We start from the raw sequence: 57202 nt of genomic DNA on the forward strand, positions 1-57202 counted from the left end.
GTGCACGGAGGAGCTGTTCGCCGTGCCGGTGGACGTGGTGCTGGACGCGCCGCTGGGTGAGCGCCGGATCGTGCTGGAGGCGCGTGAGCGGACCGGGTGACCGGTCGGGCGCGCTCCTCGCCGTGCGGCACCACCGTTCCCCGGACGGCGGCGCCGTTTCCCGGAAAGCCGGTCGGTGCGGGAAGCCGGTCAGCGCGGGGAAGCCGGTCGGTGCCGGGAACCCCGCCGCACCCGGACACCGCCGCGCCGAATCCACCGCCGCGTCGAATCCACCGCCGCGTCGAATCCACCGCCGCGTCGAATCCACCGTCGCACCGAATCCACCGCCGCGCCGAAACCCGTCCGGTCCGCCGAAGCCGGGCCGAAGCTCCTCCGGCCCGCCGAAACCACGCCGGAAGACTTCGGCACGACCCGACGTCGCCGGAATTGTCGGTACCCCCGTGGGACAATGGAAACCGGGGGCCGGAGGCCGACCCCCGCTGCCCCGAACCCCTACTTCCGGAACGAGATCTGGAGGGTCGGCGTCGAGGTCTCCGCGAAGAAGTCGTTGCCCTTGTCGTCCACCACGATGAACGCCGGGAAGTCCTCGACCTGGATCTTCCAGACCGCCTCCATCCCCAGTTCGGGGTATTCCAGCACCTCGACCTCGCGGATGCAGTCCTGCGCCAGCCGCGCCGCCGGCCCGCCGATCGAGCCCAGGTAGAAGCCGCCGTGCGCCTGGCAGGCCGCCGTCACCTGCGCCGACCGGTTGCCCTTCGCCAGCATCACCATCGAACCGCCGGCCGCCTGGAACTGCTCCACGTACGAGTCCATGCGGCCCGCCGTCGTCGGCCCGAACGAGCCGGACGCGTAGCCCTCCGGCGTCTTCGCCGGACCGGCGTAGTACACCGGGTGGTCCTTCAGGTACTGCGGCATCGGCTCGCCCGCGTCGAGGCGCTCCTTGATCTTGGCGTGCGCGATGTCCCGAGCCACCACCAGCGGACCGGTCAGCGACACGCGCGTCTTCACCGGCAGCCGGGACAGCGTGGCGCGGATCTCCGACATGGGCCTGGTCAGGTCGATGCGGACGACCTCGTCGGACAGGTCCTCGTCGGTCACCTCGGGCAGGTACCGGGCCGGGTCGCGCTCCAACTGCTCCAGGAAGACGCCCTCCGGGGTGATCTTCGCCTTGGCCTGGCGGTCCGCCGAGCAGGACACCGCGACGCCGACCGGGCAGGACGCGCCGTGCCGGGGCAGGCGGACCACGCGCACGTCGTGGCAGAAGTACTTGCCGCCGAACTGCGCGCCGATGCCGAAGTTCCGCGTCAGCTCCAGCACCTGCCGCTCCAGGTCGAGGTCCCGGAACGCGTGGCCGGCGGCCGAGCCCGCGGTGGGCAGGCCGTCGAGGTACCGGGCGGACGCGAGCTTGGCGACCTTCAGGTTCTGCTCGGCCGACAGGCCGCCCACGACCACGGCCAGGTGGTACGGCGGGCACGCCGCCGTGCCCAGCGAGCGCAGCTTCTCGTCGAGGAACCGCGCGAGCCGCGTCGGGTTCAGCAGCGCCTTGGTCTCCTGGTACAGGAACGTCTTGTTGGCCGAGCCGCCGCCCTTGGCCATGAACAGGAACTCGTACTTCGGGGCCGTGCCGGGCGCGGCGAACAGGTCGATCTGCGCGGGCAGGTTCGTCCCGGTGTTCTTCTCGTCCCAGAACGTGACCGGCGCCATCTGCGAGTAGCGCAGGTTCAGCTCCTGGTACGCCTCGAAGATGCCGCGCGACAGCGCCTCCTCGTCGGCGCCGCCGGTCAGCACGGACTCGGTGCGCTTGCCCATCACGATCGCCGTGCCGGTGTCCTGGCACATCGGCAGCACGCCGCCCGCGGAGATGCACGCGTTGCGCAGCAGGTCCATCGCCACGAACCGGTCGTTGCCGCTGGCCTCCGGGTCGTCGACGATCGCCCGCAGCTGCGCCAGGTGCGACGGTCGCAGCAGGTGCTGGATGTCCCGGATCGCCTCCTTGGCGAGCAGGGTCAGCGTGGCCGGCTCGACCTGGAGGAACTGGCGTCCGGCGGCCTCGACCACGGACACGCCGTCCGGCGTCACCAGCCGGTACTCCGTGTGGGTGTCCTCGGCCAGCGGCAGGACGTCGGTGTGGTGGAAAGCGGTAGCCAAAGGCACGTCGCGGGCTCCCTTGCGCGCGTTCGGGTTCCGACGAACCTATACCGCGCGGTGCCGTCCGACGTGCCGGCCGGGGTGTGATTCGCGTCGTGGTCGACCCCGGCGCGACGCACCCGCGCGCACGGGGGTTCCCGCCCGCCGACGCGGCTCGCGGGGGCGGGTGAACGCGGAAGGCCGGGCCGGCCCCCGACCGCCCCGACCTTCCTCAGCGTGCGACGACCTCCACGTGATGGGGTGGAGGAGGTCGCATGGCTCGTGTAACACGCGACCGTGCCGTGAGCGCGGTCACAAGTCAATCCGGCCGAACGGGTGAAGCGACGCCGACCCGCGACGCCGACCCGCGGCCCGGCGCGTCCCCGGTCCGCCGACCCGGTCGACCCGCGAACCCGGCGGCCCGGTCAGCGCACGCGGCCGCTGGCCCGTGACCCGGCGCGGGCGCGGAGCCCGGCGGCCCGGTCGACCGGCGCGACCGCGACCCGTCAGCTGGCGTAGGCGCGCAGCTTGGCGGCCCGCTCACCCTGCCGCAGCTTGGACATCACCTCGCGCTCGATCTGCCGCACCCGCTCGCGGGACAGGCCGAACTGCTTGCCGATCTGGTCCAGCGTGCGCGGCTGCCCGTCCTCCAGGCCGTAGCGCAGCCGGATCACCGCCTGCTCGCGCGGCTCCAGCGTCGCCAGCACGCGGCGCAGGTCGTCCTGGAGCAGGCCGGAGATGACGGCGCTCTCGGCGTCGGTGGCGTCCGAGTCCTCGATGAAGTCGCCCAGCGGGGCGTCCTCCTCGGTGCCGACCGGCATGTCCAGGCTCACCGGGTCGCGGGCGTGGTCGAGCAGGTCGGACACCTTGTCCGGCGTCAGGCCGGATTCGCGGGCCAACTCGTCGTGCGTCGCCTCGCGCCCCAGCTGCTGGTGCAGGTCGCGCTTGATCCGCGCCAGCTTGTTCACCTGCTCGACCAGGTGGACGGGAAGGCGGATGGTGCGGCCCTGGTCCGCCATTCCCCGGGTGATCGCCTGCCTGATCCACCACGTCGCGTAGGTCGAGAACTTGAAGCCCTTGGTGTAGTCGAACTTCTCGACCGCGCGGATCAGACCCAGGTTGCCTTCCTGGATCAGATCCAACAGCGGCATTCCACGGCCGGTGTATCGCTTGGCCAGCGAAACGACCAGCCGCAGATTCGCTTCGAGAAGGTGGTTCTTTGCCACGTGGCCGTCGCGGACCAGCGCGCGCAGTTCCTCGCGGCGCGTCGCGGACAACCCGGAACCCGTCTCCAGCATGTGCTGGGCGAAGACCCCCGCCTCGATCCGCTTGGCGAGTTCCACTTCCTCGGCCGCGGTGAGCAGCGCTGTCTTGCCGATCCCGTTCAGGTAGACCCGAACCAGGTCGGCGGCCGGTCCCTGGGCGTCGAGGTCCAACTCGGCGCTCGTGGTGGTCGTCTCGTTCCCGACCTCGCGGTCGAGGACCTTCGGGACGGTCATGGAGCTCCCTCCCCCTTGTCGCGGGCTGGCAGTGCGGTCACGCTTCCCGCGCTGCGCCGCGCGGCGTCGCCTTTCGGCCCCTGTCACTGGGGGAAACGTCGACCGGATCGAAATGGTTCCCGTCTCCCAGCACTGAAGACGTCACTGCCGTCACAGCGGTTGCGCCGCGAATCCTGAGGATTGGCTGAGAAGGACCTAGAGTTCGACCAACACGGTGAACGGACCGTCGTTCGCACTCCGCACGGACATCATCGCGCCGAACCGCCCCGTTTCCACTCGCGCGCCCTTCCGGCGCAGTTCCCGCACCACCGCCTCGACCAACGGTTCGGCGTCCTCGGGCCGGGCGGCGGCCGTCCAGGACGGCCGCCGCCCCCGGCGCGTCTCGCCGTAGAGGGTGAACTGGCTGACGACCAGCAGCGGCGCGCCCGTCGTGGCGCACGACTGCTCGTCGCGCAGGACGCGCAGCTCGTGCAGCTTGCGGGCCATCAACGGGGCCTTCTCCGCCGTGTCCTCGACGTGGATGCCGAGCAGCACCAGCAGGCCCGGCTCGTCGATGGCGCCGACCCGCTCGCCGTCGACGGTCACCTCGGCCTCCGTGACGCGCGCCACGACCGCCCTCACGCGGGGACCACCATGCCGTGCCGCACCAGCTCGCGGACCACCGGCAGCGCCGCGCGGGCCAGCGCGTCGGCGTCCAGGTCCTGGGCGTACGCGAGCAGCGTGACCAGGTCCGCGAGCGGCAACGCGCCCCGGAACCCCGCCAGCAGCCGGGCGGCGGTCTCGTCCAACTCGTGCTGCCAACCGGGCCCGTCGGTGCGGTGCAGGCGGCGCACGACCGGCTCCCAGCCCTCGTCCGACGGCGCGGAGACCTCCTCCAGCAGCACGCTCCCCGGCACGGTGAACCGGGTGGCCAGCAACTGCTCGTCGTCGTGCTCGCGCAGCCACCGCACGCGGTCCAGCCACGCGGCGGACTCCGGGCCCAGCGGGTCGTCATAGGCGTGGCGCAGGTCCTCGCACACCACCTCGGGGTGCGCGACGTCGGTGCGGCGCAGGGTGACGAACCCGAAACCGACGCCCTCGACGTCGTTCGCGGCGAACCAGTCGAGCCACGCGTCGGCCTTCGCCCGGCCCTCGGCCGACCGGGGGTCCACGCCCGCGTCCCGCAGCCACGTCCCGACGTACAGCGCGGGGTCGGCCACGTCCCGCTGCACGAACCACGCGTCGACGTGCTTGGGCAGCCACCCCGACACCCGGTCCGCCCAGTCCTCGCCCTTGCGGTGCAGCCAGGACGCGAGCAGCTGGCCGACGCCGCCCTCGTTCAGGAACGCGGGCAGCTGCCGCACGACCAGGGCGCTGGCGTCGTCGCCGCTCAGCCCCGAGTCGCGGTAGACGTAGTCGACGCGCGGCGGGCCCACCACGAACGGCGGGTTGCACACCACCTGGTCGAACGACCGGTTGCGCAGCGGCGCGAACCACTCGCCCCGCCGCAGCTCGACGTCGACCTCGTTGAGCCGGAAGGTGCCCTGCGCGAGCCGCAGCGCCCGCTCGGACAGGTCGGTCGCGGTGATCCGCTCGGCGTGGCGGCTCGCGTGCAGCGCCTGGACGCCGCAGCCGGTGCCCAGGTCGAGCAGCGTGCCCACCGGGCGGCGGGAGGTGGCCCTGGCCAGGCTGATCGACGCGTGGCCGACGCCGAGCACGTGGTCGGCGGGCACCGGTCCGCCGCGCTGGTCGGCGTCCAGGTCGGCGACCACCCACCACGAGCCGTCGTCGTCGCCGTACGGGCGGATGTCCAGCCCGGCCCGCAGCCGGTCGCCGGACCGCACGAGCACCTGCGCCGCCAGCGCCCGCTCGACGTCCAACCCGTCCAGGGCGGCGGCGACGTCGGCGGGCCGCTCGGCGTCGCCGAGCAGGAACAGCCGGATCAGCGTGCCCAGCGCGCCGGCGTCCCGCGAGACCCGCCGGGCGGCCTCCGGCTCGCCCCGGCCCAGGGCGGCGTGGGCCTGCGGCCCGAGCACGCCCACCACCCCGTCGGCGTGGTACCCGGCGGTCAGGAATGCGTCGCGCAGCCGCGCGGTCAGCTCAGTGGAGAGATCAGGAAGCACAGCCAATCCTCCCGCGCCCACCCGCCCGTCGCCGGCGAGGGTGGCCGCGCGCCGCCACCGGTCACCCGGCGGCCGAGGGGCGGCGCGCCCCGATCGCCAGCGTGATCGCCATCGCCAGCCGCTGGTCCGGGTCGTCCAGCGGCAGCGAGGTCACCTCGGCCATCTTCTGCATCCGGTACCGCAGCGTGTTGGGGTGCACGGACAGCGCCTTCGCCGCCTCCCTGGCGTCGCCCTGCGCGGCCAGCCACGCCTGGAGCGTCATCGCGTACTGCGTGCCGAACGCCCGGTCGTGCCGCACCAGGTCGGCCACCGGCCCCCGGCCGGGCAGCCGCCCCGACTCGGCCACCGCCGCGAGCCTGCGCAGCAGCACCTGCGCCCACGCCTGGTCGTAGACGACGGGCTCACCGGACGCCAGCGCCAGGCACTCGTCGGCCTCGTGCCGGGACGCGGGGAGCTGCGCCGCGTCGGCCCGGCCACCGATGCCGGCCGCCACGACGGCCTCCGCGGGCAGCTCGCGGATCAGCGACCGCACCCACTCGACCGCGATCACCGGGTCCTCGCCGCACGGCAGCACCGTGTAGAGGACGTTGCCGAACAGCGCGCTGCGCCCCGGCCGCGACCAGCCGAACCCCGCCGTGGCCCGCTCGAACGCGAGCAGCGCCGCGCCGTGCTCGCCCTCGCCCGCGTGCGCGTGCACCGCGATCACCCGCAGACCGGTCGACGGCAGCCCGAGCCTGGTGAGGTTGGCCGGCACGCCCTGGTCCAGGACGCTGATCACCAGGTCGGCCTCGGCCTGCCGTTCGAGGTCCGCGCCCGCCCGCGCGCGCAGCAGGTGGAGAGCGGCGGTCCGCGCGCCGTCCTGGAGCGCGGCGTGGCGGCCCGCGTCGACGTCGGCCTCCACCTCGACCCAGATCGAGCCGAGCAGCTCCCGGCCCGCCCGGACGGCGACGACCAGCCGACCGCCGAGCTGGTCGGTGAGCTTGGGCACGAACAGCGGCTCGTCGCTGCGGGTGAGGTGGGTGAACACGCCGTAGTCGTCCAGCGCCTGCCGGGCCTCGTCGGGCACCCGGCGGCCGAGGATGGTCTGCACGCGCACCTGGTCGACGCCCTGCTGCCGGTAGGAGTAGGCCAGCACGCGCGACTGCTGGTCCTCGATCGTCACGGGGCCGCCGACCACGGCCGCGATGGCGTCGGCCACGGCGAACAAATCGCCCGAGCCCTCCCGCTGCCCGCTGAGCACCAGCGTGTGCGCGACGTTGGCCAGCTGGCCCCACGGCACCGACGGGTCCACCAGCAGCACCGCCGCGCCCGACCGCCGGGCCGCCGCGACGATCCGCTCGTCCAGCGGGGGAGCGCCGTGCAGCACCACGGCCGCCGCGTTCGTCGACCCGACCAGCCGGGCCGCCGCGGCGGGCGAGGGCACGCCGAGGCCGAGCAGCACGTCGTCCGGTGCGACGGTGGTGTGCTCGGTCGGGTCGTGCAGGGCGACACCGCGCAGCTCGACGTCCCGGCCGCGCGGCGCGCAGCTCAGGTGCGTGCCCAGGCTGCCGAGCACGTCCACGAGCCGATCAAGGGCCACCACGGTCGGATCCTACGGTCGGCGCGGTGCCGGCGCGGTCGAGTGGGACCGATCGTGGGCACGCGTCGCGCGGCGGGCGACGGGCCCACCGGGATCGCGCGGGTGACAACGGCTTCCGCGACGGCTTCCGCGACCCGCCGCCGACCGTGTGGCCGGTCACCGCGGGCGGAATACCTCGCCCGGCAGGTGTCGCCCGCGACCGCGGAGTGGGACGATGGAACACATGGTCGACCACGAGCGCGACGGGGCACCGGTGCTCATCACCGAAGCGGCGCCTTCCTACGAGGACCAGCACGCCGCGCGCAAGCGCAAGTACGCGATCATGATGGGCGCCCGCATCCCGTGCCTGGTCCTGGCGATGGTGTTCTACCAGACCTGGTGGCTGGCACTGGCGTTCCTCGTGCTCTCCGTGCCGCTGCCGTGGATGGCGGTGCTCATCGCGAACGACCGCCCGCCCCGCAAGGCGGAGCAGGCCAACCGGTTCGTCAAGGAGCGGCGCGCCCTGGAAGCCAGGGGCCATCAGGTCATCGAGGGCTGAGCACCCACCGCGGCCACGGCCCGCGCCGCCGCCGTCACCCCGCCCGCCAGGGCGTCGTGGCGGGACGCGCCGGCCAGCCACGCGGCCAGCAGCCCGGCGTCGAACGCGTCGCCCGCGCCGGTCGAGTCCACGCACTCGACGGGCAGCGCGGGCACCGACACCACCCCGTCCCGGTCCACCCAACTGGCCCCGTCCGCGCCGGACGTGAGCGCCACCGCGCCCACGACGTCGAGCAGCGCGGACGCCGACGCGGGCGCGGCCGACCCGGTGAGCGCGACCAGCTCCTCGGTGTTGGGCAGCAGCAGGTCGACGCCGCGGACGTCGTCGAGGAAGCCGTCGTAGATCAGCGCGGCGGACTGCGGGTCCACCGACGTCGTCAGCCCGGCCCGGCGCGCCGCCTCCAGCACGGCCAGCCCGGCGGGCCGCGACGTGGCGTCCAGCAGCACGTACCCCGACAGGTGCAGGTGCGCGGCCCCGACGAGCAGCCCGGCGTCCAGGTCGCCGGGGGAGAACCGGGCGTTCGCGCCGCGGTCGGGCAGCATGGTCCGCTGCCCGGCGTCGTCGACCAGCACCACGACGCAGCACGTGGCCGCCTCGGTGTCGACGGCGAACGCGCAGCGCACACCGGCCGACGTCAGCTCGGCGTGCACCTGCCGCCCGGCGGAGTCCGCGCCCACCCGCGCCACGAGCGTCGGCGACGCGCCGCAGGCGGCCAGCCACACCGCGGTGTTGGCCCCGGCCCCGCCGGGCTCGATGGTCACCGACGCGCGCGAGTCGCCGCCGTGGACGATCGGTCCGGAGTGCCGCGCGACGACGTCGAGCCCGGCGTCGCCGACCACGACGATCCCGGTCACCCGCGCAGCTCCACGGCCACCTGCGCGGCCAGCGCGGCGTTGGCCAGCACGAGCGCCTCGTTGGCGTCCAGGCTCGCGCCGCCGCTCGCGCCGTGGAAGTGCTCCAGCAGCGCGGGCGTGACGTCCTTGCCGTGCACGTCGCGGGTCAGCTCCAGCCCCTCGGCCAGCAACCGGTCGTGCAGCTCGGCGGCCATCTCGGACCCGGACGGGATCGGGTTGGCCAGCAGCACGCCCGACGCGCCCGGCACGGACGCGCGGTGCGCGGCCACGACCGCGGCGGCCTCCGCCGGCGTGTCCACCCGCCACGGCACGCGGTGGCCCGACTCGCGCCGGTAGAACGCGGGGAACTCGTCGGTCCCGTAGCCGAGCACGGGCACCGAGCGGGTCTCCAGCAGCTCCAGTGTGGCCCCGATGTCCAGGATCGACTTCACCCCGGAGCACACGACGAGCACCGGCGTGGACGCCAGCACGTCCAGGTCGGCGGACACGTCCCAGGTCTCCCGCGCGCCCCGGTGCACCCCGCCCAGCCCGCCGGTGGCGAACACGTCGATGCCCGCGGCGTGGGCGAGGGCGGCGGTGGCGGCGACCGTCGTCGCACCGTCCCGCCCGAGCGCGAAGGCGGCGCCGAGGTCCCGCCGCGACAGCTTGACCAGGTCGTTGGCGGGGTCGCACACGTGGTCCAGCTCGGCGTCGGTCAACCCGACCCTGGCCACGCCGCCGAGCACGGCGATCGTCGCGGGCACCGCGCCCGCCTCGCGGACGACGGCCTCGATCCGCGCGGCGACCTCGCGGTTGCGCCCCGGCGGCAACCCGTGCGACAGGATCGTGGACTCCAGCGCGACCACGGGCCGGTTGCCGGCCAGCGCGGTGCGCACCTCTGGGGTGATGCTCGGCGTGCTCACGAGGGGCCATCATCCCAGGTAAGCTGGGGGCGTGAGCACGCAGACCCTCCCTGACGTCGAGACCCGGCCCGAAGGCACGGACCACACCGGGGACGACACCCCGAAGATGTTCCACTACGTGCGCAAGGCGAAGATCGCGGAGAGCGCGGTCATGGGCACGCACGTGGTGGCCCTCTGCGGCGAGGTCTTCCCGGTGACGAAGTCGCCCAAGCCCGGCTCGCCCGTCTGCCCGGAGTGCAAGAAGATCTACGACGGCCTGCCCAAGGGCGGCGGCGGCGAGTGAGCTGACCACCGCACCACCACTGCCCCGACACCCCGCGGTGGGTGCCGGGGCACGACGCTGTCCGCGCCCCTCCGGCGGGCGCGGTCGTCAGCCCACGGCGCCGCCGACGTCCTTGAGCCGGGCCGCGCCACCGGCGTCCGCCCCGTCACCGTTCGCGGACGTCTTGTCCCCTGGCCGCCCCGACGCCCCGCCGGGAGCCTGACCGGGCTCCTCGCCCGACACCCCGTCCGACACCCCGTCCGACGCCTCTCCCGACGCCTCGGGCCGCGCACCGCCCCGACGTGCCCAGGCGGCCTTCCCCTCGTCGGCGCGGATCCGCTCGGCGGCCCGCTCCAGCTCCAGCCGCCGCCAGCGCCGCCGCTGCCGGCGCGTCATCCGGGCCGGCCACATCTCCTGGATGGCGCTGTTGAAGTACGCGCCGATGGTGATCGCCAGCCCGATGAAGAACGCGAACAGCAGGAACGCGATCGGCGTCGCCAGCGCGCCGTAGGTGTACCCGGTGGTGGTGATCCACCGGATGTAGAGCCGCAGCCCGATCGACGACAGCACGAACACGGCCATCGCCAGCACCGCGCCGGGCACCAGCCGGTGCCACGGCAGCTTGTTCGGCAGTGACACCTTGTACAGCGTCGCCAGGGCCAGCACCAGCAGTACCGCGATGCCGGGGTAGTAGAACGCGCTCAGCCAGAACTCGATCGTGGGCCGCCACCCCGTGGGGAACAGCAGGAGCAGCAGGTCCGGCCCCAGCGCCAGCACCGGCAGCCCGACGATCAGCAGCACCAGGCTCGCCACGTACAGCAGCAGGGCGAAGATCCGCTGCCACACCTCGTTCCGCACGCCGTACTGGTCGTGCGCGGCGGTGATCGCGTCCACGAAGGACGACATCGCGGACGACCCGGCCCACAGCGAGATCAGGAAGCCGACCGAGACGATCTCGCCCTTGCCGGTGGTCAGGATCTGGTCGACGGTGGGCGCGATCACACCGCTGACGACGTCGCCGCTGAAGATCGTCCGGCAGAACGAGATGATCCGGTCCTTGACGGCGCTGACCACCTCGGGCCCGAGCCAGTCGCCGAGGTAGCCCATCGACCCGAGCAGCCCCAGCAGCAGCGGCGGCAGGGACAGGGTCTGCCAGAACGCCGCCTCGGCGGCCTCCGAGAAGATGCTGCCCTCCCACGCCTTGGACAGCGTGCGCGCCAACAGCCGCAGGGCGCCCTTCCGGGGCGCGCTGCGCGTGTTGCCGTGTGGTGTCTCGTCGGTAGGCGAACCCATCGCAACGTCCAGCATGGTGCATCGCGGGTGATTTCGCGGCATCGGCGCCGTGGTGTCGCGACCGCAACGGGTAGGCTGTCGGTGCCCTCGACGGTGACCACCACGAGGGCATTCGCATGTCCGCGCGCGTCCGGACGCCGCTGAGCCGGAGAGAAGGGGTTCGAGGTTTGTCGCAACCGCAAGTCGCCACGACCCGTCCCCTGCGCGCGTGGCAGCGCCGCGCGCTGACCAAGTACCTCGCGGCCAAGCCGAAGGACTTCCTGGCGGTGGCCACGCCGGGCGCGGGCAAGACCACGTTCGGCCTGCGGGTCGCCGCGGAGCTGCTCGCCGACCGCACGGTGGAGGCCGTCACGGTCGTCACGCCCACCGAGCACCTCAAGCACCAGTGGGCGCAGGCGGCGGCCGAGGCGGGCATCGCGATCGACTCGAACTTCCGCAACACCAACGCCGTCACGTCCCGCGACTACCACGGCGTCGCGCTGACCTACGCCCAGGTGGCGGCGCACCCGACGCTGCACCGGGTGCGGACCGAGCAGCGCAAGACCCTCGTCCTGCTCGACGAGATCCACCACGGCGGCGACGCGAAGTCGTGGGGCGACGCCATCCGCGAGGCGTTCACGCCCGCCGTGCGCCGGCTGAGCCTCACCGGCACGCCGTTCCGCAGCGACGACTCGCCGATCCCGTTCATCACCTACGAGCCCGGCCCGGACGGCACGCAGCGCAGCAAGCCCGACCACTCCTACGGCTACTCCGACGCGCTGAAGGACGGCGTCGTCCGCCCGGTGATCTTCCTGGCGTACTCGGGCGAGGCGAGCTGGCGGACCAGCGCGGGCGAGGAGTTCTCCGCGCGCCTCGGCGAGCCGCTGACCCAGGAGCAGACGGCGCGGGCGTGGCGGGTCGCGCTGGACCCGACGGGCGAGTGGATGCCGTCCGTGCTCAAGGCGGCCGACCAGCGGCTCACGCAGCTGCGCAACGGCGGCATGCCGGACGCGGGCGGGCTGGTGATCGCGACCGACCAGACCGTCGCCAAGGCGTACGCCGAGATCCTCAAGCGCGTCACCGGGCACGACGCCACGCTCGTCCTCTCCGACGACCCGAAGGCGTCGGGCCGCATCGCGGAGTTCTCGCGGTCCACCGAGCGCTGGCTGATCGCCGTCCGGATGGTGTCCGAGGGCGTGGACGTGCCGCGGCTCGCGGTCGGCGTGTACGCGACGAGTTCGTCGACGCCGCTGTTCTTCGCCCAGGCCATCGGGCGGTTCGTGCGGCAGCGGGCCAAGGGCGAGACGGCCAGCGTGTTCCTGCCCAGCGTGCCCGTGCTGCTCGGGCTGGCCAGCGAGCTGGAGCAGCAGCGCGACCACGTCCTGGGCAAGCCGCACCGGGAGAAGGACGGCTGGGACGACGAACTGCTGTCGCAGGCGAACCAGGTGCAGGACGAGCCGGGCGAGGAGGAGCGGGCGTTCACGGCGCTCGGCGCGTCGGCGGAGCTGGACCAGGTGATCTACGACGGCTCGTCGTTCGGCACGGCCGCGTTCGCGGGCAGCGAGGAGGAGCAGGAGTACCTGGGCCTGCCCGGCCTGCTGGAGCCGGACCAGGTGCGGGCCCTGCTGCGCCAGCGGCAGGAGAAGCAGCTCATCGAGGCGGGCAAGAAGGCGGCGCCGGTCGCGCCGCCGCCACCGCAGCCGGCCAGGCCCGCGAGCGTGCAGGAGCGGTTGGGCCAGCTGCGCAAGGAGCTGAACACGCTGGTCGCGATGCACCACCACCGCACCAAGAAGCCGCACGGCAAGATCCACAACCAGCTGCGCGAGTACTGCGGCGGCCCGCCGACGGCGATGGCCAGCATCGAGCAGCTCGAAGAGCGCATCGCCACGCTGCGCTCCTGGTGACCGGTCGCCCGTGACGGACGCGGGCGACTGATCCGTTCGGTCCAAGCATCATTACTCCGGGTTATCCGCTCGTTAGCTCATCGTGGTGACTTGATCGGTCCAGTGCGCTTCCGATGACCGCCTGCCGAGGCATACGTTGTGCGCCACAACATTTCCCTCGCAGCTCGGGAAGGGATGGCGGATGCGCAGCAGGAGCCTCGCCCTCGTCGCCGTCGGCACCGGCCTCGCCGTGGCCTTGACGGCGTGCGGCGCCAACACGTCCGGCGGTGGCGGACCCTCGGGAGCCACCACGAACAGCGGGTCGGGCGGCGCGAAGGTCGGCGTCATCCTCCCCGAGACGGCGACGTCCGCGCGGTGGGAGGGCTTCGACAAGCCCCTGCTGGAGCAGGCGCTCAAGGCCAGGGGCCTCGACCCCGACATCCAGAACGCGCAGGGCGAGGTCCAGAAGTTCACCACCCTCGCCGACGGCATGATCAACGCCGCGGTGAAGGTCCTGATCATCGCCGCGCCCAACAGCGAGGTCGGCGCGGCGGTCGCGAAGAAGGCGCAGGCGCAGGGCATCCACGTCATCGACTACGACCGCCTCAACCTCGGCGGCAGCTCGGTGTACCACGTCTCGTTCGACAACGTGAAGGTCGGCGAGCTCCAGGGGCAGGGCCTGGTGCAGGGCTTGGCGGAACTCGCGCCCGGCAAGAAGCCCGCCGAGGTCATCGAGATCGAGGGCGCGCCCACCGACAACAACGCCACGCTGTTCACCGAGGGTCAGAAGAAGGTGCTCCAGCCCAAGTACGACGCGGGCGACTACGAGCTGGTCCGGTCGCAGCCCATCGAGGGCTGGGACAACCAGAAGGGCGGCACGACCTTCGAGCAGATCCTGACCGGCAACGGCCAGCAGGTGGACGGCGTCGTGGCCGCCAACGACGGGCTCGCCGGCGCGGTGATCACCGTGCTGAAGAAGTTCGGCCTGAACGGCAAGGTGCCCGTCACCGGCCAGGACGCGACGCCGGAGGGCCTCCAGGCGGTGCTGCGCGGCGACCAGTACATGACCGTGTTCAAGCCCATCGCCGAAGAGGCGGAGGCGGCGGCGAAGCTGGCGGACGCGCTGGCCAAGGACGACACGGCGGCGGCCGACGCCCTGGCGACCGGCGTCAGCAAGGACCCGAAGAACAACCGCGACGTGAAGTCGATCCTGCTGACCCCGCAACTGATCACCAAGGACAAGGTCAAGACCGTGGTGGACGCCGGCTTCGTGAAGGCCACCGAGATCTGCACCCCCGAAACCCAACCCACCTGCACCACCCTGGGCATCAACTAACCCCACCCACCCTTCCAGTACTCCGCCTTCCCTTCCCCTCCCTCCGCCCCTTACCTCGATGTCGCGCAGCGACGAGCCCCCCGCCTTCCTCCGCTTCTTACCTCGATGTCGCGCAGCGACGAGCCCCCCGCCTCGCGAGGCCGCCGTCGGGTTGTCGCGCCTGATTTCCCGCCGATCACGCTTTTCGATCGGCGGGAAATCAGGCGCGATGGCCCGACCACAGGGCGGCCGAGCCGCCGCGACGGAGTCGCGGCCATCCAACACAGGAGCCCAAGTGACCGAGCCGATCCTCGAACTGCGCGGCGTCAACAAGAGCTTCGGCCCCGTGCACGTCCTGCACGACGTCGACTTCGCCGTCCGGGCGGGCGAGGTGACCGCGCTGGTCGGCGACAACGGCGCGGGCAAGTCGACCCTGGTCAAGTGCATCGCGGGCATCCACCCGGCCGATTCCGGCGAGGTCCGCTTCGCCGGCCGCCCGGTGCGGGTGAACGGGCCGCGCGACGCCGCCGCGCTCGGCATCGAGGTCGTCTACCAGGACCTCGCGCTGGCCGACAACCTCGACATCGTCCAGAACATGTTCCTGGGCCGGGAACGCGGCCGGTTCGGGTTGCTGGCCGAGGCGGAGATGGAGCAGGCCGCCCGCAGGACCCTGACCTCGCTGTCGGTCCGCACGGTCAAGTCGGTGCGCACGCAGGTCGCGTCGCTGTCCGGCGGGCAGCGGCAGACCGTGGCGATCGCCAAGGCCGTGCTGTGGAACAGCAAGGTCGTCCTGCTGGACGAGCCGACCGCGGCGCTGGGCGTCGCGCAGACCCGCCAGGTGCTCGACCTGGTGCGCAGGCTCGCCGAGCAGGGCCTCGGCGTGGTCCTGATCAGCCACAACATGAACGACGTCTTCGAGGTCGCGGACCGCGTCGCGTGCCTCTACCTCGGTCGGATGGCGGCCGAGGTGCACACCAGGGACGTCACCCACGGCCAGGTGGTCGAGCTGATCACCGCGGGCCGCTCGGGCGAGCTGGGCATCGCCCGCCCCGAATCCGCGACCATCTGAAGGACCGGCATGACCAACTCCACCAGCGAGACGCCCGCGCAGGACATCCCCGCGCCGGGCGCGATCTCCGACTTCGGCATCGACACCACGTCGCGGTCCACCGGCGAGGCGGTGCGCGACTACGCGGCGCGGCTGCGCGGCGGCGAGCTGGGTCCGCTGCCCGCGCTGCTCGGCCTGGTCACGCTGCTGATCGTGTTCAGCTCGCTCGGCGACACGTTCCTGACGCTGGGCAACATCGCGAACCTGCTCGCGCAGGGCGCGAGCATCACCATCATCGCGATGGGCCTGGTGTTCGTGCTGCTGCTGGGCGAGATCGACCTGTCCGCCGGCACGGCGTCGGGCGTCGCCGCGGCCGTCATGGCGCTGCACCTGGTCAAGGGCGGCAACCTGCTGGGCGGCATGGGCGACGTGGTGTTCGCCCTGTACTGCGGGCTGCTGGCGCTGGCGGTGGTGCTGGCGGCGGTGATGCGGATCTGGCCGGGCGCGGTGCTCTCCGCCGCGGCGCTGGTGATCTCGCTGATCGGCGTGCCGCCGGACCCGTGGGTCGAGATGCTGCTCGCGGTCTGCGTCGGCGCGGCGATCGGCTGCCTGACCGGGTTCCTGGTCGCGAAGGTCGGCATCCCGTCGTTCGTGGTGACGCTGGCGCTGTTCCTCGCGTGGGGCGGCGTGGTGCTCCAGCTCATCGGCCAGGGCGGCACGCTGGGGCTCGACGACCAGGTGCTGTTCGAGGTCGCGAACGGCAACCTCACCACCGCCGGTTCCTGGGCGCTCTTCGCGCTCGCCGCCGGGGGTTATGCTGCCGTCGTGCTCGGCAGGCATTTCTCCAGGCTGCGCAAGGGCCTGGTGGCCCCACCCACCCCGATGGTGCTGGCGAAGGTCGGCGCGGTCGTCGTGCTCGCCGCCGTCGGGACCCACCTGCTGACGCTCAACCGCTCGGTGTCGAGCCTCGTGGTGATCCAGGGCGTGCCGCACGTGGTGCCGATCGTGCTGGTGCTGCTGGTGATCGGCACGTTCGTCCTGGAGCGCACCAGCTACGGGCGGCACGTGTACGCCGTGGGCGGCAACCAGGAGGCGGCCCGCCGCGCGGGCATCGACGTGGCGCGCATCCGCATGAGCGTGTTCGTGATCTGCTCGACGGCCGCCGCGCTCGGCGCGATCGTCTACTCGTCCAAGGTCGGCTCGGTCGCCCCGAACGCCGGTGGCGGCAACACGCTGTTGCTGTCGGTCGGCGCGGCCGTGATCGGCGGCACCTCGCTGTTCGGCGGCCGGGGCAGGCTGCGGGACGCGGTGATCGGCGCGGCGGTGCTCGCGACCATCGACAACGGGATGGGCCTGCTGGAGCAGCCCGCCGCCGTCGTCTACGTGGTGACCGGCCTGGTGCTGCTGCTGGCCGCGGGGGTCGACGCGTTGTCCCGTCGCCGGGCGGCGGTCGCCCCGCGTTGACGTGACGACACCGCCCACCACCGGCGCGCGCCCCGACGAGGCCCGCAGGCACAACCGGACGGCGCTGCTGCGGAGGCTGCACGTGGACGGCCCGGCCACCAGGGCGTCGCTCGCGGCGGAGCTGGGCCTCAACCGCAGCACGATCAAGGCCCTGGTGGACGGCTTGGCGGAGGCGGGCGCGGTGGCCGAGCGCCTGCCCGCCCAGCGCTCGGGCGCGGGCCGTCCGTCGCTGCTCGTGCTGCCGAGGCCGCACGCCGCCGTGGTGATGGCCATCGACATCCGCGTCGAGCAGGTGGCGATGGCGTTCGTCGGCCTCGGCGGCGACATCCTCGGCCGCCACTCGTGGAACCTGCACCGCCGGTCCCGCGAACCCGGCGAGGTGATCACGCACATCGCCGACACCGCCAAGCTGCTCGCGGACGAGCTGGACGTGACGGCGGTCGGCGTCGGCGTGTCCGTGCCGGGGGTGGTGCGGCGGTCGGACGGGCTCGTGCACGAGGCGCCGAACCTGCACTGGACGGGCGTGGCGCTGGGCGAACGGCTGTCGGCGGTGCTGAGGGTCCCGGTCGGGGTCGGCAACGACGCCGAGCTGGGCGCGCTGGCCGAGCACGTGCGCGGCGCGGCACGCGGCTCGTCGGACGTCGTCTACGTCTCCGCCGACGTCGGGGTGGGCGGCGGCGTCATCTCGTCCGGGGCGCCGCTGCGCGGCGCGGGCGGCTACGTGGGCGAACTGGGGCACATGGTGGTGCGGCCCGGCGGTCGGCAGTGCTACTGCGGGTGCCGGGGCTGCTGGGAGACCGAGGTGGGCGAGGCGGCGCTGTGCCGGGCGCTGGCCCTGCCCGAGGACGCGCCGCGCGGCGCGGTGGTGGCCGAGCTGCGGTCGCTCGCGGCCTCGCCGGAGGCCGTGGAGCACCGCCTCGGCGAGTTCACCGAGTGGCTGGCCACGGGCCTGGTGACGGTGGTCAACGTGCTGGGACCCGAGCAGGTGGTGCTCGGCGACCTGTTCACCGCGCTGCCGGAGCAGGTGGTGGACCGGGTGCGCGAGGTCGTCCGGGTGCGCAGCCTGGTCAGCCGCGCCGTCGGCGGCACGCGCATCGTGTCGTCGCCGCTGGGCCGCGACGCGAAGCTCGTCGGCGCGGCCGAGCTGGCCTTCGAGCCGGTGCTCGGGGTGATCTGAGAATGCAGGGGGGCGGAGACCCATCGGATCTCCGCCCCGGACGGCCAGGGTGCTCGCGGACCTCGCGGTCCGCGCGTGTTCAGCCCTGCTGCAGTTCAGCAGCGAGTTCGCGCAGCTTCGTGCTGTGCTCGCGGGCGTGGTGCCCGCAGAACAGCAGCTCGCCCCCGGACGGGAGAACGGCGCGCACCTGGGCAGCAGCCCCGCAGCGGTCGCAGCGGTCGGCAGCGGTCAACTCGGGGCGGGTGAGCGTGGTAGTCATGGAAATCTCCCTCCGTCCCGGCACCGGGGATCGGTGCCCTCACACCTAGCTGCGACCACTCCGCAACTGGCTGGTGCGTCGTGTTCGCTGGCTCCACTCTTGCAGACGCACGGGCGTAAGTCAGTGTTCCCTGGGCCGTGGCGACCCGCGTCACTCCTGATTTACCCGCGCACCGCGTCACTCGAACCTGGGAATTCCACCGGATCGCCGCGCGCGTGCTCACGTTCCGCTGTCGCGCCAACGCTTTCAGACCTGCGGTTACGGTGTCGGGCGCACCTGCGCTGGGCCGAAAGGTGGGCGACCGGAAGGCGCAACTGTGATCGGTAACACTTTGGTCAGCCCAGAGCGAACACGCGGTCGATTCCACGATACGGACGGAACACGTCCAGTTCACCAGCTCGTCAGTTCACGCGGTCATCACACGGTGATCACCTGTGGTCACAGCGCCATCGCGCACCGTTGTCGTTGCCGCGACGGCAAATGCCGGTGACCCGCAGCGGGGTCACCGGCATTTCCGGGTCCGGGGCTCAGTCCAGGTAGTCGCGCAGCACCTGCGACCGCGACGGGTGGCGGAGCTTGGACATCGTCTTCGACTCGATCTGGCGGATGCGCTCGCGCGTCACGCCGTAGACCTGGCCGATCTCGTCCAACGTCCGCGGCTGGCCGTCGGTCAGGCCGAACCGCAGCCGCACCACGCCGGCCTCGCGCTCGGACAGCGTCGCCAGCACGGACTGGAGCTGGTCCTGGAGCAGCGTGAACGACACCGCGTCCACGGCCACCACGGCCTCCGAGTCCTCGATGAAGTCACCGAGCTGGCTGTCGCCCTCGTCGCCGATCGTCTGGTCCAGCGAGATGGGTTCACGCGCGTACTGCTGGATCTCCAGCACCTTCTCCGGCGTGATGTCCATTTCCTTCGCCAGCTCCTCCGGGGTGGGCTCGCGGCCCAGGTCCTGGAGCAGCTCGCGCTGGATGCGGCCGAGCTTGTTGATGACCTCGACCATGTGCACCGGGATTCGGATGGTGCGGGCCTGGTCGGCCATCGCGCGGGTGATCGCCTGCCGGATCCACCACGTGGCGTACGTCGAGAACTTGTAGCCCTTGGTGTAGTCGAACTTCTCCACCGCGCGGATCAGGCCCAGGTTGCCCTCCTGGATCAGGTCCAGGAACGCCATGCCGCGGCCCGTGTAGCGCTTGGCCAGCGACACCACGAGGCGGAGGTTCGCCTCCAGCAGGTGGTTCTTGGCGCGCTCGCCGTCGCGCACGATCCACCGCAGGTCGCGGCGCAGCTGCGGGGTGAGCTTCTCGCTCTCCTCCTCGGCGCGGCGGACCCGCTCGGCGGCGTAGAGGCCGGCCTCGATCCGCTTGGCGAGCTCGACCTCCTCCTCCGCGTTGAGCAGGGCGACCTTGCCGATCTGCTTCAGGTAGGCGCGGACCGAGTCGGCGGAGGCCGTCAGCTCGGCGTCCTTGCGCGCCTGGCGCAGCGCCTCGGACTCCTCCTCGTCCCAGACGAAGTCGCCCTCGCCGGGCTTGGCCTCCTCCTCGGCGGGTTCGTCCTCGACCGGCTCGTCGATCAGTTCGACCTCGTCCACCAGGTCTTCGTCACCGGGAACGCCCTCGAGGTCCTCCGGCTCGTCGCCGTCGCCCGCCTTCTTGGCCTTCACCGGGCCGGCGGCGGCCTTGGCGGCCGTCTTGCGCGGCGCCCGCGTGGCCGTCTTGCCCGCCGCGGCGGTCTTCGCCGCCGGCTTCTTCGCCGGGGCCTTCCTCGCCGAGGTGGCCTTGGGCGTCTCCTCGGCGTCAGCCTTAGCTGCCTGAGTCGTCTTCGCGGCTGCCACGTACGCCCTTTCGCGACTGTCGATCAAGGCAAACCGAAGGGCGCGAACCTCGGTCGCCGGAGTACGGGGGAGAGCCCGCCGGACCGTTCGTCAGCGGGGCACCGTTCCATTGTAACGACGAGAATCACCGACGGATGCGCATCACCCGGTTCTGGTGCGCGTCGTCGGGCGTTCCCGCAGCTAGGAGGCTTGCGAAAATCAGTGGCGCAGACCGTGCGCGGCGGCGACGGCCGCGCCCACGATGCCCGCGTCGTTCTTCAGCGCGGCGGCCACCACCTCGGTGCGCACGTCCAGCAGCGGCAGCCACTTCTCCGCCTTCTTGCTGACCCCGCCGCCGACGATGACCAGGTCCGGCCAGACCAGGTTCTCCAGCACGCCCAGGTAGCGCGACACGCGCGGCGCCCACTCCGCCCAGGTCAGGCCCTTGTCCTCCTTCACGGAGGCGGCGGCGCGGGTCTCGGCGTCGTGCCCGTCGACCTCCACGTGCCCGAACTCGGTGTTCGGCACGAGCTTCCCGTCGAGGAAGACGGCGCTGCCGATGCCCGTGCCGAACGTCAGCAGCACGACCAGCCCGTCCCGGCCGCGGCCTGAGCCGAACCGCATCTCGGCGGTGCCGGCGGCGTCCGCGTCGTTGAGCACGACGACGTCCTCGACCGGCCTGCCCAGCCGCCCGGCGAACAGCGCGGCGGCGTCCGTGCCGATCCAGCCCTTGTCCACGTTGGCGGCGGTGTGCGCGACACCTCGCTTGACCACGCACGGGAGCGTGACGCCGAGCGGACCGTCCCAGCCGAACTTGTCGACGATCTCGGCCACCACGTCGGCCACCGCGTCCGGCGTCGACGGCTGTGGCGTCGGGATGCGCAGGCGCTCACCGTCCAGCGCGCCAGCCTCCAGGTCCACCAGCCCGCCCTTGATGCCCGAGCCGCCGATGTCCACGCCGAACCCGCGGGTCATGCCCATCCCCGTGGCCCTTCCTGTTCGATTCAGCAACCGTGGCCGCAGACACTAGCCTGCGGTTCCCCGATAGTCCCGTGCGAGTGACCCAGGAGGAACAGTTGCGCTTCGATCCGGACGCGTTGGTGGACGTCGCGGTGCGGGTGGCCCGTGAGGCGGGCGACCTCGTGCGGGTGACTCGGGACTCCGCCGTGTCGGACGTCGACACGAAGAGCACGATCACCGACGTCGTCACCGCCGCCGACCGCGCGGCCGAACGGCTGGTGCGGCGGCGGCTGGCCGAGCTGCGGCCCGGCGAGCCGGTCGTCGGCGAGGAGGAGGGCGGCGCGGCGGTCGAGGGGCTGACGTGGGTCGTGGACCCCATCGACGGCACGGTGAACTACCTGTACGGGATCCCGCACTACGCGGTGTCGATCGCGGCGCAGGTCGACGGGGAGTCGGTGGCGGGCGCCGTGGTCGAGCCGGCGACCGGGCACGTGTGGACGGCGGCGCGCGGTGGGGGCGCGTGGTTGGACGGGCGGCGGCTCACCGCTTCGGGTGCGACCCGGTTGGAGGTTTCCCTGCTGGGTTGCGGGTTCTCCTACCGGGCGGAGCGGCGGCAGCGGCAGGCGGAGGCGCTGGCGGGCCTGGCGACCGTCGTCCGGGACTTCCGGCGGGCCGGTGCGGCGTCGTTGGACCTGTGCTCGGTGGCGGCGGGGCGGTTGGACGCGTACGCCGAGCACGGCCTGGGGCGGTGGGACTGGGCGGCGGGGATCCTGCTGGCCAGCGAGGCCGGTGCGGTGGTGTTCACGCCGGGGCAGGCTCCCGAGCTGGGCGTGGACGCGACCTTCGCCGCCGCGCCGGGTATCGCGGACGCGTTGTTCGCGGCTCTGGTGGAGCACGGGTTCGGGAAGGTCTGAGGGCCGGCCGTGCCTTTGCGGCGCGCGGTGGTGCGGGGTGCCGTGCCGTGCCGTGGTGCGGGATGCCGGCCCGTGGTGCGCTGAGGCGTGCCGTGGTGGAGCGGTGCGGTGGTGGGGCTGAGGGGTCGAGCGGAGAGGTCGGGGGGTGGCCTCCGGCCCCCGGCTCCATGATCTCACGCGGCACCGACAATTCCGGCGTCAGCGCAGCTCAGGCGCGACGGAACGGCAGCGGTGATCGTCGGTCAGCCGTGCACGTCCAGCCGTGCACGTCCAGCCGTGCACGTCCAGCCGTGCACGTCCGGCGGTGCACGTCGGTCAGCAGTGCACGTCCCGCGCGCCCTTGAGGTTGTCCGCGTTCAGCGTCGGCGCGCCGCGCTCCGCGACCTGCCCGCCCTGCTGGTCGGGCTGCTGCTCGGCCCACGCCGCGAGCTGGTCCAGCACCTTCCGCGCGTCGGCGTTCGGCTTGACCTCGGTGAACTTCTTGCCGATCGAGAGGTCCACGGTCGCGTCCTGGCGCTCGTCGCGCACCAGCTCCAGGCACGGCTCGACCAGGCTCAGCGTCCGCGCCGCGCTCGCGCCCGGCGCGCCGAACCGGATCTGGCCCCGGCAGGTCATGTCCTGCGCCGGGTAGACCGGGTCGTTCGTCGGCTCGGCCGCCTGCTTGAACCCCAGCTCGGTCAGCGTCGTCGCCACGAACCGGGCCTGGTTGCGCTGCGTGCTCGCGTTGAACACGCGGAACTGCACCTCGCCGACCGGCACCGGGTCGGTGCGGTCCAGGGCGTCGTGGGTCAGGACGGTCCCCGCCGGGACCGCTCCCGCCGACGCGCCGCCTTCCGGCGCGGGCACCGCGGCCGACGACGGCACCCGGCCGGGCGGGTCGCACTTGATCGCCGCGTCGACGTCGTCGGCGTCCGCCAGCACGCGGTTCCAGACCACCACCGCCGTGACGGCGAGCACCAGGAACAGCACGAGCGCCGGCACCGGCCGCCGCCTCCGGTACCGCGACGACCCGCCGTTGTCGGAACCGGGCCTCACGTCCGCCGACCTCCCCTTTGGCGTAGTGCTGTTGTGATCAGGCTATGCCGCGTTCCCCGATCCCGCGCCTCGGGCCCCGTGGTAGCCGGACGCGATCACCCGGTCGCGGACGGTCAGCGGAACTCGGGGCGTCACACCACGGTCGCGTCGGCTGGGCGGGGTCCTGTCCGAAGCCTATCGGGCCAGCGTGCGAAGGGCCTATCACCCGTCTGCTCAATTAGGGGGAACCCGGTGCACGGCCCCTCGGACGATGAGCTACCCTCTCGGCGCTCCGCGCGCTCCCGGACAGCCTGATGCGTCGACGTACAGGGGGTTGGCGCCCGGCCGCGCGGGCGAGACCTCCGTCACTGGGGACGGAGGGCACAAATAGGGGCGCTGGTGCGTTTACCAGCGACACGAACAGTCTCCGTTGACCGCAGGGGTGAAAGAAGATGGCGACCGACTACGACGCTCCGCGTCGCAGCGAGGCAGACGAGCTCGCTGAAGACTCCCTTGAGGAGCTGAAGGCGCGGCGCAACGAAACGCAGTCCGGGGTCGTCGACATCGACGAGGACGCGTCTGCCGAGAACTTCGAGCTGCCGGGCGCCGACCTGTCCGGTGAGGAACTGACGTTCAAGGTCCTGCCCAAGCAGGCGGACGAGTTCACGTGCTCGAAGTGCTTCCTCGTGCACCACCGCAGCCGCCTCGCCGAGGAAGTGAACGGCCAGTACATCTGCCGCGACTGCGCCTGACCAGCGCGGGCAGCGGCCGGCCGGGTGGCGTGACGACCCGGTGGCACGACCCGTTCCTGGGCGCTCACCCCATCCGCCGGGGTGACGCCCAGAGGCGTCCGGCGCAGAAGCGTCCGGGTTCGGCCGGCGCCCGACGGGCCATCCCGGTCCCGCACGACGGGACCACGCAGCACCAGAGCGGGAACCCCGAAGCGGGAACCCGCAGTCATCCCGGACCGCGGCCGAGCGGTCAACCCTTCAGGTCGGTCAACCCCCCAGGGCTGTCAACCTTTCAGGGCTGTCAACCTTTCAGGGCGGCTACCAGCTTCTCCGGCGAGCGGACGCTGAACAGCCAGTACGGCGTCGGGTCCGCGGGGTCGGTGAGCGTGATCTTGACCATCGGACCCACCCAGCCGCGGTGGGTGACGAACGCCATCGGGTCCAGGTTCGGGCCCATCGCCTTGCGCTTGGTCTTCGCGTCGAACACCTCGACCTCGCCGAGCAGGTCCACCGGCACGTGCGCCTGGCCGACCCGCAGCTCGCCGCCGGACACCTCGACCTTCGTCGAACCCATCCGCCACAGCAGCAGCAGCGCCAGCGGCACCGTGACCAGGTACGGCAGCCACGACCGCACGCCGGGGAAACCCATGTGGATCTCGGCGGCCAGCAGCGCCGCCGCCGCCAGCGGCAGCGGCCAGCCCCACCAGGGCACGAACAGCCGCTCGCGGAAGGTGGTCGGGGCGGTCACAGCAGTCTCGCTCACGACACCAGGGTAGTCTCGCGCGCCGTGCCCAGCGTGGAGGTCCTGCTGTCCCGGCTCGATCCGTCCGTCCCGCTCCCGTCGTACGCCAGACCCGGCGACGCGGGCGCAGACCTCGTCACGACCACCGACGTGGTGATCGAACCGGGGGAGCGCGCCGTCGTGGGCACCGGTGTCGCGATCGCCCTGCCGGAGGGCTACGCCGGGTTCGTGCACCCGCGCAGCGGCCTGGCGGCCAGGGTGGGGCTGAGCGTGGTCAACACGCCCGGCACGATCGACGCCGGCTACCGGGGCGAGATCAAGGTATGTCTGGTGAACCACGACCTGCGCGCGCCGGTCGTGCTCACGCGCGGCGACCGGATCGCCCAGCTCGTCGTGCAGAAGGTGGAGCACGCGGTGTTCCGCGAGGTCGAGGAGCTGCCCGCCTCCGAGCGGGGCGCGGGCGGCTACGGCTCTACAGGCGGGCACGACGTGCTCGCCCGGACGGAGGGGTAGAAGCGATGTTCGGAAAGCGCCGCAAGCGCGGTAGGCACTCCGCGAACCGGGGGACGGCGCAACCGGAGGTCGAGTCCGGCCAGGAGGTCCCCGAGGAAGGCCCGTTCGACGAGTCCCAGGCCCCCGACGACGGCCTGACCAGGCTCGACCTCGGTTCGATCCGGCTGCCGGTGCCCGACGGCGCGCAGCTCCAGGTCGAGATGGACCCGGCCGGCGCGGTGCGCGCGGTGCACCTGCTGACGACGGCCGGGCAGCTCACGGTCAGCGCGTTCGCCGCGCCGAGGTCGGACAAGCTGTGGCCGGAGGTGGGCGCGGAGCTGATCGCGCAGCTCAAGGGCGACGGGTTCCGCATCAACCGGGAGAACGGTGACTGGGGCGAGGAGATCTCCGCCCGCAACAACGAGGTGCACCTGCGGTTCGTCGGCGTGGACGGCCCGCGGTGGATGCTGCGCGGCGTCGCGGCGGCCCCGTCGGAGCAGCAGGCGGCGCAGGCCGTGGAGGCGCTGTACGAGCTGATGCGCGGCACCGTGGTGGTGCGCGGCACGCAGCCCATGCCGGTGCGTACCGCGCTGCCCATCGAACTGCCCGAGGCGATCTCCCGGCACATCGCGGCCCAGCAGCAACAGCAGGGCTAGGCACCCGACCCCGAGGCGTCCCACGCCTGAGCGTCCCAGCCTGGGGCGTCCCAGTCAGGGATGTCCCAGTCGGGGACGTCCCGGTACGGGACCTCACAGCCCGGCACGCCCCGCCCTGGAGCCTCTCGTACCGGGGGGCTCGGCGGGACGTCGGCCCGCGGCGAGGTAGGCGTCGAGCGCGGCGCGGCCCAGGGCTTCCCGGTCCGCGCCCAGCGCCGCGAGCGTCGTCGTGCGCAGCGCCGCGCGCGGCAGGGCCTCCACCCACTTCCGGGCTACCTCGACCGGGTGAACCTGATCGTCGGTGCACGCCGCCACGCCCACCGGGACGGCCAGTCGGCGCAATTCACCCGAAGAGGGGGCGTGGAACGCGGCGGCCTCGCGCAGCACCGCCGCCAGTCGCTCCCCGTAGCGAGGCCAGGCGCGGCGCAGTTCCGCGCCGAGCCACCCGTCCACGCCCGCCAGGGCCGCGGCCAATCCTTCACTGTCAACCACCGCGGCACTCGCGGAGGCGGCCAGCGCGGCGGGCGCGCCCGCAGGGTCGCCGACCCAGGCGGGCAGGGCCGCCAGCACGCCCGCGCACCGCTCGGGGTGCCGCGCCGCCCACGCCGCCGCGATTTGCGCGCCGAGCGAGACACCCCCGACGACCAGCGGTTTCCCGGTCCAGGCCGCGTCCAGCGCGGCGAAGTGCCCGGCCACCGACCGCGACGCGGGAGCCACCAGCGCGAGCCCCGCGCGCGCCAGCGGGCCGGCGAACACCGAGCGGACGAACACCTCGTCGGACGCGGTGCCCGGCAGCAGGACGGCGGTGGTCGCGGTGTCCGACGAAAGCATGGTCGGAGCATCCTCCCCCAGTCGGATACCCGGTCGGGTGCACCCGGTTACGCTGGACTGAACACGGGCTTCGTGGTCGAGGCCCTACGGATGCACCCAGGAGTCGGGGATGACCAATACTGGGGGCGGCTACTGGCGCCGCCTCGTGCGTCGGCTCACCACCGACGTCAGCGAGTTGGACGCCGACGACCTGTCGCGAAAAGCCGTGGAGGTCGGGGCCGTCCGGGCGTGCGACTGCAAGTCCGGCGAGGAGGTGACGGTGCTCGGCAGGTTGCGCAGCGTGGAGCTGTGCCCCCGTGACGCCGCCGCGACGCTGGAGGCGGAGTTGTACGACGGCACCGAGGGCGTCACGCTCGTCTGGCTCGGCCGCAGGCGGATCGCGGGCATCGAGCCCGGCCGCACCATCAAGGCGCGGGGCCGGATCGCCGTCCGCGACGGCCGCAAGGTGCTCTACAACCCCTACTACGAGTTGCAGAACGCTTCATGACGACAACCGGATCAGAGCAGCAGCCGACCATGCTGGAGCAGATGGGCGGGGTCAGCGGTCTGCTGCTCTCGTCGTTGCCGGTGGTGGTCTTCGTCCTGGTGAACGCCTTCGCGGGGCTGATGCCCGCGATCTGGAGCGCGCTCGGCTCGGCCGTGGTGATCGGCGTCGTGCTCGCCCTGCGCAAGGGCTCGATCCAGCCCGCCGTGTCGGCGGTGTTCGGGGTCGGCATCGCGGCCTTCATCGCCTACCGCACGGGCGACGCCAAGGGCTTCTTCCTCTTCGGCATCTGGCAGAGCCTGGTCTACGGCGGGGTCTTCGTGCTCTCGATCCTGGTCCGCTGGCCGCTCGCGGGCGTGGCCTGGAGCTTCCTCAACGGCCAGGGCACGGCGTGGCGCAAGGACCGCGCGTCGGTCCGCGACTACGACATCGCGACGCTGGTGTGGGCGCTGGTGTTCGGGTCGCGGTTCGTGGTGCAGCGGTGGCTGTACGACGAGGCGTCGGTCGGCTGGCTGGCGGCGGCGAAGCTGGCGATGGGCTACCCGCTGATGGCCGTGGCCCTGGTCGCCACGGTGTGGGCGGTGCGCCGGTCGGACAAGCGCCTCAAGGCCGCCCAGGAGCGCGAGGAAGAGGAGAACCGCGAGGCGGAAGCCCGCCTGCGCGCCCAGTCGCCAGGTGTTCAGCCTCAGCCCGCTGCCCAGCCTCAGCCCGCTGCCCAGCCTCAGCCGGCTGCCCAGCCTCAGCCGGCTGCCCAGCCTCAGCCGGCTGCCCAGCCTCAGCCGGCTGCCCAGCCGCACCCCACCACGGCCGACGAGCACTGACCGGCCGCTCCTGTCCCTGGTTTCCCGCGCGGCGTCGACCGGATGGTCGGCGCCGCGTTCGGCGGTGGCCTCAGGAGCGCTTGAGCGCGGTCCTGAACGCCGCGAAGCTGGCCATGGGGAAGGTGAGCGCCGGTCCGGCGGTGTTCTTGGAGTCCCGCACGCCCGACACCCGCCCGGTCAGCATGATTTCGACGCAGTTGTTGGTCTGGTTGCTGCGGCTGCTCTTCCGCCATGCGTTTTTGCTGGTCACTTCATCTCCTTGGCGATCTCCCCGATGAACGCCAGGGAGTCCGCCGGGCTCAGGGCCTGCTCGGCCGACTCGGCATACGCGACGGCGTACTCGCGGACCTGCTGACGCCGCTCCAGGAGCGTGGTCGAGGTCAACGTCTCCTGATATACCAGCTCAGGCAGGTGCGGTGAAGGAAACGCCAGGACGTAGAACGACCCGCCCAACGCCGGATAGCCGCCCGTGCCGAACGGCAGCACGCGGACCTCCACCCGGCCGGCCATCGAGGCGAGGTGCTCCAGTTGGCCGCGCATGACTTCTGGCCCGCCGATGCGCTGCCTGAGGGCGGCCTCGCTCAACAGGACCGACAGTTCGATCCGGTCGTCGCCCTCCAGCCTCCTTCGCCTTGCCAGCCGCGCCTCGACGCGTGGCTCGACCTCCGTCAACCGGTTGTAGGGTGACCCGGTCGTCATGGTCGCGACCGCGTACGCCTCGGTCTGGAGCGGGCCCGGCACGAAGCAGCTCTCGTAGACGCGCAGGCCGGCCGCCGCGTGCTCGAAACCGAGGTAGCGGAGGAAGTCCTCGCCGGGATGGTCGGCGCCGCGTTCGGCGGTGGCCTCAGGAGCGCTTCAGCGCCGACCTGAACGCCGCGAAGCTGGCCACGGGGAAGGTGAGCGCCGGTCCGGCGGTGTTCTTGGAGTCCCGCACGCCCGACACCTGCCCGGTCAGCACGACCTCGACGCAGGCGTTGGTCTGGTTGCTGCGGCTGCTCTTCCGCCATGCGCTTTTGGTGGTCACTTCATCTCCTTGGCGATCTCCCCGATGAACGCCAGGGAGTCCGCCGGGCTCAGGGCCTGCTCGGCCGACTCGGCATACGCGACGGCGTACTCGCGGACCTGCTGACGCCGCTCCAGGAGCGTGGTCGAGGTCAACGTCTCCTGATATACCAGCTCAGGCAGGTGCGCAGAAGAGAAGGCGAGCAGGTGGAAGGCCCCTCCCAGCGCGGGGTACCCGCCGACGCCGAAGGGCAGCACGCGGATCTCCACCAGCTGTGACATGGCGGCGAGGTGCTCCAGTTGGCCGCGCATCACCCCGGTCCCGCCGATGCGCTGCCGCAGCACCGCTTCACTCAGCAGCACCGACAACCTGATCGGGTCATCACCGGTCAGCCGTGCTCGTCGGGCCAGTCGGGCCAGTCGGGCTTCGACGCGCGGCTCGACCTCGGTCAACCGGTTGTAGGGCGAACCCAGCGTCATCACTGCTGTCGCGTACTCCTCGGTCTGGAGCGCGCCGGGGACGAAGCAGCTCTCGTAGATGCGCTGACCGGCCGCCGCGTGCTCGAAACCGAGGTAGCGGAGGAAGTCCTCGCCGAACAGCCAGGAGTACCGGTGGTACCAGTCGCGCTGCTCGGTGCGCGCCCGCAGCGCGCACAGCTCGCCGACCTCCTCGTCGGTCAGCTCGAAGAGCTTGCCGAGCTTGAGCAGGTTGGCCTCGGTGATCCGCTTCCGGCCGGTCTCGACGGCGGACAGGTTGGGCTGTTGCATCCGGACGGCCTTGGCCGCGCCGCCCACCGAGAGCCCGAGCTGATCGCGTCGTTCCCGGAGGCGGAGGCCGAGTTCCCACGCGGACGCGACTGCCGAAGATGCCATGATCGAAAGTGTGGCGGCTTACCGCAGATACGGATAGTCACCCGATCGTGTCATGGATTCGGATATGTATCGAACCTACCCTGAGTCCATGTACATCGGAATGGGATCGGCCAGGGTGTCCGCCAGCATCGACGTCCACGGCGACACCGCCGTGACCTGCACCGTCGACCCGGACGGCCACGTCGAGATCGGCCTGGGCGAGGACTCCTACCTGTTCCTCACCCGCGCCGGGGCGACCAGGCTCGTCACCGCCCTCGCCACCGCCGGGCTGGTCGGCGCGCCGGTCAGTAACCCAGCGACGACCTGATCTCCCGCTCCACGTCCGCCGCCGCCACGAACAGCAGCTCGTCACCGCCCTCCAGCGTGTCGTCGGGCGTGGGCACGATGACCCGGCCGCCCCGCAGGATCGTCACCAGCGCGGCGTCGCGGGGCAGCGCCAGCGAGTTCACCGGGGAACCACCCAGCGGCGTGTCCTCCGGCAGGGTGATCTCGACCAGGTTCGCCTGCCCCTGCCGCAGCGTCATCAGCCGCACCACGTCGCCGACCGTCACGGCCTCCTCGACCAGCGCCGACAGGATGCGCGGCGTCGACACCGCGACGTCCACGCCCCAGGACTCGGTGAACAGCCACTCGTTGGTCGGGTTGTTCACCCGCGCCACGACCCGCCGCACCGCGAACTCGGTCTTGGCCAGCAGCGACACCACCAGGTTGACCTTGTCGTCCCCGGTGGCCGCGATGACGACGTCGCACAGCTGCATGCCGGCGTCCTCCAGCGACGACAGCTCGCACGCGTCGGCCTGCACCCACTCGGCCTGCTCGACGGTGTGCGGCTCGAAGTGCGCGCGGTCCCGCTCGATGAGCATGACCTGGTGCCCGTCGGCGACGAGTTCGGCCGCGATGGACCGCCCCACGGCCCCCGCGCCCGCGATGGCGATGCGCACGTCAGCCCTCCTCGGGTGCTTGGGCCGCCGCGGCGGCCACGTCGGTCACGGTCCCGGACAACGCCGCCACGTAGACCACGTCGTCGGCCTGCAACAGCATCCTGGAGTCCGGCAGGACCCCGGTGCCGAACCGCATCACGAACGCCACGCGGCAGTCGGTGGCCTCCTGGAAGTCCCGCACCGAGTGCCCGACCCAGTCCTCGTGCAGCTCCAGCGGCAGCACGGCCACCGACCCGGACGGGTCGCGCCACGCGGTCGCCGCGCCCTCCGGCAGCAGCATCCGCAGGAACCGGTCGGTCGACCACGGCACGGTCGCCACGGTCGGGATGCCCAGCCGCTCGTACACGGCCGCGCGCTTCTCGTCGTAGATGCGGGCGACCACGGCCTCCACGCCGAAGGTCTCCCGCGCCACCCGCGCCGAGATGATGTTCGAGTTGTCGCCGCTGGACACGGCCGCGAACGCGCCCGCCCGCTCGATGCCCGCCTCGATCAGCACCTTCTGGTCGAACCCGTTGCCGACCACCTGCTGACCGTGGAAATCCGCGCCGAGCCGGCGGAAGGACTGCACGTCCTTGTCGATCACCGCGACCTGGTGGTCGAGGCGTTCCAGGGCCTTGGCCAGGGACGAGCCCACCCGGCCGCAACCCATGATCACCACGTGCACGAGTGCCTCCTGAACGACGCCTGGGGAGAACCTACCCACGACTAGCCCGACCAGGGGACCTGACCCCTTACGCTCTCCATCCGTGTCCAAGCTCGCAACCGCGGCCAAGCGCCTCCTGGTCGGCCGCCCCTTCCGGAGCGATCGACTGGCGCACACCCTGCTGCCCAAGAGAATCGCCCTGCCGGTGTTCGCGTCGGACGCCATGTCCTCCGTCGCGTACGCGCCGGAGGAGATCTTCCTGGTCCTGTCGATCGCCGGGTTGAGCGCCTACGCGTTCGCGCCGTGGGTCGGCGTCGTGGTCGTCGTCGTCATGCTGACCGTCGTCGCGAGCTACCGCCAGAACGTGCGGGCCTACCCGTCCGGCGGCGGCGACTACGAGGTGGCGACGGTCAACCTGGGCCCGCGGGCGGGCCTCACGGTGGCCAGCGCGCTCCTGGTCGACTACATCCTCACCGTCGCGGTGTCCATCTCGTCGGCGGCGGCGAACATCGGGTCGGCCATCCCCTTCGTCGCCACCCACAAGGTGGAGTTCGCGGTCGCGGCGATCGTCGTGCTCACCGCGATCAACCTGCGCGGCATCCGCGAGTCCGGCTCGGCGTTCGCCGTCCCGACCTACGCGTTCATGGCGGGCATCCTGCTCATGATCGGCTACGGCCTGGTCCGCGGCCTGGTCCTGGGCGACGAGATGCGCGCCGAGAGCGCCGGCCTGGAGGTGCGGGCCGAGGACGACCACCTCATGGGCCTCGCGTTCGTGTTCCTGGTGCTGCGCGCCTTCTCGTCCGGCTGCGCCGCGCTGACCGGCGTGGAGGCCATCAGCAACGGCGTGCCCGCGTTCCGGAAGCCGAAGTCGCGCAACGCGGCGACCACCCTGCTGATGATGGGCCTGATCGCGGTCACCATGCTCATGGGCCTGATCGTCCTGGCCCAGATGACCGGGGTGCGCATGGCCGAGGACCCCGCGCGGCAGCTCGTCAACGCGCCCGAGGGCTACGAGCAGAAGACGATGGTCGCCCAGATCGCCGGCGCGGTCTTCGACGGCTTCCCGGCCGGGTTCTTCTTCATCACGGTCGTCACCGCGCTGATCCTCGTGCTGGCCGCGAACACCGCGTTCAACGGGTTCCCGGTGCTCGGCTCGATCCTCGCCCAGGACCGCTACCTGCCCCGCCAGCTGCACACGCGGGGCGACCGGCTGGCGTTCAGCAACGGCATCCTCTTCCTGGCGGGCGCGGCGATCATCCTGGTGGTGGCGTTCGACGCCGAGGTCACCAAGCTCATCCAGCTCTACATCGTGGGCGTGTTCGTGTCGTTCACGATGAGCCAGACCGGCATGATCCGGCACTGGAACCGGCTGCTGGCCACCGAGACCGACCAGGCCGCGCGGGCCCGGATGCGCCGCTCGCAGGCGATCAACGCGTTCGGCCTGGTGATGACCGGGTCGGTGCTGGTCGTCGTGCTGATCACGAAGTTCACCAAGGGCGCGTGGATCGCGATCGCCGCGATGGCCGCGATCTACGCCCTGATGACCGCGATCCGGAGGCACTACGACCGGGTCGCGGAGGAGTTGCGCCAGCAGGAGCGGCAGCGCCTGCTGCCCGCCCGCAACCACGCGATGGTGCTGGTCTCGACGCTGCACATGCCGACCCTGCGCGCGCTCGCCTACGCCAAGGCCACCCGGCCGGACGTGCTGGAGGCCGTCACCGTCAACGTGGACGACTCCGACACGCGCAAGCTGGTCCTGGACTGGGAGCGGGAGAACTTCAAGGTGCCGCTGAAGGTGATCGAGTCGCCCTACCGGGAGATCACCAAGCCGGTGCTCGACTACGTCAAGCGCGTGCGCAGCGACAACCCGCGCGACGTGGTCACCGTGTTCATCCCCGAGTACGTGGTCGGGCACTGGTGGGAGCAGGTGCTGCACAACCAGAGCGCGCTGCGGCTGAAGGGCAGGCTCCTGTTCCAGCCGGGCGTGATGGTGACCAGCGTGCCGTGGCAGCTCGCGTCGTCGAAGAAGGTGACCCACCGGGACGTGGTCGCGCCGGGCGCCATCCGGCGGGGGCTGGACAAGCGCGGCCGGGACAGGGGCGGTCAGGACAGGGGGCGCCAGGAGGGACGCGGTCCGGACGAGCGCGGTCCGGACGAGCGCGGTGGGCACGGGCGCGGCGCGGACGACCGCGGCGCGGACAGGCGTGGCGCGGACGACCGCGGCGCGCGGAAGCGGGACGACAAGTGACGGTCACCTGGAAGCAGCGGCTCATCGAGGTCGAGGTCGGCGCGGTCGCGCACGGCGGGCACTGCGTTGCCCGGCACGAGGGCCGCGTGGTCTTCGTCCGGCACGCGCTGCCCGGTGAGCGCGTCCGGGTGCGGGTCACCGAGGACACCGGCGGGTCGTTCTGCCGCGGCGACGCCGTCGACGTCCTCCGGGCGGCACCCGATCGGGTGGAACCGCCGTGCCCGTTCGCCGGGCCCGGCCGCTGCGGCGGCTGCGACTGGCAGCACGCCTCGTGGGAGGCGCAGCGCGAGCTGAAGGCCGCCGTGGTGGCCGAGCAGCTCCAGCGGCTCGCGAAGCTGGACCGGGAGGTCGTCGTCGAGGCGCTGCCCGGCGGGCCGGCGGACTGGCGGACCCGGATGCGCATGGCGGTCGGACCGGACGGCCGCGCCGGGTTCCGCGCCCACCGCAGCCACGCGGTGATCCCGGTCGACCACTGCGTCATCGCCGTGCCCGGCGCGCTGGACGGCGTGGTCGACCGCACGTGGCCGCCGAAGTCCGAGCTGGTCGTCACCCGCGACGCGGCGGGCGGGGCGCACCTGACCGAGGTCGGGCCGCCGGTGGTGCGGCGCGGCCGCCCGGTGCCCGGACCCGCGCGCCGCCGGGCGGGCAGCGGCACGGCCACCGAACTCGCCGCCGGCCGCACGTGGCGCGTGCGCGCCGACGGCTTCTGGCAGGTCCACCCGGCCGCCGCCGACGCGCTCGCGTCCGTCGTCCGGGAGTGGGCGGACTGCCGCCCCGGCGACCGCGCCTGGGACCTCTACGGCGGCGTCGGCCTGTTCGCGTCCGTGCTGGCCGAGCAGGTCGGCCCCACGGGCGCGGTGGCCGTCGTCGAGTCCTCGGCGGGCGCGGTGGCCGACGGGCGGGCGAACCTGTCCGACCTGCCCCAGGTCGGCTGGTACACCGGGCGCACGGAGGCCGTGCTGGGCACGCCGGACTTCACCGACCGGTCGCCCGACGTGGTGGTGCTCGACCCGCCGCGCAAGGGCGCCGGCCGGGCGGTGGTCGACGCGATCGCCGGCCACCGACCCGACCGTGTGGTCTACGTCGCGTGCGACCCGGCGGCGCTCGCCCGCGACATCGCCGGGTTCGCCGGGCACGGCTACGAGTTGGCGCAGCTCAGGGCGTTCGACGCGTTCCCGATGACGCACCACGTCGAATGCGTGGCGCTGCTGCGACCCGTCGGCTGAGCGTCACCCCGCCGACGGCACCGCCCGTTCGCTGAGCGCCGTCTCAGCCAGTGGTCCGTAGACTGACCGGACGATCGGGGAGCCAACCACAGGGCGAGGTGGAGCGGTGACGCTGCTGGAATCCGTATCCGGACCGGCGGATCTGAAACGGCTGGAGCACGACGAGCTGGTGCGGCTCGCCGAGGAGATCCGGCGGTTCCTGGTCGACAAGGTCTCCCGGACCGGCGGGCACCTCGGGCCCAACCTGGGTGTCGTCGAGCTGACGATGGCCGTGCACCGGGTCTTCGACTCGCCGCGCGACCCCGTGGTGTTCGACACCGGGCACCAGAGCTACGTGCACAAGATCCTCACCGGGCGGCGCGCCGAGTTCGACACGCTCCGGCAGCGGGGCGGCCTGTCCGGCTACCCGTCGCGGGCGGAGAGCGAGCACGACGTCGAGGAGAACAGCCACGCGTCGACCGCGCTGTCCTACGCCGACGGCCTGGCCAAGGCGTTCCAGCTGACCGGCCGGCCGGGCCACGTCGTCGCGGTGGTCGGCGACGGCGCGCTGACCGGCGGCATGTGCTGGGAGGCGCTGAACAACATCGCCGCCGGCCGCGACCGGCCCGTGGTGATTGTCGTCAACGACAACGGCCGGTCCTACTCGCCGACCATCGGCGGCTTCGCCGACCACCTGGCGTCGCTGCGCCTCCAGCCCGGCTACGAGCGGGCGCTGGAGCGCGGCAAGAACGCCCTCCAGTCGGCGCCGTTCGTCGGCAAGCCCGTCTACGCGGCGCTGCACGCGGCCAAGCGCGGCATCAAGGACGCGCTGAGCCCGCAGGCCCTGTTCGAGGACCTGGGCATGAAGTACATCGGCCCGGTCGACGGCCACGACCACCTCGCCCTGGAGTCGGCTCTGCGCCGCGCCAAGTCGTTCGGCGGGCCGGTCATCGTGCACACCGTCACCCGCAAGGGCAACGGCTTCGCGCCCGCCGAGAACCACGAGGCCGACCAGATGCACGCGACCGGCGTCATCGACCCCATCACCGGCGAGAACGTCGGCCCGGCCAAGCGCACCTGGACCCACGTGTTCGCCGACGAGCTGGCCGCGCTGGGCGGCGAGCGCCCCGACGTGGTCGCCATCACGGCCGCCATGCGCGGCCCGACGGGCCTGGACAAGTTCGCCGGCCTGTACCCCGACCGGTGCTTCGACGTGGGCATCGCCGAGCAGCACGCGATGACGTCGGCGGCCGGCCTCGCGATGGGCGGCCTGCACCCCGTCGTGGCGATCTACGCGACGTTCCTGAACCGGGCGTTCGACCAGCTCCTCATGGACGTGGCCATGCACCGGCAGGGCGTCACCGTCGTGCTCGACCGCTCCGGCATCACGGGCCCGGACGGCGCGTCCCACCACGGCATGTGGGACCTGTCCATCTGCGGCCTCGTGCCCGGCATCCACGTGGCCGCGCCGCGCGACGCGGCGACGCTGCGCGAGGAGCTGCGCGAGGCGGTCGGGATCGCCGACGCGCCGTCCGTGGTCCGCTACCCGAAGGCGTCGGTGGGCGATGACCTGCCGGCCGTGGAGCGCCTCGGCACGGTCGACGTGCTCAGCCGCGCGGGCGACGCGGGCGACGTGCTGCTGGTCGCGGTGGGCGCGTTCGGGTCGCTCGGCGTCGCCGCCGGGCAGCGGCTGGCCGACCAGGGCATCGGCGTGACGGTGGTCGACCCGCGCTGGGTGTTCCCGGTGTCGGCCGACCTGGTGGCGCTCGCCGCCCGGCACCGCCTCGTGGTGACGGTGGAGGACGGTGGCAGGCACGGCGGGTTCGGCTGGGCCCTCGCGGCGGCGCTGCGGGACGCGGACGTCGACGTGCCGCTGCGCGACCTGGCCATCCCGCAGGAGTTCCACCAGCACGGGGAACGCGCGGAGGTGCTGGCCGACCTGGGCCTGACCGCGCAGGACGTGGCGCGGCGGATCACCGAGTGGGTCGTGGCGGGCGAGCCGGCGCGCGTCGGCGCCACGGCGGAGAACTGACCGACCACCGTCGCGCGCGGTCCGCGCCGGCCGCGCGACGGGGCTGAACCAGGCACGACCCCGGCCGCCGAGGGGCGGAGGCCACGCCTCCGACCCCGCGGCCGGGGTCGCGGCACGTCCGACGGGCGCACGTCCGACGGGCGCACGTCCGACGGGCGCGCCGGCGTCACCCCGCGCTCACGGCCACCCCGCGCCACCGTCCGCCGGGCACCGCCTGCCGCTACCGCCGGGCCGCCCAGCTGGGCGCGGTCCGGCCGGCCGGACCGCGCCGCCCTGCCGCGCCCCACACCGCCCGAGCACGCCCCCTGAGCAGCGCCGATCACCGGCCACCGCGCCGGTCGCCCGCAGCGCGCCGACCCCGAGCGCTAAGCGCCTTCTCAGGGAGGTGTGGCACCGTTGTGGGGTGCGGATTCTGGTAGTCGAGGACGAGGTGCCGCTGGCCGACGCGATCGCGCGCGGGCTGCGGCGCGAGGGCATGGCGGTGGACGTCGCCTACGACGGTGAGACCGGCCACGAGAAGTCGACCGTGACCCGGTACGACGTGGTCGTGCTCGACCGCGACCTCCCCGGCATGTCCGGCGACGAGCTGTGCAAGGAGATCCTCAGCTCCGGCGCCCTCACCAGGGTCATGATGCTCACCGCCAGCGCCGGTGTCGACGACCGCGTGGCGGGCCTCTCGCTCGGCGCGGACGACTACCTCGCCAAGCCCTTCGCGTTCCCCGAACTGGTCGCCCGCGTGCGCGCGCTCGCCAGACGCGCCACCCCGGCCACCCCGCCGCTGCTCACCGCGCACGACGTGGAACTCGACCCGGCCCGCCGCACCGTGCGGCGCGGCGGCCGGCCCGTCGAGCTGACGCGCAAGGAGTTCGGCGTCCTGGAAGTGCTGCTCGCGGCCAAGGGCTCCGTGGTCAGCAGCGAGGAACTGCTCGAACGCGTGTGGGACGAGAACGCCGACCCGTTCACCACGACCGTCCGCGTCACCGTCATGACGCTGCGCAAGAAGCTCGGCGAGCCCGGCATCATCGACACCGTGGTCGGCTCCGGCTACCGCGTGCCGACGGCTGCCGGCGTCCAGGGGGAAGGCGCGCGCTGAACACCGGGCTCCGCCGGCGCGGACCTGGTCTCCGGGTCCGGCTCACGCTGCTCGCCACCGGCCTGGTCGCGTTCGTCAGCGGCCTGCTCCTGCTGCTCGGCTGGCTGCTCGTCGGCAAGGTCGTCTCGTCGTCGCCGAGGTTCCCCGACGGCAGCACCGTCGCGGTCGACGGCGTCGAGGTGGACGCGGGCGTGCTGGCCGACGTCCTCGGCCAGCAGGCGCGCGACGACGTGCTGCGCTCCGGTGCCATCGCCTACCTGTGCGTGGTCGCCGCGGCGGCGCTGCTGGCGTGGGCCATCACCGGGCGGGTGCTGCAACCCGTGCACGACGTGACCGAGGCGGCGCGCAAGCTGTCCGCCGAGTCGCTGGGCGAGCGGCTGCGGCTCGCCGGGCCCCGGGACGAGGTGGCCGAACTCGCCGACACGTTCGACGAGATGCTCGACCGGCTCCAGGCGGCGTTCGACTCGCAGCGGCGATTCGTCGCCAACGCCTCGCACGAACTGCGCACCCCGCTGTCGGTGATCCGCACCGAGCTGGACGTGACGCTCACGGACCCCGACGCCGACGAGGCCGAGCTGCGCCGGATGGCGTCGGTCGTGCGGGCCGCGACGGAACGGGCCGAGCAGCTGGTCAGCGCGCTGCTGCTGCTCGCGCGCACCGACGGGTTGGGCTTGGCCGTGCGGGAGCCCGTCGACCTGAACGCGGTGGTGGAGTCCGCGTGGAGGGCGGTGCGGGCCGAGGCAGGCGAACGCCAGGTGCGGGCGTCGTTCGTGACCGGACCCGCGCCCGCCGTCGGCGATCCGGCGCTGCTGGAGCGGATCGCGGGCAACCTGCTGGAGAACGGCGTGCGGCACAACGTGCCCGGCGGGTGGATCGAGGTGCGGACCGAAGGCGGCGCGGAGTGGACGACCCTGCGGGTGTCCTCGTCGGGGCCGGTCATCGCGCCGGACCGGGTGGACGAGCTGTTCGAGCCGTTCCGGCGGGGCGGCACCGACCGGACCGCGCGCACCGGCACCGGGCTGGGGCTGTCCATCGTGCGGGCCGCCGTCGCAGCTCACGGGGGTCGCGTGCACGCCACGGCGATCCCCGGTGGGGGGTTGTCGGTGGTCGTCCTGCTGCCCTCGTCGCCGCACTGAAAACTCATTCGCGTGGCCCCGGTCACACGTGATCGGGTTTGAGGGTGTCTGCACCGCCTCCCACCTGCGCGAACGGGGGTCGGCACCCCCGATTTGTCTCCGCGTTGGGCGGCGTGTAACTTTCTCTCTGCCAGCGCGGAACGGGCCGGGAAAACCGGAACGGAGCGCGGCGCACAAGCCCCGGAGCAAGTCACTCGGACCGAGTGGGTTACGATGGTGAGCGCGTGTTCTTTGAGAACTCAACAGCGTGCCGAATAGCCAGTAAATTTATGAACCTCGTCAAGAGGTTTCCTTTGAGATTGACTGGACAACTGGCAATGTCACGGACCATATTCCGGTTCGTGTGTCAGTGTTGTTCGAGCGATCAACACAATCCTTATTGGAGAGTTTGATCCTGGCTCAGGACGAACGCTGGCGGCGTGCTTAACACATGCAAGTCGAGCGGTAAGGCCCTTCGGGGTACACGAGCGGCGAACGGGTGAGTAACACGTGGGTAACCTGCCCTGTACTCCGGGATAAGCCTGGGAAACTAGGTCTAATACCGGATACGACCTTCCATCGCATGGTGGGGGGTGGAAAGTTCCGGCGGTATGGGATGGACCCGCGGCCTATCAGCTTGTTGGTGGGGTGATGGCCTACCAAGGCGACGACGGGTAGCCGGCCTGAGAGGGTGACCGGCCACACTGGGACTGAGACACGGCCCAGACTCCTACGGGAGGCAGCAGTGGGGAATATTGCACAATGGGCGAAAGCCTGATGCAGCGACGCCGCGTGAGGGATGACGGCCTTCGGGTTGTAAACCTCTTTCAGCAGGGACGAAGCGTGAGTGACGGTACCTGCAGAAGAAGCACCGGCTAACTACGTGCCAGCAGCCGCGGTAATACGTAGGGTGCGAGCGTTGTCCGGAATTATTGGGCGTAAAGAGCTCGTAGGCGGTTTGTTGCGTCGGCCGTGAAAACTTCACGCTTAACGTGGAGCCTGCGGTCGATACGGGCAGACTTGAGTTCGGCAGGGGAGACTGGAATTCCTGGTGTAGCGGTGAAATGCGCAGATATCAGGAGGAACACCGGTGGCGAAGGCGGGTCTCTGGGCCGATACTGACGCTGAGGAGCGAAAGCGTGGGGAGCGAACAGGATTAGATACCCTGGTAGTCCACGCCGTAAACGGTGGGTGCTAGGTGTGGGGGGCTTCCACGTCCTCCGTGCCGCAGCTAACGCATTAAGCACCCCGCCTGGGGAGTACGGCCGCAAGGCTAAAACTCAAAGGAATTGACGGGGGCCCGCACAAGCGGCGGAGCATGTGGATTAATTCGATGCAACGCGAAGAACCTTACCTGGGCTTGACATGCACCGGAAACCTCCAGAGATGGGGGCCTCTTCGGACTGGTGTACAGGTGGTGCATGGCTGTCGTCAGCTCGTGTCGTGAGATGTTGGGTTAAGTCCCGCAACGAGCGCAACCCTCGTTCCATGTTGCCAGCGCGTGATGGCGGGGACTCATGGGAGACTGCCGGGGTCAACTCGGAGGAAGGTGGGGATGACGTCAAGTCATCATGCCCCTTATGTCCAGGGCTTCACACATGCTACAATGGCCGGTACAGAGGGCTGCTAAGCCGTGAGGTGGAGCGAATCCCAGAAAGCCGGTCTCAGTTCGGATCGGGGTCTGCAACTCGACCCCGTGAAGTCGGAGTCGCTAGTAATCGCAGATCAGCAACGCTGCGGTGAATACGTTCCCGGGCCTTGTACACACCGCCCGTCACGTCACGAAAGTCGGTAACACCCGAAGCCCGTGGCCCAACCCGTATGGGGGGGAGCGGTCGAAGGTGGGACTGGCGATTGGGACGAAGTCGTAACAAGGTAGCCGTACCGGAAGGTGCGGCTGGATCACCTCCTTTCTAAGGAGCATTCTGCGGGTGCATCTCGGTGTGCTCGGAGAACCACGCGGTCGGCGAACGATCGATCGGTGGTTGCTCGATGATGTGGATGCTGGCTATTGCAGGGCTTGTTGTTGTCGCACGAGTTAGTACTGCTCTCCGGAGTGTGGAAGGGTCGTGTGGGGGTGATGGGTTTCTGTTCGGTACGCTGTTGGGTCCTGAGGGAACACGCGTGTTGTGTTTCTTTCAGCGAGGAGACGGCAGGGCTTCCTTAGCCTTCGAACCGCCTGGGTTGCCGGGTAGGCGTTGTGCGTGGTGGGGAGTGTCTGGTTGTTCTTTGAGAACTGCACAGTGGATGCGAGCATCTTTGTGGCAAGTTATTAAGGGCATACGGTGGATGCCTTGGCACCAGGAGCCGATGAAGGACGTAGGAGACTGCGATAAGCCTTGGGGAGTTGTCAACCGAGCTGAGATCCAAGGATTTCCGAATGGGGAAACCCGGCCCCAGTCATGTGGGGTCACCCACGCCTGAACACATAGGGTGTGTGGAGGGAACGCGGGGAAGTGAAACATCTCAGTACCCGCAGGAAGAGAAAACAACCGTGATTCCGTGAGTAGTGGCGAGCGAAAGCGGAAGAGGCTAAACCGTATTCGTGTGATACCCGGCAGGGGTTGCGTGTGCGGGGTCGTGGGACCTACTGGTCAGTTCTGCCGGACTGGCAAAGAGTCAGAAAACGTTGTGGTTAGCGGAACGTGTCTGGAAAGCGCGGCCGTAGAGGGTGAGAGTCCCGTACGTGAAAACCCGGCGTCTCTTTGTAGTGTTCCCAAGTAGCAGCGAGCTCGTGGAATTTGCTGTGAATCTGGCGGGACCACCCGCTAAGCCTGAATACTCCCTGGTGACCGATAGCGGACGAGTACCGTGAGGGAAAGGTGAAAAGTACCCCGGGAGGGGAGTGAAATAGTACCTGAAACCGTGTGCCTACAATCCGTCGGAGCCTTTCGGGGTGACGGCGTGCCTTTTGAAGAATGAGCCTGCGAGTTAGTGCTGCGTGGCGAGGTTAACCCGTGTGGGGTAGCCGTAGCGAAAGCGAGTCCGAAGAGGGCGGTCCAGTCGCGTGGTCTAGACCCGAAGCGGGGTGATCTAGCCATGGCCAGGGTGAAGCGTGGGTAAGACTGCGTGGAGGCCCGAACCCACCAGGGTTGAAAACCTGGGGGATGAGCTGTGGTTAGGGGTGAAAGGCCAATCAAACTCCGTGATAGCTGGTTCTCCCCGAAATGCATTTAGGTGCAGCGTCGTGTGTTTCGTGCCGGAGGTAGAGCACTGGATGGTCTAGGGGGCCCACAAGCTTACCGAAATCAACCAAACTCCGAATGCCGGTACGTGAGAGCGCGGCAGTGAGACTGCGGGGGATAAGCTTCGTAGTCGAGAGGGAAACAGCCCAGAACGCCGGCTAAGGCCCCTAAGTGTGTGCTAAGTGGGAAAGGATGTGGGGTCGCCCAGACAACCAGGAGGTTGGCTTAGAAGCAGCCATCCTTTAAAGAGTGCGTAATAGCTCACTGGTCAAGTGGTCCTGCGCCGACAATGTAGCGGGGCTTAAGCACACCGCCGAAGCCGTGTCATTCAGCAGTGATGTTGGATGGGTAGGGGAGCGTCGTTCAGCCGTGGAAGCGCCGGAGTGATCCAGGTGTGGAGGCTGGACGAGTGAGAATGCAGGCATGAGTAGCGAAAGCAGAGTGGGAAACTCTGCCGCCGGATGACCAAGGGTTCCTGGGCCAGGCTAATCCGCCCAGGGTAAGTCGGGACCTAAGGCGAGGCCGACAGGCGTAGTCGATGGACAACGGGTTGATATTCCCGTACCCGTGTGAACGCGCCCATGGCGAACCTTGTGATACTAACCGCCCGAAGCCCGCACCTGATCCTTCGGGTGATGGTGTGACGTGGAGCGCGGGACCTGAACTTGTAGTAGTCAAGCGATGGGGTGACGCAGGAGGGTAGCTCCGCCAGTGAGTGGTAGTACTGGTGTAAGCGTGTAGGCTGTCTGGTAGGCAAATCCGCCAGGCGTTGAGGCTGAGACGTGATGCATAGCCGATTGAGGCGAAGTAGGGTGATCCCATGCTGTCGAGAAAAGCCTCTAGTGAGTGTTCATGCGGCCCGTACCCCAAACCGACACAGGTGGTCAGGTAGAGAATACCGAGGCGATCGGGCGAACTGTGGTTAAGGAACTCGGCAAAATGCCCCCGTAACTTCGGGAGAAGGGGGGCCGAGGGATTTGAAGCCCCTTGCGGGCTAGGATTTTTCGGCCGCAGAGACCAGCGAGAAGCGACTGTTTACTAAAAACACAGGTCCGTGCGAAGTCGCAAGACGATGTATACGGACTGACGCCTGCCCGGTGCTGGAACGTTAAGGGGACCGGTTAGCTCTTCGGGGCGAAGCTGAGAACTTAAGCGCCAGTAAACGGCGGTGGTAACTATAACCATCCTAAGGTAGCGAAATTCCTTGTCGGGTAAGTTCCGACCTGCACGAATGGCGTAACGACTTCTCGACTGTCTCAACCACAGGCCCGGCGAAATTGCATTACGAGTAAAGATGCTCGTTACGCGCGGCAGGACGGAAAGACCCCGGGACCTTTACTATAGCTTGGTATTGGTGTTCGGTTCGGCTTGTGTAGGATAGGTGGGAGACTGTGAAGCGGCCACGCCAGTGGTTGTGGAGTCGTCGTTGAAATACCACTCTGGTCGTACTGGATGTCTAACCTCGGTCCGTGATCCGGATCAGGGACAGTGCCTGGTGGGTAGTTTAACTGGGGCGGTTGCCTCCCAAAGGGTAACGGAGGCGCTCAAAGGTTCCCTCAGCCTGGTTGGCAATCAGGTGTCGAGTGCAAGTGCACAAGGGGGCTTGACTGTGAGACCGACGGGTCGAGCAGGGACGAAAGTCGGAACTAGTGATCCGGCCATGGCTTGTGGAAGCGTGGTCGCTCAACGGATAAAAGGTACCCCGGGGATAACAGGCTGATCTTGCCCAAGAGTCCATATCGACGGCATGGTTTGGCACCTCGATGTCGGCTCGTCGCATCCTGGGGCTGGAGTAGGTCCCAAGGGTTGGGCTGTTCGCCCATTAAAGCGGTACGCGAGCTGGGTTTAGAACGTCGTGAGACAGTTCGGTCCCTATCCGCCGCGCGCGTAGGATACTTGCGGAAGGCTGTCCCTAGTACGAGAGGACCGGGACGGACGGACCTCTGGTGTGCCAGTTGTCCTGCCAAGGGCATTGCTGGTTGGCTACGTTCGGAAGGGATAACCGCTGAAAGCATCTAAGCGGGAAGCTCGTTCCTAGATGAGGTATCCCACCCTTTGTGGGGTAAGGCCCCCAAGAGACTATTGGGTTGATAGGCCGGAGATGGAAGGTCGGTAACGGCTGGAGTTGACCGGTACTAATAGGCCGAGGACTTGTCATGAAGGTGCTACGCATCCACTGTGCGGTTCTGAAAGAACCGAACCGGACCATCCCCCTGGTGGTTCCAGACTGTGTCTGGGGCTGTGGGGGGTGCCGTCGGGTTGGTAATTTCATAGTGTTTCGGTGGTCATGGCGGAGGGGGAACACCCGGTCCCATTCCGAACCCGGTAGTTAAGCCTTCCAGCGCCGATGGTACTGCACTCGTGAGGGTGTGGGAGAGTAGGACGCCGCCGAACATTCTTTCCCTCAGGGGTGCCCGGTTTATCCGGGTGCCCCTGAGGGCTTTTTGCGTTGGCCCATCCGCAGTGGATGGTGGGCAGGCCCTCCGGACACGTGGACGTCGAGCTGGCGCTCGGTCGTCGGTCCGCCCCTCCCAGCACGCGGGGCCCGTTCGAGGACACGCACGGTCACTCCTGTAGGGGCGCGTAGCCCTGTCCGGGGCAGTCCGGCGATACCCGAGCCGGCCACCGTCACCTGCGGAACAGTCCATCCTGGCCCCCGTCACGGTTCCGGCGGCGCGTACCGCTGTACGAGCGATGCCGGTGGAGCGTCCGAGTGACGGCGAGATCGCCCGGCCCCCCTCTCCCTAGCGTTGGCCGCATGGACGGTCAGGGCTGGGACGTGGTGGGTGGCGGGGAGGCGGCGGTGCGCTGGCGACCGCGGAGACGGCGGCAAGGCAGGCACAAGCGGGCGAGGCCGCCGTCGGCCTCGCCCGCGTGGGTGTCCGTGCTGCTCGCCCTGATCGTGCTGGTGTCGCTCGTCCTGCTGTTACTCACCTACGTGTAGCGGACGGCGTCCGGCCGAGGTATCCCTAGCGGGACTGGAGCGCGTCGACCGCGACGGCCTGGGCGATGACGAGGCGGCGGTCGATGGTCGGGTCCGGGATGCGGATCAGGTAGTGGTCGCGCAGCCAGGTCTTCTTGTCCACGCTGAACACCAGGGCGCCGTCGCGGACGAAGTCGAAGTGGTACCGGAACGGGAACGGCAGGTCGTTCACGAACGGCAGGAAGCCCCAGATCCGGCGCAGCACGGCGATACCCTGGTTGCGCTCCCGGCCGGTGGTGGTGGCGGCGCCCGCACCCTCCAGGTGCCACGTCGAGTTCACCAGCGACTTGCCGAAGTCCTTGCGGAACAAGCCGATGGGTTGGCCGTTGGCGTCGAGGACGTCGTAACCGCTGCCGAGGTCGATGACCTTGCGCGCCTTGAACCCGGCGAGCACGGACTGCCGGTTGGCGTCGGTGTAGATGGTGACCTGTTCCTTGAAGGCCAACCGCTTCTGCTCGACGAACCCGACGAGCTGACCGGGTTCGCCGTTGCCGTCGTCGGCGAACGCCTCGTAGCGGTTCACCATCATGGTGATCTTCTGGTGCAGGTGCAGCGTGTCCAGGGACTGTAGGTCCACCTGGCCCCCTCATTCGACTGGCCGGAGGTCTCCGGTCGGGAAGCGTCGTTCGTTGCGGTCGATCTTCGCGAACGCGGCGTCCACCAGGTCGACGTCCAGCTTGTCCGCGAGCCGCACGAGGTAGTGGACCACGTCGGCGAGTTCGTCGTGGACGTTCCACGCAAGTTCGGGGTCGCGCATGGCCTCGGCGGCTTGTTCGGGGGTGAGCCACTGGAACAGGTCGGTCAGCTCGCCGACTTCCGCGGACAGCGCCATCACCAGGTTCTTGGGCGTGTGGTAGGCGTCCCAGCCACGGGCATCGGCGAAACGGCGCAGCGCGTCCCTCAACTCGTCCAGGCTCTTGTCGCTCATACCGCCAGAGCTACCACACCGCGACCGGCCGGTCGCCCGTCGCGCACCCGTTCCACATCGGGCGGATTCGCGGACCACCCGGTGGAACGGAATCCGACCGGGCCCGGTCACCCGGTGGCGGCCAGCAGTTCCGACACGGACTGGACGAGGCGGTGGTGGTCGGCCGGGCTCAGGGTCGACCAGTCACGGCCATCGGGGGAGGGTCGGCGGGTGAACTGCCAGCGGCCTTCTTCGGTGTCGTAGAAGGAAACGGCGTACGGCCCGCGCCGCCGCGGCCCCGGCGCGCCGTTGCGGGGCGGGCGGATCGCCGCGCCGAACTGCCCCATCCGCACGACACCGCCCAGCACCGAGGCGACCTTCTGCGCGTCCGGCCGCGCGACACCGTGGTCGCGCAACGCCAGCGCGAGGCGGGTCGCCGACTCGCCCGCCGCCTCGGCGGCCTTCTCCAGGTCGGCGGAGGGCAGGCTGATCGACCGCGACCGGGGCGCCTGGTGCGGCGGCAGCAGGGCCACCACGGCGTCGGCGAGCATCGTCTCGTCGATCCGGCTCAGCGTCAGGCTTTCCGCCGTGAGCACGGCCAGCACGGCGTGCCCGCGCCGGGCCGCCGCCACCGCGCGGACGCGGGGGCCGTCGTCCAGCCGCAGCCGGGCGTCGACCTCGCGCTCGGGGCGCGCCAACAGGTCCAGCCACCCCGCCAGGCGCGGGTCCGGTTCGCCGCGGTCGAGGAGGCCCCTGGCGGCCAGCGCGCGCCGGGCGTCGTCGAGCAGCGCCCGGCGTTCTTCCGCCGTCGAGCCGTGCGAGGGGATCGACAGGATCGTGGGTTGTTCGCCCAGCCCCAGGTGGTCCCAGCACAGGTCGTACTCCAGCCGGGACAACGTGAACCTCACCTGTCGTCTTCCCCGATCACCGGCGGCGCGACCCGCGGGCCGTCCTCACCCCACACGTCGGCCAGCTCCTCCAGGTACGGGGCGGACTTGTGCTCGACGTCGTCCTCGCCGCGGCCGCGCTGCGGTGCGCCCGCCATGCCCGCGGCCATCGGCGTGATGCCCGGCGGCGCGCCGCGGACCGGGTTCGTCGCGGGCGTGCCCGCGCCGCGGTTGGCCGGTGCGTCGGGGGTGATGCCCGTCGAACCGCCCGGTGCGGACGGCTGACCGCTGACCGGCCTGCCTTCGCCGAACCGGGGCGTGCCGCCGGTCGGCGAACCGCCCTTGGTCGGGCCGAGGGGGAGGCCGCCGATCCCTCCCGGACCGCGGCTGCCGCGGGCCTTGTCGCCCGGTGGGCGGGTGATCGGCCCGCGACCCGGCGGCTGGGTGCGGTGCGGTGGGACCGGCTTGCCGATCGGGGTCGGGTACGGGCCGCCGAACGGCGGCGGTGCAGGTGCGCCGACGGGTGGCGGGACCGGCGCGGGCGTCGGTCGGGGCGCGACGTCCGTCGGCGGGTGGGCGGTGGATGTCCTCGTGTCGTCGCCGAGCGGGGCGACCGCAGGCGGGGTGGCGGCCGGCGGCTGGGCGGTCTGGTGCTGCTGCCGCTGGGTGGACGTGGTGTCGGCGGTGTGGCCGTCGTGCAGTTGCGGCGTGTACCGCGGATGGGCTTCGGACTGCTGGAAGGTCGGCTCCGACACCTGCGTGACCACCTGCGGGGGCGGGTCGAACGTGCCGAGCGCGTCGACCGCGGACGCCGCGCCGTCGCGGTAGCTGTTCATCACCCGCACGGCTTCCCGCTTGGCCTCGTTGGCCTGCTGCTCCTGGACGTCCTGGTCGGTCTGGCCGCCGACGAGGTGCGTGAAGCCCGCCGGGATGCCCCAGTAGTCGTCGTTGGCGGTGGAGGTCACCTGCACCGGTTCGGGCATGGTCGTCTTGGCGCTGCCGTAGTAGGAGGCTTGGGCGGAGAAGGCGTTGTGCGTCTCGACCCCGGCCGTGCGGGCGTCCTCCGCCCACTGCACCAGGGGCGCGGCGCTGCCGGTGAACTGCTCGCCCGCCGCGCCGATCCAGACGGCTCCGGCGTCGCGGACGGCGGACTCCAGGTCGGCCTTGGCATTGCCCATGACGGCCCGGAAGGTGTTCCAGGCGTCCTCGACGGCCTGTGCGGCGGCGTAACCGGGGCCGCCGTGTATCCGCTGGTAGAGCTGCTGGTGTGACTGGGCGTCGAAGTTGTAGTCCTTGATCGACATCAGTGGTTCCCCTTCACTTCAGCAGGTTCTGCATGGCGGCTTCCGCCAACCGCCGCGCGCCGTCGCACGGTTTGGGGAACTGGTCCACGAAGCTCGGGCTGACGGTGAATGCCGCGACGAGGTACTGGCCGTCCGTGGTGTCCACCATCACGTCGCAGTGCCGCTCGTCCGAGGGCAGGGTCACCGTGATGGCGGCGAACCCGAGTATCGGGTCGATCTTCGCGGGCCGCCCCGTGCGGCTGCCGCCGGACCACACCCCGATACCTTCCTTGGTGACCGGTACGAGCCGGTTGTTCGCTCCGTTGACGGTCCAAGTGCACCCGGTGGATTCGTAGGTCTCGCTCGCGACCTCGCGGCCGGGCCGGTCGATCCTGAGCGCGGACAGTTGCTGCGTGGTCAACAGGTCACAGGGCTTGACGTGGTCGAGCTTGACTTCACGGGGGCGGGGCGCATTCGACGTCGAGGGTGTCGTCCTGCCGGATGTGGTGTTGTCGGTCGACCGTTCCGGCGTCGGGGTGCCGGGTTGTCCGCCGCACCCCGCCGCGAGGACGAGCAGGACGATCAGACCGGGGAGAGATCGCCGCATCGCTCTCAGATGCCCCTGGCCTGCGACTGCATCGACTGCGTATTGAGCTCCTCGACGAGCTTGTACGTCTTCGCGGCCTGGTCGAGTTGTGCGATGTTCAGCGCCAACTCGTTGACGAATCGGTCCACGACGTCGATCGCTGTCGTCGCGTTCTCGGTGAATACCTGCGCCGCGTCCCGCGAGACGTCATCGTCCGCGAGCGGTCGGGCGCGCAGTGCATCTCGGTTCCGGTCGAGGAAGTCCTGGACCGTGTCGCGGACGGCCTCGTAGCGGGCCTTCAGGGCCAGGATCTGGTCTGGTTGGACCTGCATGGTCACCGGAGCGGCTGTTCCGCCGCCGCCGCCGCCACTCGCCAGGAACGGCATGGGACTCCTTCGCCTCGCGCCCACGACTACGGTCTGCTGACGGGGTGTCGCTGTCCGTGTCCGACTACTCGCATGGTGAATCGGGTGTTCGGTTGGGAAAGCGTGCCCGCGAACGCAGTATTCCGGCCATCGGTGCACGGTGAACGCAAACCGGCGCTTCGCCCTCCGAATTCACCCTGATGACGTAAGCGCGCCCAGAAGACGCGAGCAACGCTCAATAGCACTTCCGTGGGCGTGTTGCGCAATCCCCCATATCGGCCAGTTTACTGCGCGGTTCGCCGCAAACGGGCTGATGTTGCGAGAATGCCTCGTCAGGCCGAAAACAGTCAACTGGTGACGTGGCGTTCGGCGACCGAACCACATCCCCGAACGGCCGCGGTTCACCCGCCTCGGCGTCAACGGATTCGGTATGCGCTGGAATCTTCCCCCATTGCGGTCAGGGGCCCCAGACCTGAATGGCCCTCACCACGAACGGCGCGTCGGGGACGTAGGTGCCCTTGCCGGGGTAGGTCGTGAACTCGGCTTCCGTCGAGCACGCCGCGCCCTGGAAGACGGTCGTGTCGCGGGTCAGGTTGTTGACGAACGAGCGCGCCACCAGGCCGTCCCCGAGCGGGATGCACTCGCCGGGGTTCGCCGACTCCAGGTCGAGGCGCCGGGGCTCGCCCGCGTAGTCGCGGTCGGGCCACGCGCAGAACTCGCCCCGGTCGCACCTCGGCCCCGGTTGGTCGGCCGTCGCGGTGCCGCCCGAGGCCAGCGCCGCCGCCGTGATCGCCACGGCGGTCCACAGGGCGCGCGTCGCCATCCGGTCACCTCCCAGCGCCCCGATTCTGGGGCGCGGCCGGGGAACCGGCCACTCGACCACCCAGTCGGGTGGCCAGGGCGATCGCGTCCCTCGGCGCCATCACCTTCGCGTCGTTGTCGAAGTACGCGTAGACGTCGTGCTCGCGCGACCACGCCCGGATCTTCGCCGCCCACCGGTCCAGCGCCCGGTCGGTGTAGCCGCTCGTGTACAGCTCCTCGTCGCCGTGCAGCCGGACGTAGACGAAGTCCGCCGTGACGTCCTCCAGCTCGACGAACGTCTTCGCGGTGTCGGCGACGACCAGGGCCACGCCGTGCTCCCGCAGCAACGCCGGGAACGCCGGGTCGCGGAACGAGTCGTGCCGGACCTCCAGGGCGTGCCGCAGCGGCCGTCCCTCGTGGTGGCGGGGCAGCGCGCCGAAGAAGTCGGCCAGCAGGGCCGGGTCGTAGGGCAGCGTCGGCGGCAGCTGCCACAGGAACGGACCGAGCTTCGGACCCAGCGTGAGCACCCCGGAGTCGAAGAACCTGCTCAGGGCGTCACCGGGGTCGCGCAGCCGCTTCATGTGGGTGATGAAGCGGCTGCCCTTGACGGCGAAGACGAAGTCGTCCGGGGTCTGCGCCGACCACGCCTGGAAGCTCGACGGCTTCTGCAACGCGTAGAAGGTGCCGTTGATCTCCACCGAGCCCACCTGCCGCGACAGGTACTCCAGTTCGCGCTTGCGCGGCCACCCCTGCGGGTAGAACACGCCCCGCCACGGCGGGTACACCCAGCCCGACGTGCCGATGCGGATCACCACACCATTGACCTCCAGCGCCCTCGAACGTGCAAGTTTGTCCCCATGGACCCACAGACCGTCGACGCCTACCTGGACCGGATCGGCGCCTCCCGCGACAGCACCCTGGTCGAACTGCAGGAGCGGCACGCGTTCGCGGTGCCGTTCGAGAACCTGAGCATCCACCTCGGCGAGCCCATCACCCTGTCCGAGGACGCGCTGGTGGACAAGGTCGTCCGCCGTCGCCGGGGCGGTTTCTGCTACGAGTTGAACGGTGCGTTCGCCGCGTTGCTGACCGCGCTCGGGCACGACGTGCGGCTGCTGGCCGCCAGGGTGTGCAACGACGGCGCGTTCGGCCCGCCCTTCGACCACATGGCGCTGCGCGTGGGCGACCTGCTGGTCGACGTCGGGTTCGGCCGGTTCTCGCTGCGCCCGCTCGACCTGACCAGCCGGGCCGACCAGCGGGACGCCGCCGGCGTGTTCCGGCTGGTCGACGCGCCCGAGGGCGACGTCGACGTGCTGCTCGACGGGGTCGTGCAGTACCGGCTGGAGCTGCGCCCGCGCGCCCTGGACGAGTTCCGCGCGACCTGCTGGTACCAGCAGACGTGGCCGGGGTCGGTCTTCCGCCGGGCCGCGACGTGCTCGCTGCCCACGCCGGGCGGCGGCCGGGTGACCGTGGCGGGCGACAAGCTCATCGTCACCGAGGGCGGCGTGCGCCGGGAGGAGCGGCTCGACGACGCCGGGGTCATCGAGGCGCACGCCAGGCACTTCGGGATCGTGCTGGACCGCGTGCCCCGGCTCTGACGGCGTCAACCGAGGCGCGCGGCGAGCGACCTCGCGTCGTGCGGCGCCGCGCCGCGCATCGTGTTGTCGAAGTACACGTACACGTCGCGGTCCCGCGACCACGCGCGGACCTTCTGCGCCCACCGGTCCAGGGCGGCGGCGGAGTACCCGCTGGCGTACAGCTCCCGGTCGCCGTGCAGCCGGACGTAGGCGAAGTCGGCGGTCAGCTCCTCCGGCTGGGGGAAGCGGCCCGCCGACTCGGCGACGACCAGCGCGACCCCGCGCCGCGTCAGGGCGTCGATCAGCTCCGGCACCAGGTAGGAGGGGTGGCGCACCTCCAGCGCGTGCCGGACGGGCGGTCCGGGCAGGTGCCGCAGGAACGCCGCCACCCGGTCGGGGCGGTAGGGCAGGGTCGGCGGCAGCTGCCACAGGACCGGCCCGAGCTTCTCACCCAGGTCGAGGACGCCGGAGGCGAAGAACTCGTCGACGGCGCCCTCGGCGTCGCGTAACCGCCGCAGGTGGGTGACCTCCTTGTGCGCCTTGACGGCGAACACGAAGTCGTCGGGTGTGCGCACGCGCCACGAGCGGTAGTCGGCGGGCTTGCGCAGGCCGTAGAACGGTCCGTTCAGCTCCACGGTGTTCAGGGTGCGCGACAGGAATTCCAGCTCCAGGCGCTGTTGGAGACCTCGGGGGTAGAAGTCGCCCCGCCACTCGGGATAGCGCCAGCCCGACGTGCCGATCCTGATCTCACCCATAGTGGTGATCTGTTGCCCGGACGAGTGACACCCGAAACGTGCGGCACGCCGGTGAACCCTCCCGCGGCCACGACGCGCCCGACGCCCGAGAGCCCCGCAAGCCGGCGGCCTCGCCGGACCCGCCGCTAGAAGCCCGCGCCGTCCAGGGCACCGGTCACCACCCGGTCGACGCTCACCTGGCGCGGGTCGCGGGCCAGGGCGGCGGTGCAGGGGCACTGCGCCAGGTCGTTGCCGCACAGGTAGACGCCCAGCACGCGGAGGCTGCGGGCGGTGTGGCGCAGGCGCGCCGCGCCCCGCAGCGGCACTTGGCCGTACACGGCCTTGGCGAGCTGGTAGGGCGCGCCGGGGCCGAGGTCCACGCACGCCTGGCTGTCGAGCTGGTCCGCCACGTGCGCCAGCGGGCGGCAGCCGCACGACTTGGCGGAGCGCACCAGGCGCTGGTCCAGGCGGGACACCAGGCGGCTGGCCACCTCCTCCCGCCACGAGCGGTCGCGGCGCAGGAACTCGACCAGTTCCTCCACGCGCACGGGGTCGGGCAGGGGGCGGCGGACGCGGGCTCTGCGGCGGTGCGGAGTCATCCACACAAGATCGTCCACGCCCGTGCGGTGTGAGCGATCCTCACCCGCCTGCGCGCGGAGGAGCACACGTGCGTCGCAACACCCCGGTGACGCAGTGCGCCCGGCTCCCCGCGCGGGGAGCCGGGCGCACCGGTGGACTGCCCGGTCAGGCGGGCACGGACGCCACACCCGGCGGCAGGAACCGCCGGCCGGTCACCTTCTCGGCGACACCCGAGCGGTCGAGGTACGGGGTGATGCCGCCCAGCCAGAACGGCCAGCCCGCGCCGAGGATCATGCACAGGTCGATGTCCTGCGCCTCGGCCACCACGCCCTCGTCGAGCATGAGGCGGATCTCCTCGGCCAGCGCCTCCAGCGCCCGCGCCTTGACCTCCTCACCGGTCAGCGGCCGGTCGCCCGCCCGCCACAGCGCCTGGACCTCGGGGTCCACGGTCTGCTTGCCCGAGGAGTCCCACTGCCAGACGGCGTTCTTGCCGGCCGCCACGAACGCCTTCATGTTCTCCGACACGCCGAACCGGTCGGGGAACGCCGCGTGCATGGTCTCGGCCACGTGCAGCGCCACGGGCGCGCCGACGAGCTGGAGCAGCACCAGCGGCGACATGGGCAGGCCGAGGGACTCGGTGGCCTTGTCCGCCACCTCGAACGGCGTGCCCTCGTCGATGGACTTCACCACCTCGCCCATGAACCGGGTCAGCAGGCGGTTCACCACGAACGCCGGCGCGTCCTTCACCAGCACCGACGACTTCTTCAGCTGCTTGCCGACCGCGAACGCCGTCGCCAGCGTCGCGTCGTCGGTCCGCGCGGCGCGCACGACCTCCAGCAGCGGCATGATCGCCACCGGGTTGAAGAAGTGGAAGCCGACGACCCGCTCGGGGTGCTTGAGGCCGGCCGCCATGTCCGTGATGGACAGCGACGACGTGTTGGTGGCCAGCACCGCCTCGGGGGAGACGAACTCCTCGACCTCGGCGAAGACCTTCCGCTTGACGTCCAGGTCCTCGAACACGGCCTCGATCACGAAGTCGGCGTCGGCGAACGCCGCCTTGTCCAGCGACCCGGTCACCAGCGCCTTGAGGCGGTTGGCCTGGTCGGGCGACACGCGGCCCTTGGCGAGCAGCTTGTCGACCTCGCCGTGCACGTAGCCGACGCCCTTGTCCACGCGCGCCTGGTCGATGTCGGTGAGCACCACCGGCACCTCCAGCCTCCGCGCGAACAGCAGCGCCATCTGCGACGCCATCAGGCCCGCGCCGACGACGCCGACCTTGGTCACCTTGCGCGCCAGCGACTTGTCCGGCGCGCCCGCGGGCCGCTTGGCCCGCTTCTGCACCAGGTTGAACGAGTACAGGCCCGCGCGCAGCTCGTCGCTCATCACGACGTCCGCCAGCGCCTCGGTCTCGGCCGCGTACCCGGCGTCGAGGTCGTTCCCCCGCGCCAGCTCCAGCAGCTCCAGCGCCTTCAGCGCGCCCGGCGCGGCGCCCTTGGTCCGGCCCTCGACGATGGCGCGGGCGCGGGCCACGGCCGCGTCCCAGCCGGCGCCGCGGTCGATCTCGCGGCGGGTGGGCGTCACCTCGCCGCGCACCACCGACGCCAGCCACCGCAGCGACTGCTCCAGGTAGTCGGCCGAGTCGAACAGCACGTCCGCGATGCCCAGGTCGAGCGCCTGCTTCGGCTTGAGCATCCGGTTCTGGTTCAGCGCGTTCTCGAAGATCACCGTGACGGCGGCGTCCGGGCCGATCAGGTTCGGCAGGAGCTGCGTGCCGCCCCAGCCGGGGAACAGGCCGAGGAACACCTCGGGCAGCGCGATGGCCGCCGCGTTGGACGCCAGCGTCCGGTAGTGGCAGGACAGCGCCAGCTCCAGGCCGCCGCCCATGACCGCGCCGTTGACGAAGGCGAAGGTCGGGACCTCCGACTCGGTGAACCTGCGGAACACGTCGTGGCCGAGCCGCCCGATGGTCAGGGCCTGCTCGCGGGAGGACGCGCCCTCCACGGCGGCGAGGTCCGCGCCCACCGCGAAGACGAACGGCTTGCCGGTGACCGCGATCGCCACCGGTGACGCCGCGGCGGCCTCGTCGAACGCGGCGGCCAGGCTCACCAGCGACTGCGGGCCGAACGTGGACGGCCGGGTGTGGTCGTGGCCGTTGTCCAGGGTGATCAGCGCGACCCGGCCGGTGAGGCCGGGCACGGAGACCAGGCGGGTGCGGGCCGTGGTGACGACCTCGTCGGGGAAGAGGGCCTTGGCCTCGTCGGCGGTCAACGCGGTCACTTGGCTTCTCCGTTCCAGTGCGGGTTCTCCCAGATCACGGTGCCGCCCATGCCGATGCCGATGCACATCGTGGTCAGGCCGTAGCGCACGTCCGGCCGCTCGGCGAACTGCCGCGACAGCTGGGTCATCAGGCGCACGCCGGACGAGGCGAGCGGGTGGCCGGTCGCGATCGCGCCGCCCCACTGGTTGACGCGCGGGTCGTCGTCGGCGATGCCGAAGTGGTCGAGGAAGGCGAGCACCTGCACCGCGAACGCCTCGTTGATCTCGAACAGGCCGATGTCGGAGATGGTCAGGCCCGCGCGCTTGAGGGCCTTCTCCGTGGCGGGCACCGGTCCGACGCCCATGACCTCGGGCTCGACGCCCAGGAACGAGTAGCCCACCAGCCGCATCCCGATCGGCAGGCCCAGCTCGGTCGCGGTCTCCTCGTCGGCGAGGATGCAGCCGGTCGCGCCGTCGTTCAGGCCGGCCGCGTTGCCCGCGGTGACCCGGCCGTGCGGCCGGAACGGCGTCTTGAGCTTCGCCAGGTCCTCGACGGTGGTGCCGGGTCGCGGCGGCTCGTCGGCGGTGGCCAGGCCCCAGCCGTGCTCGGCGGACCGGGTCGCGACCGGCACCAGCTCGGGGCCGATCTTGCCGTTCTTCACCGCGTCGGCGTACTTGGCCTGGGAGGCGGCGGCGTAGGCGTCGGCGCGCTCCTTGGTGATGGCCGGGAACCGGTCGTGCAGGTTCTCCGCCGTCGAACCCATCACCAGCGCCGAGGGGTCGACGATCTTGTCGGACAGGAAGCGCGGGTTGGGGTCGACGCCCTCGCCCATCGGGTGGCGGCCCATGTGCTCGACGCCGCCCGCGATCACCACGTCGTACGCGCCGAACGCGATGCCGCTCGCGGCGGTCGTCACGGCCGTCATCGCGCCCGCGCACATGCGGTCGACGGCGTAGCCGGGCACCGACTTGGGCAGGCCCGCGAGCAGCGCGGCGGTGCGGCCGATGGTCAGCCCCTGGTCGCCGACCTGCGTGGTGGCCGCGATGGCGACCTCGTCCACCCGCTCGGGCGGCAGCTCCGGGTGCCGCCGCAGCAGCTCGCGGATCACCTTGACCACCAGGTCGTCGGCACGGGTCTCCGCGAAGATTCCCTTGGGGCCGGCCTTGCCGAACGGCGTGCGCACGCCGTCCACGAAGACCACGTTCCGAACGCGTGCCGGCGCTACTGGTGCGGCCACGGCGTCTCCTCCACATGTGGTGACGAATCCTGCGACCGGGGACGCGACTCCTACCGATCGGTAACACAACTCTAGCGCCTGTTACTCGTCGGTAACCACCGCGGTCGCCCTGTCGGGTCGGTCACAGCGCGCCCGGACCGCCAGGAACAGCGCGAACCCGAACGGGGACAGCACGATCGTGAACACCAGCAGCGGTCCCATCAGCAGCGGGTGCAGGCCCAGCCGCCTGCCCTCCCGGTACATCCAGGCGCCGACCAGCAGGTCCCACGCGAGCACCTGCGCCCACACCGCCGACGCGCCCCGGGGCGTGTTCAGGAACTCCCGCAGCGTGCCCAGGTCCGGGCTGCTCATGGTCGCCCACAGTTCCGGCAGGTGCCCGGCGACGAGCACCGCGTAGACCACCAGCGGCGGCACGGCGATCAGCGGTGACGAGACGATGCGGTGGGTCCGGGGCGAGGTCGGGGCGAACACCATCAGGGCCCAGAACGGGACCGTGAGCCAGAACGTGATCTCGAACAGGAAGCCGGTCATGCCGACACCGCCTGCCCGGTCGGCGCGGTCGGTCGGCTCGGCGCGGTCGACCGCGTCCGCAGCGCCCACGTCGTCGCCGCGCCGGTCCACGTCGCGACGGCCAGCGCGCCCAGGCCGGTGAGCAGGTCGGGGCGCAGCGGCGGCTGGCCGCGCAGCGCCTGCCACAGCGTCAGCGCCGTCAGGCCCGCGTACCCGATCGCGAGCACCCACGCCAGCCTGGTGTTCGCGCGCCGGCCGAACAGCAGGATCGCCAGCGGGAGCACCTGGATCGCGTGGATGCCCACGAAGTGGGGCACCCGCAGGTCGCCGCCCGCCGCGCTCCACCCCGTGATCGGCAGGTAGGGGCCGCCGTCGGGCAGGCCGACGGTGTGCGCGCCGGCGACGCCCTCGATCCCGGTCGGGCC

55 protein-coding genes, 3 rRNA genes and 1 pseudogene (2 of these 59 only partly in view) are annotated in these 57202 nt (G+C 71.2%); 25 read left to right on the forward strand and 34 right to left on the reverse strand.

Annotated features, from left to right (window positions below; translation table 11 throughout):
• Positions 1-100, forward strand: the end of a protein-coding gene (locus C8E97_RS09750; RefSeq protein ID WP_147455040.1) for a hypothetical protein. 410 nt of this gene lie to the left of the window's left edge; 100 of the gene's 510 nt are visible here — the last part of the coding sequence; its start codon lies beyond the left edge, outside the window; the stop codon is at positions 98-100.
• Between the two features lie 392 nt (positions 101-492).
• Here the strand turns inward: C8E97_RS09750 and C8E97_RS09755 are convergent, their stop codons facing one another.
• The 5 genes from C8E97_RS09755 to C8E97_RS09775 all read right to left on the reverse strand — a co-directional run bounded on the left by C8E97_RS09755 (position 493) and on the right by C8E97_RS09775 (position 7310).
• Positions 493-2154 carry a fumarate hydratase gene (locus tag C8E97_RS09755; protein WP_425470503.1) on the reverse strand — a complete coding sequence of 554 codons (1662 nt, stop codon included), beginning with the start codon at positions 2152-2154 and terminating at the stop codon, positions 493-495.
• A gap of 479 nt (positions 2155-2633) precedes the next feature.
• Complete coding sequence (locus C8E97_RS09760) at positions 2634-3626, reverse strand: sigma-70 family RNA polymerase sigma factor (RefSeq protein WP_121003659.1); 993 nt, start codon at positions 3624-3626, stop codon at positions 2634-2636.
• Between the two features lie 195 nt (positions 3627-3821).
• Positions 3822-4247: a D-aminoacyl-tRNA deacylase gene (dtd, locus tag C8E97_RS09765; protein ID WP_121003661.1), complete on the reverse strand. Its 426-nt coding sequence runs from the start codon at positions 4245-4247 to the stop codon at positions 3822-3824.
• Positions 4244-5728 carry a DUF7782 domain-containing protein gene (locus tag C8E97_RS09770; protein ID WP_121003663.1) on the reverse strand — a complete coding sequence of 495 codons (1485 nt, stop codon included), beginning with the start codon at positions 5726-5728 and terminating at the stop codon, positions 4244-4246. Before C8E97_RS09770 ends, dtd begins: the two co-directional genes overlap by 4 nt.
• 61 nt (positions 5729-5789) lie before the next feature.
• Complete coding sequence (locus C8E97_RS09775) at positions 5790-7310, reverse strand: PucR family transcriptional regulator (protein ID WP_121003665.1); 1521 nt, start codon at positions 7308-7310, stop codon at positions 5790-5792.
• Positions 7311-7530: 220 nt separating this feature from the next.
• Here C8E97_RS09775 and C8E97_RS09780 point away from each other — a divergent pair, with 220 nt between their 5' ends.
• On the forward strand, positions 7531-7845 hold the full coding sequence (locus C8E97_RS09780; RefSeq protein ID WP_121003667.1) for a DUF3099 domain-containing protein: 315 nt from the start codon (positions 7531-7533) through the stop codon (positions 7843-7845).
• On the opposite strand, the gene C8E97_RS09785 is transcribed toward C8E97_RS09780, so the two are convergent.
• Both C8E97_RS09785 and C8E97_RS09790 read right to left on the reverse strand, forming a co-directional pair.
• A complete protein-coding gene (locus C8E97_RS09785) occupies positions 7827-8699 on the reverse strand; it encodes a carbohydrate kinase family protein (RefSeq protein ID WP_121003669.1) in 873 nt (290 codons plus the stop codon). The two genes, C8E97_RS09780 and C8E97_RS09785, sit on opposite strands and share 19 nt — an antisense overlap.
• Complete coding sequence (locus C8E97_RS09790) at positions 8696-9601, reverse strand: pseudouridine-5'-phosphate glycosidase (protein WP_121003671.1); 906 nt, start codon at positions 9599-9601, stop codon at positions 8696-8698. Before C8E97_RS09790 ends, C8E97_RS09785 begins: the two co-directional genes overlap by 4 nt.
• Before the next feature lie 31 nt (positions 9602-9632).
• On the opposite strand from C8E97_RS09790, the gene C8E97_RS09795 reads away from it, so the two are divergent.
• A complete protein-coding gene (locus C8E97_RS09795) occupies positions 9633-9884 on the forward strand; it encodes a DUF3039 domain-containing protein (protein WP_121003673.1) in 252 nt (83 codons plus the stop codon).
• Positions 9885-9971: 87 nt separating this feature from the next.
• On the opposite strand, the gene C8E97_RS09800 is transcribed toward C8E97_RS09795, so the two are convergent.
• Positions 9972-11156 (reverse strand): YihY/virulence factor BrkB family protein, encoded by a 1185-nt coding sequence (locus C8E97_RS09800; RefSeq protein ID WP_246018779.1) that lies wholly within the window; start codon positions 11154-11156, stop codon positions 9972-9974.
• A gap of 167 nt (positions 11157-11323) precedes the next feature.
• On the opposite strand from C8E97_RS09800, the gene C8E97_RS09805 reads away from it, so the two are divergent.
• The 5 genes from C8E97_RS09805 to C8E97_RS09825 all read left to right on the forward strand — a co-directional run bounded on the left by C8E97_RS09805 (position 11324) and on the right by C8E97_RS09825 (position 18022).
• On the forward strand, positions 11324-13039 hold the full coding sequence (locus tag C8E97_RS09805) for a DEAD/DEAH box helicase (protein ID WP_121003675.1): 1716 nt from the start codon (positions 11324-11326) through the stop codon (positions 13037-13039).
• Between the two features lie 181 nt (positions 13040-13220).
• Entirely contained in the window at positions 13221-14354 is a 1134-nt protein-coding gene (locus tag C8E97_RS09810; protein ID WP_121003677.1) for a sugar ABC transporter substrate-binding protein, read from the forward strand.
• 274 nt (positions 14355-14628) lie between these two features.
• Positions 14629-15402, forward strand: coding sequence for an ATP-binding cassette domain-containing protein (locus tag C8E97_RS09815; RefSeq protein ID WP_121003679.1), 774 nt, complete (start codon positions 14629-14631; stop codon positions 15400-15402).
• 9 nt (positions 15403-15411) lie between these two features.
• On the forward strand, positions 15412-16845 hold the full coding sequence (locus C8E97_RS09820) for a sugar ABC transporter permease (RefSeq protein WP_121003681.1): 1434 nt from the start codon (positions 15412-15414) through the stop codon (positions 16843-16845).
• A 1-nt stretch (position 16846) separates the two neighbouring features.
• Complete coding sequence (locus tag C8E97_RS09825; RefSeq protein ID WP_121003683.1) at positions 16847-18022, forward strand: ROK family transcriptional regulator; 1176 nt, start codon at positions 16847-16849, stop codon at positions 18020-18022.
• A gap of 79 nt (positions 18023-18101) precedes the next feature.
• Here C8E97_RS09825 and C8E97_RS09830 read toward each other — a convergent pair whose 3' ends face one another.
• The 3 genes from C8E97_RS09830 to ppgK form a co-directional block, all read right to left on the reverse strand.
• Complete coding sequence (locus C8E97_RS09830) at positions 18102-18281, reverse strand: DUF7455 domain-containing protein (protein ID WP_121011206.1); 180 nt, start codon at positions 18279-18281, stop codon at positions 18102-18104.
• A 527-nt stretch (positions 18282-18808) separates the two neighbouring features.
• Complete coding sequence (locus C8E97_RS09835) at positions 18809-20140, reverse strand: RNA polymerase sigma factor (RefSeq protein WP_211346953.1); 1332 nt, start codon at positions 20138-20140, stop codon at positions 18809-18811.
• A 171-nt stretch (positions 20141-20311) separates the two neighbouring features.
• Positions 20312-21073: a polyphosphate--glucose phosphotransferase gene (gene ppgK, locus C8E97_RS09840; protein WP_121003688.1), complete on the reverse strand. Its 762-nt coding sequence runs from the start codon at positions 21071-21073 to the stop codon at positions 20312-20314.
• A gap of 95 nt (positions 21074-21168) precedes the next feature.
• On the opposite strand from ppgK, the gene C8E97_RS09845 reads away from it, so the two are divergent.
• Positions 21169-21966, forward strand: a complete 798-nt coding sequence (locus C8E97_RS09845; protein WP_121011209.1) for an inositol monophosphatase family protein — start codon at positions 21169-21171, stop codon at positions 21964-21966.
• A 315-nt stretch (positions 21967-22281) separates the two neighbouring features.
• Here C8E97_RS09845 and cei read toward each other — a convergent pair whose 3' ends face one another.
• On the reverse strand, positions 22282-23001 hold the full coding sequence (cei, locus tag C8E97_RS09850) for an envelope integrity protein Cei (RefSeq protein ID WP_121003690.1): 720 nt from the start codon (positions 22999-23001) through the stop codon (positions 22282-22284).
• A 431-nt stretch (positions 23002-23432) separates the two neighbouring features.
• On the opposite strand from cei, the gene C8E97_RS09855 reads away from it, so the two are divergent.
• A complete protein-coding gene (locus C8E97_RS09855) occupies positions 23433-23732 on the forward strand; it encodes a DUF4193 domain-containing protein (RefSeq protein WP_121003693.1) in 300 nt (99 codons plus the stop codon).
• 280 nt (positions 23733-24012) lie between these two features.
• Here the strand turns inward: C8E97_RS09855 and C8E97_RS09860 are convergent, their stop codons facing one another.
• The gene (locus tag C8E97_RS09860; protein WP_246018782.1) at positions 24013-24474 is read right to left on the reverse strand and encodes a DUF3093 domain-containing protein; all 462 of its coding nucleotides are present in this window, start codon (positions 24472-24474) and stop codon (positions 24013-24015) included.
• 24 nt (positions 24475-24498) lie between these two features.
• On the opposite strand from C8E97_RS09860, the gene dut reads away from it, so the two are divergent.
• Positions 24499-24966: a dUTP diphosphatase gene (dut, locus tag C8E97_RS09865; RefSeq protein WP_121003696.1), complete on the forward strand. Its 468-nt coding sequence runs from the start codon at positions 24499-24501 to the stop codon at positions 24964-24966.
• 5 nt (positions 24967-24971) lie between these two features.
• The gene (locus tag C8E97_RS09870) at positions 24972-25601 is read left to right on the forward strand and encodes a DUF3710 domain-containing protein (protein ID WP_121003698.1); all 630 of its coding nucleotides are present in this window, start codon (positions 24972-24974) and stop codon (positions 25599-25601) included.
• A 93-nt stretch (positions 25602-25694) separates the two neighbouring features.
• Here the strand turns inward: C8E97_RS09870 and C8E97_RS09875 are convergent, their stop codons facing one another.
• On the reverse strand, positions 25695-26432 hold the full coding sequence (locus C8E97_RS09875; protein ID WP_121003700.1) for an alpha/beta fold hydrolase: 738 nt from the start codon (positions 26430-26432) through the stop codon (positions 25695-25697).
• Positions 26433-26541: 109 nt separating this feature from the next.
• Between C8E97_RS09875 and C8E97_RS09880 the strand changes: the two genes are divergently transcribed.
• Together C8E97_RS09880 and C8E97_RS09885 are read left to right on the forward strand one after the other, a co-directional pair.
• Positions 26542-26919: an OB-fold nucleic acid binding domain-containing protein gene (locus tag C8E97_RS09880; protein WP_121003702.1), complete on the forward strand. Its 378-nt coding sequence runs from the start codon at positions 26542-26544 to the stop codon at positions 26917-26919.
• Complete coding sequence (locus tag C8E97_RS09885; RefSeq protein ID WP_246018783.1) at positions 26916-27737, forward strand: DUF3159 domain-containing protein; 822 nt, start codon at positions 26916-26918, stop codon at positions 27735-27737. Before C8E97_RS09880 ends, C8E97_RS09885 begins: the two co-directional genes overlap by 4 nt.
• 70 nt (positions 27738-27807) lie before the next feature.
• Here C8E97_RS09885 and C8E97_RS09890 read toward each other — a convergent pair whose 3' ends face one another.
• The 4 genes and pseudogenes from C8E97_RS09890 to C8E97_RS09905 all read right to left on the reverse strand — a co-directional run bounded on the left by C8E97_RS09890 (position 27808) and on the right by C8E97_RS09905 (position 29612).
• Positions 27808-27987, reverse strand: coding sequence for a DUF397 domain-containing protein (locus C8E97_RS09890; RefSeq protein ID WP_121003704.1), 180 nt, complete (start codon positions 27985-27987; stop codon positions 27808-27810).
• Positions 27984-28523, reverse strand: a pseudogene (locus tag C8E97_RS09895) (DUF5753 domain-containing protein); the annotation flags it as partial. The gene C8E97_RS09890 and the pseudogene C8E97_RS09895, both read right to left, overlap by 4 nt.
• A gap of 58 nt (positions 28524-28581) precedes the next feature.
• The gene (locus tag C8E97_RS09900; RefSeq protein ID WP_121003709.1) at positions 28582-28761 is read right to left on the reverse strand and encodes a DUF397 domain-containing protein; all 180 of its coding nucleotides are present in this window, start codon (positions 28759-28761) and stop codon (positions 28582-28584) included.
• The gene (locus C8E97_RS09905; RefSeq protein ID WP_121003711.1) at positions 28758-29612 is read right to left on the reverse strand and encodes a helix-turn-helix domain-containing protein; all 855 of its coding nucleotides are present in this window, start codon (positions 29610-29612) and stop codon (positions 28758-28760) included. The genes C8E97_RS09900 and C8E97_RS09905 overlap by 4 nt, the downstream gene beginning before the upstream one ends.
• Positions 29613-29700: 88 nt before the next feature.
• Here C8E97_RS09905 and C8E97_RS09910 point away from each other — a divergent pair, with 88 nt between their 5' ends.
• On the forward strand, positions 29701-29919 hold the full coding sequence (locus C8E97_RS09910) for a hypothetical protein (protein WP_147455041.1): 219 nt from the start codon (positions 29701-29703) through the stop codon (positions 29917-29919).
• On the opposite strand, the gene C8E97_RS09915 is transcribed toward C8E97_RS09910, so the two are convergent.
• On the reverse strand, positions 29897-30553 hold the full coding sequence (locus C8E97_RS09915) for a potassium channel family protein (RefSeq protein ID WP_121003715.1): 657 nt from the start codon (positions 30551-30553) through the stop codon (positions 29897-29899). The genes C8E97_RS09910 and C8E97_RS09915 overlap by 23 nt on opposite strands.
• Before the next feature lies 1 nt (position 30554).
• On the reverse strand, positions 30555-31217 hold the full coding sequence (locus tag C8E97_RS09920) for a potassium channel family protein (RefSeq protein WP_121003717.1): 663 nt from the start codon (positions 31215-31217) through the stop codon (positions 30555-30557).
• Positions 31218-31299: 82 nt separating this feature from the next.
• Here C8E97_RS09920 and C8E97_RS09925 point away from each other — a divergent pair, with 82 nt between their 5' ends.
• The 9 genes from C8E97_RS09925 (at position 31300) to C8E97_RS09965 (ending at position 45018) form a co-directional block, all read left to right on the forward strand.
• On the forward strand, positions 31300-33444 hold the full coding sequence (locus C8E97_RS09925; RefSeq protein WP_246018784.1) for an APC family permease: 2145 nt from the start codon (positions 31300-31302) through the stop codon (positions 33442-33444).
• Entirely contained in the window at positions 33441-34670 is a 1230-nt protein-coding gene (locus tag C8E97_RS09930) for a class I SAM-dependent RNA methyltransferase (protein ID WP_121003719.1), read from the forward strand. Before C8E97_RS09925 ends, C8E97_RS09930 begins: the two co-directional genes overlap by 4 nt.
• Positions 34671-34776: 106 nt before the next feature.
• The gene (gene dxs, locus C8E97_RS09935; RefSeq protein ID WP_121003721.1) at positions 34777-36681 is read left to right on the forward strand and encodes a 1-deoxy-D-xylulose-5-phosphate synthase; all 1905 of its coding nucleotides are present in this window, start codon (positions 34777-34779) and stop codon (positions 36679-36681) included.
• Positions 36682-37084: 403 nt separating this feature from the next.
• Positions 37085-37774 carry a response regulator transcription factor gene (locus tag C8E97_RS09940; protein WP_121003723.1) on the forward strand — a complete coding sequence of 230 codons (690 nt, stop codon included), beginning with the start codon at positions 37085-37087 and terminating at the stop codon, positions 37772-37774.
• Positions 37771-38910, forward strand: a complete 1140-nt coding sequence (locus C8E97_RS09945) for a sensor histidine kinase (protein WP_170212106.1) — start codon at positions 37771-37773, stop codon at positions 38908-38910. The genes C8E97_RS09940 and C8E97_RS09945 overlap by 4 nt, the downstream gene beginning before the upstream one ends.
• A gap of 376 nt (positions 38911-39286) precedes the next feature.
• Positions 39287-40802: ribosomal RNA gene (locus C8E97_RS09950) — 16S ribosomal RNA — on the forward strand.
• A gap of 349 nt (positions 40803-41151) precedes the next feature.
• Positions 41152-44233: ribosomal RNA gene (locus C8E97_RS09955) — 23S ribosomal RNA — on the forward strand.
• A 118-nt stretch (positions 44234-44351) separates the two neighbouring features.
• Positions 44352-44468 (forward strand): 5S ribosomal RNA (gene rrf / locus C8E97_RS09960).
• The 16S, 23S and 5S rRNA genes sit together here, the layout of an rRNA operon.
• 364 nt (positions 44469-44832) lie before the next feature.
• Positions 44833-45018 carry a hypothetical protein gene (locus C8E97_RS09965; protein WP_121003725.1) on the forward strand — a complete coding sequence of 62 codons (186 nt, stop codon included), beginning with the start codon at positions 44833-44835 and terminating at the stop codon, positions 45016-45018.
• Positions 45019-45043: 25 nt separating this feature from the next.
• Here the strand turns inward: C8E97_RS09965 and C8E97_RS09970 are convergent, their stop codons facing one another.
• From C8E97_RS09970 to C8E97_RS10005, 8 genes are all read right to left on the reverse strand, one after another.
• The gene (locus tag C8E97_RS09970) at positions 45044-45634 is read right to left on the reverse strand and encodes an LURP-one-related family protein (protein WP_211346955.1); all 591 of its coding nucleotides are present in this window, start codon (positions 45632-45634) and stop codon (positions 45044-45046) included.
• Positions 45635-45643: 9 nt separating this feature from the next.
• Positions 45644-45985, reverse strand: coding sequence for a nucleotide pyrophosphohydrolase (locus tag C8E97_RS09975; protein ID WP_121003727.1), 342 nt, complete (start codon positions 45983-45985; stop codon positions 45644-45646).
• Between the two features lie 107 nt (positions 45986-46092).
• On the reverse strand, positions 46093-46872 hold the full coding sequence (locus C8E97_RS09980) for an ESX secretion-associated protein EspG (protein ID WP_121003728.1): 780 nt from the start codon (positions 46870-46872) through the stop codon (positions 46093-46095).
• Positions 46869-48155 carry a PPE family protein gene (locus tag C8E97_RS09985; protein WP_121003730.1) on the reverse strand — a complete coding sequence of 429 codons (1287 nt, stop codon included), beginning with the start codon at positions 48153-48155 and terminating at the stop codon, positions 46869-46871. Before C8E97_RS09985 ends, C8E97_RS09980 begins: the two co-directional genes overlap by 4 nt.
• Positions 48156-48168: 13 nt before the next feature.
• Positions 48169-48741, reverse strand: coding sequence for a DUF3558 domain-containing protein (locus C8E97_RS09990; RefSeq protein ID WP_121003733.1), 573 nt, complete (start codon positions 48739-48741; stop codon positions 48169-48171).
• Between the two features lie 5 nt (positions 48742-48746).
• Positions 48747-49106 carry a PE domain-containing protein gene (locus tag C8E97_RS09995; protein ID WP_121003735.1) on the reverse strand — a complete coding sequence of 120 codons (360 nt, stop codon included), beginning with the start codon at positions 49104-49106 and terminating at the stop codon, positions 48747-48749.
• Positions 49107-49542: 436 nt separating this feature from the next.
• A complete protein-coding gene (locus tag C8E97_RS10000) occupies positions 49543-49908 on the reverse strand; it encodes a peptidase inhibitor family I36 protein (RefSeq protein WP_121003737.1) in 366 nt (121 codons plus the stop codon).
• A 4-nt stretch (positions 49909-49912) separates the two neighbouring features.
• A complete protein-coding gene (locus C8E97_RS10005) occupies positions 49913-50698 on the reverse strand; it encodes a DUF72 domain-containing protein (protein WP_121011218.1) in 786 nt (261 codons plus the stop codon).
• Positions 50699-50743: 45 nt separating this feature from the next.
• Between C8E97_RS10005 and C8E97_RS10010 the strand changes: the two genes are divergently transcribed.
• On the forward strand, positions 50744-51481 hold the full coding sequence (locus C8E97_RS10010; protein ID WP_121003739.1) for an arylamine N-acetyltransferase family protein: 738 nt from the start codon (positions 50744-50746) through the stop codon (positions 51479-51481).
• Positions 51482-51486: 5 nt separating this feature from the next.
• On the opposite strand, the gene C8E97_RS10015 is transcribed toward C8E97_RS10010, so the two are convergent.
• From C8E97_RS10015 to C8E97_RS10040, 6 genes are all read right to left on the reverse strand, one after another.
• Positions 51487-52224 carry a DUF72 domain-containing protein gene (locus C8E97_RS10015; protein WP_121011221.1) on the reverse strand — a complete coding sequence of 246 codons (738 nt, stop codon included), beginning with the start codon at positions 52222-52224 and terminating at the stop codon, positions 51487-51489.
• 116 nt (positions 52225-52340) lie between these two features.
• Positions 52341-52793, reverse strand: a complete 453-nt coding sequence (locus tag C8E97_RS10020; RefSeq protein WP_121003741.1) for a hypothetical protein — start codon at positions 52791-52793, stop codon at positions 52341-52343.
• A gap of 145 nt (positions 52794-52938) precedes the next feature.
• On the reverse strand, positions 52939-55050 hold the full coding sequence (locus tag C8E97_RS10025; protein WP_170211720.1) for a 3-hydroxyacyl-CoA dehydrogenase NAD-binding domain-containing protein: 2112 nt from the start codon (positions 55048-55050) through the stop codon (positions 52939-52941).
• Positions 55047-56267 (reverse strand): thiolase family protein, encoded by a 1221-nt coding sequence (locus C8E97_RS10030; protein WP_121003743.1) that lies wholly within the window; start codon positions 56265-56267, stop codon positions 55047-55049. Before C8E97_RS10030 ends, C8E97_RS10025 begins: the two co-directional genes overlap by 4 nt.
• A gap of 81 nt (positions 56268-56348) precedes the next feature.
• Positions 56349-56798: an ABA4-like family protein gene (locus C8E97_RS10035; RefSeq protein WP_121011227.1), complete on the reverse strand. Its 450-nt coding sequence runs from the start codon at positions 56796-56798 to the stop codon at positions 56349-56351.
• Positions 56795-57202 carry the final stretch of a hypothetical protein gene (locus tag C8E97_RS10040; RefSeq protein ID WP_121003745.1) on the reverse strand. It continues 501 nt past the right edge of the window, so the window shows 408 of its 909 coding nt (coding positions 502-909); its start codon lies off the right edge, out of view; it ends in the stop codon at positions 56795-56797. Before C8E97_RS10040 ends, C8E97_RS10035 begins: the two co-directional genes overlap by 4 nt.

This window comes from Saccharothrix australiensis (genome assembly GCF_003634935.1).
Lineage (GTDB): Bacteria > Actinomycetota > Actinomycetes > Mycobacteriales > Pseudonocardiaceae > Actinosynnema > Actinosynnema australiense.

Coding starts and splice junctions, on each gene's coding strand:
- C8E97_RS09760 (WP_121003659.1), bottom strand. CDS start 3,626: ATGACCGTCCCGAAGGTCCTCGACCGCGAGGTCGGGAACGAGACGACC.
- C8E97_RS09780 (WP_121003667.1), top strand. CDS start 7,531: ATGGTCGACCACGAGCGCGACGGGGCACCGGTGCTCATCACCGAAGCG.
- C8E97_RS09800 (WP_246018779.1), bottom strand. CDS start 11,156: ATGGGTTCGCCTACCGACGAGACACCACACGGCAACACGCGCAGCGCG.
- C8E97_RS09810 (WP_121003677.1), top strand. CDS start 13,221: ATGCGCAGCAGGAGCCTCGCCCTCGTCGCCGTCGGCACCGGCCTCGCC.
- C8E97_RS09820 (WP_121003681.1), top strand. CDS start 15,412: ATGACCAACTCCACCAGCGAGACGCCCGCGCAGGACATCCCCGCGCCG.
- C8E97_RS09830 (WP_121011206.1), bottom strand. CDS start 18,281: ATGACTACCACGCTCACCCGCCCCGAGTTGACCGCTGCCGACCGCTGC.
- ppgK (WP_121003688.1), bottom strand. CDS start 21,073: ATGGGCATGACCCGCGGGTTCGGCGTGGACATCGGCGGCTCGGGCATC.
- C8E97_RS09855 (WP_121003693.1), top strand. CDS start 23,433: ATGGCGACCGACTACGACGCTCCGCGTCGCAGCGAGGCAGACGAGCTC.
- C8E97_RS09870 (WP_121003698.1), top strand. CDS start 24,972: ATGTTCGGAAAGCGCCGCAAGCGCGGTAGGCACTCCGCGAACCGGGGG.
- C8E97_RS09875 (WP_121003700.1), bottom strand. CDS start 26,432: ATGCTTTCGTCGGACACCGCGACCACCGCCGTCCTGCTGCCGGGCACC.
- C8E97_RS09880 (WP_121003702.1), top strand. CDS start 26,542: ATGACCAATACTGGGGGCGGCTACTGGCGCCGCCTCGTGCGTCGGCTC.
- C8E97_RS09885 (WP_246018783.1), top strand. CDS start 26,916: ATGACGACAACCGGATCAGAGCAGCAGCCGACCATGCTGGAGCAGATG.
- C8E97_RS09905 (WP_121003711.1), bottom strand. CDS start 29,612: ATGGCATCTTCGGCAGTCGCGTCCGCGTGGGAACTCGGCCTCCGCCTC.
- C8E97_RS09910 (WP_147455041.1), top strand. CDS start 29,701: ATGTACATCGGAATGGGATCGGCCAGGGTGTCCGCCAGCATCGACGTC.
- C8E97_RS09965 (WP_121003725.1), top strand. CDS start 44,833: ATGGACGGTCAGGGCTGGGACGTGGTGGGTGGCGGGGAGGCGGCGGTG.
- C8E97_RS09975 (WP_121003727.1), bottom strand. CDS start 45,985: ATGAGCGACAAGAGCCTGGACGAGTTGAGGGACGCGCTGCGCCGTTTC.
- C8E97_RS09985 (WP_121003730.1), bottom strand. CDS start 48,155: ATGTCGATCAAGGACTACAACTTCGACGCCCAGTCACACCAGCAGCTC.
- C8E97_RS09990 (WP_121003733.1), bottom strand. CDS start 48,741: ATGCGGCGATCTCTCCCCGGTCTGATCGTCCTGCTCGTCCTCGCGGCG.
- C8E97_RS09995 (WP_121003735.1), bottom strand. CDS start 49,106: ATGCCGTTCCTGGCGAGTGGCGGCGGCGGCGGCGGAACAGCCGCTCCG.
- C8E97_RS10000 (WP_121003737.1), bottom strand. CDS start 49,908: ATGGCGACGCGCGCCCTGTGGACCGCCGTGGCGATCACGGCGGCGGCG.
- C8E97_RS10010 (WP_121003739.1), top strand. CDS start 50,744: ATGGACCCACAGACCGTCGACGCCTACCTGGACCGGATCGGCGCCTCC.
- C8E97_RS10020 (WP_121003741.1), bottom strand. CDS start 52,793: ATGACTCCGCACCGCCGCAGAGCCCGCGTCCGCCGCCCCCTGCCCGAC.
- C8E97_RS10035 (WP_121011227.1), bottom strand. CDS start 56,798: ATGACCGGCTTCCTGTTCGAGATCACGTTCTGGCTCACGGTCCCGTTC.